Source organism: Neisseria benedictiae (assembly GCF_958267435.1).
GTDB lineage: Bacteria > Pseudomonadota > Gammaproteobacteria > Burkholderiales > Neisseriaceae > Neisseria > Neisseria bergeri.
This window is the reverse complement of record NZ_CATQFV010000078.1, coordinates 1-54766: the sequence shown is the minus strand read 5'-3', so window position 1 is coordinate 54766 and position 54766 is coordinate 1. Positions and strand designations below refer to the sequence as shown.

Sequence of the window (54766 nt, the reverse complement as noted above, 5' to 3'; positions counted from 1 at the left end):
AAGGTTCGCCGATTGATTTGATTGAAGCGTCGGACGGTTTTTACACCAAAACTTATTTGCAGGTGTCGGCCGAAGGCGAGGCGAAACCGTTAAACCTACCCAACGATTGCGACGTAGTCGGCTATCTGGCCGGACATCTTTTACTGACACTGCGCAAAGACTGGAACCGTGCGAACCAAAGCTATCCGAGCGGCGCATTGGTGGCAGTAAAATTAAACCGCGGCGAATTGGGCGCGGCGCAGCTTTTGTTTGCGCCCGATGAAACGCAGGCATTGGAAAGCGTGGAAACGACCAAGCGTTTTGTCGTAGCGAGCCTGCTGGAGAACGTACAAGGCCGTCTGAAAGCATGGCGCTTTACCGACGGCAAATGGCAGGAAGTCGAACTGCCGCGCCTGCCTTCGGGCGCGTTGGAAATGACCGACCAACCGTGGGGCGGCGATGTGGTTTACCTTGCCGCCAGCGATTTCACTACGCCACTGACGCTGTTTGCGCTGGATTTGAACGTGATGGAACTGACCGTCATGCGCCGTCAGCCGCAGCAGTTTGATTCAGACGGCATCAACGTGCGGCAGTTTTGGACGACTTCGGCCGACGGCGAGCGCATTCCTTATTTCCACGTCGGCAAAAACGCCACGCCCGACACGCCGACCTTGGTTTATGCCTACGGCGGTTTCGGCATTCCCGAATTGCCGCATTATCTGGGCAGCGTCGGCAAATATTGGCTGGAAGAGGGCAATGCCTTTGTGTTGGCGAACATACGCGGCGGCGGCGAATTTGGCCCGCGCTGGCATCAAGCGGCGCAGGGAATCAGCAAACACAAAAGCGTCGATGATTTGCTTGCCGTCGTGCGCGATTTGTCCGAACGCGGCATGAGTTCGCCCAAACACATCGGTTTGCAGGGCGGCAGCAACGGCGGCCTGATTACCGCCGCCGCCTTCGTGAGCGAACCGCAAAGCATAGGCGCGCTGGTGTGCGAAGTGCCGCTGACCGACATGATCCGCTATCCGCTGCTCTCCGCCGGCGCAAGCTGGACGGACGAATACGGCAACCCGCAGAAATACGAAGTCTGCAAACGCTGGCTGGGCGAATTGTCGCCGTATCACAATCTTTCAGACGGCATCAATTATCCGCCCGCGCTCATTACCACCAGCCTCAGCGACGACCGCGTCCATCCCGCCCACGCGCTCAAGTTCTACGCCAAACTGCGCGAAACCTCGCCGCAATCTTGGCTCTACGCTCCGGACGGCGGCGGCCATACCGGCAACGGCACGCAACGCGAATCCGCCGACGAAATGGCGTGTGTCTTATTGTTTCTCAAAGAATTTTTGGCATCATAAATCAAGACGGCATTCCGTACCGTATCCGATAAGGAATGCCGTCTGAAATGCCCGCCTCAATAATGCATCATATTGCCGTCAATCTCGGCCGCCCATGCATCGATGCCGCCCTGAAGGTTGTACAGGTTTTCAAATCCCGCATCGGCCAAATATATCGCCGTATGCAGGCTGCGGATACCGTGATGGCAATACACCACAAGCGGCACGCCATCGTCCGGCAGTTCGTTCTGCCGTAGCGGAATCAGATTCATCGGGATATGTACCGCATCTGGCAGCGAACAAATCGCCGCTTCTTCATCCGTACGCACGTCCAACAGTCGGAACGTCCGTCCCTCATCCATCCAAATTTTCAGTGCCAACGGCGAGAGTTGCACAATATCCATCGGGCTTCCTTTCCCCAATCGAGCAAAATGCCGTCTGAAACGCAATCTGCTTTCAGACGGCATCACAATCCGAACATCAAAAATTAAAACTGTCGAAAGGATGAGTATCATTGTCGGTCAAATTGGCCACCAAAGTATCGAACAGCACCTTCTCTTCAAACGTATCGCCTTGACGCGTAATCAAAAGCGCACGTTGAACCGGTTTGCGTCCTACGATAACCGCCATACGACCGCCGTCCTTCAACTGTTCTTTCAACACTTCAGGCACAAGGTTTACCGCGCCGCCGACGTAAACCGCATCAAACGGCGCACCTGCGGAAGGCTCGGTCAGTCCGTTGTTTTGCACATAATCGATATTGTCCAAAGCCAAGCCGTCCAACACCGCTTTGGCGCGCTTTTGCTGTTCGGCATCGAGGTCGTCCGAAACCACTTTGCCCGCCAATTTTGCTAAAAGCGCGGTCGCATAGCCCGAGCCCGTACCGATTTCCAGAACCGTATCGTTTTTCGTCAGCTTCAAGCCTTGCGCCAACCGGGCCACGACTTTCGGCTCCAGCATCTTATGCCCGTTGGCAAGCGGCAGCTCCATATCCGCATACGCCAAACCCTGCAAATCCTCATCGACAAAAAGCTCGCGCGGAATCTCCGCCAAAGCGTCCAACACGTCAAAATCCAACACATCCCAAGGACGGATCTGCTGTTCGACCATATTGAACCGCGCTTTTTCAAAATCCATTTAGTGCTCCGTCAAATAATTGTTTTATCAATGGCAGGCATTATAAAACCACACTCCCGCCGCGCCAACTTCGGCACGCGCCGCCCGCCCGTTTTGCCAGTCTCAAGCCGTCTGACACGAAGCCTCAAACTGCTTCTCCAAAATCTTCGCCAGTTCGCCCAAATACAAAGCATCTGTCTCATCAAACTGCGCCAAATGTTCGCTGTCCGCGTCCAACACACCGATACAGCGGCCGTCTGAAAACAGCGGCACGACAATCTCCGAACGCGACAAAGACGAACAGGCAATATGGTCGGGATGCGCGTTCACATCCTTAACAACCGCCGTCTCGCCCTTCGCCCAAGCCTGACCGCACACCCCGCGTCCGAACGGAATCCGCGTACACGCCAAAGGCCCCTGAAACGGTGCCAAAACCAATTCGTCCGAACGCGTATCGACCAAATAAAAACCCACCCAAAACCAACCGAACGCCTCCTTCAAAACCGCCGCCGTGTTCGCCAAATTCGCCACCCAATCCGCCTCGTCCGCCACCACAGACTCAATCTGCGGCAACACCTCACGATAAAGCGCGGCCTTGTCCGAAGCCGAAAAATGAAGCACGTGCATCACATCTCCCATATTTGCATACATATCAGGCGGCCATTATAAAACAGCCTGCCCGAAACAGCATTCCAAACCGCCCCGCAGCCGCCCGCCCCAAGTTGCGAACCCGCCGCATATCCACTAAACTTCACATTGCAACGCGCCACACGCGGCAGACAGAAAAAACACGACACGGAGCAAAAAAGATGTATCACCAAATCGGAATGTGGGATCAAAAATGGGTCATCGGCAACTGGAAAATGAACGGCCGGCTCCAGAACAACAACGCACTGATGCACCGCTTCCGCATCCTCCCCACCGCCGAACGCGTCCTCATCGGACTCGCCGCCCCGACCGTTTACCTGCTGCAACTGCACAACGCCATGCAAATCGTCTTAAACAACCGCATCCTCACCTGCGCCCAAGACGTGAGCCGCTTCCCCAACAACGGCGCATACACCGGCGAAGTGTCCGCCGAAATGCTCGCCGACATCGGCACAGACATCGTCCTCATCGGACACTCCGAACGCAGCCTTTATTTCGGCGAAAAAAACGAAATCCAACGCCGCAAAATGGAAAACGTCCTCAACGTTGGATTGATTCCATTATTGTGCGTCGGTGAAAGCCTCGAAGAGCGCGAAGCCGGCAAAGAACACGAAGTCATCGCTCACCAACTCTCCGTTTTGCAAGGACTCGATACCAAAAACATCGCTGTTGCCTACGAGCCGGTTTGGGCGATTGGTACAGGCAAAGTCGCCACCGTCGGACAGATTGCCGACATGCACGCATTCATCTACAAAGAAATCTTGTCTTTGTGCGGAAGCGATGTTAAAATCCGCGTCCTTTACGGCGGAAGTGTGAAGGCGGACAACGCAGCCGACATCTTCGCAGTACCTTATGTGGACGGCGCACTCGTCGGCGGCGCGTCATTGTCGTACGACTCCTTTACCGCCATCATCAGTGCCGCACAAAATGCGTAGAAAAATATGGAAGCCTTCAAAACCCTTATTTGGATTATTAATATCATTTCCGCCTTGGCCGTCATCGTGTTAGTATTGCTCCAACACGGCAAAGGCGCGGATGCAGGAGCGACCTTCGGATCGGGAAGCGGCAGCGCGCAAGGCGTATTCGGCTCGGCGGGCAACGCCAACTTCCTCAGCCGCTCGACCGCCGTTGCAGCAACATTTTTCTTTGCAACCTGCATGGCTATGGTGTATATTCATACCCACACGACAAAACACGGTTTGGACTTCAGCAACGTGCGGCAAACACAGCAAGCACCCAAACCCGTAAGCAATACCGAACCTTCTGCCCCTGTTCCTCAGCAGCAGAAATAACAGTTTTTCAAATGCCGACATGGTGAAATTGGTAGACACGCTATCTTGAGGGGGTAGTGGCCGTAGGCTGTGCGAGTTCAAATCTCGCTGTCGGCACCAACACACAAAAACGCCTGAAAATTTCAGGCGTTTTTTGTTCAATCCCATCCAACGCCGCCAACCAATCCCAATCAATACAAGGTTTTCAGACTGATTGTTATCCTGCCGTCCCCCTTCCTGACTGTGCAATCCCGTCCAATCCGCCCTAATTGAACTAACCTGATTTTTTACGGTATCCGAAAAATACTGCAAAAATAAAGCTGAACGACCGCCAAATCAGGAATGCCAAGCGGAAAAGAGCTTGCGGGGAATACTGACGAACCGTAAGGAACAGGGGAAAACTGTCCAAGATACAGGGCGATTTTTTTGGTTTTCGGAAAATCCCTATATAGAAATGCACTACCCTTACCCGTTACCGCCGTTACTGAAAGATATTATAAAAATAAGTATATGAAATAAAATAATAAAAAAATAAAAATCGGTAACGATTACGGTAACAAGTAGTAACGGGTTGGTGGCGGGTTTTGTGTGTTTGCGTTTTTTTGCCGTCTTGGCGGTGGGAGCGCAGTGGGACAGAAAGCCGAAACGCACGGAAATGCGCCAATTTCTGGGAGGAAAGGTGGTTAAACCGCTTGGTTATAGTGGATTAAATTTAAACCAGTACAGCGTTGCCTCGCCTTGCAGTACTATTTGTACTGTCTGCGGCTTCGTCGCCTTGTCCTGATTTAAATTTAATCCACTTATATATTGCGGGGCATAGGAAGACAGCGAAACGCGCTAAAAACACAATTTGAGCCATTAAAAGCGATTGATTAAAAAATAATCAGGTTAGCCGCCGGTGTTTCAGGCGGCATAAACGGAGAAATTGCGGGGCATAAAAAAGATGGCTTGCCGTGTTGTCTGTCTCTAGTATAATTCCAAGTATCACTAATCAACGGCTACACAATGCGGATATTCAAAAACCAGTGGATAGCGAAATTTGCCAAGAAGCACAAAATCAACGATTCCGAGCTGCTGGAAGCGGTAGAGAGGGCGGATAATGGGCTGATAGACGCAGATTTAGGCGGCGGCGTGATTAAGCAGCGCATAGCGCGGCAAGGACAAGGCAGAAGCGGCGGCTATCGCAGCCTGATACTGTTCAAACAGGCAGACAGGGCATTTTCTTGTTTACGCCTTTGCCAAGAACGACAGGGAAAACATTTCGGATAAAGAACTGGACGTTTACCGAAAAGCCGCCGCATATTATCTGAAATACACGCGGGCAGAGCTGGCGGCTTTGAAAGAAGACGGCATTATCATGGAGATAGAATCATGAAATACAAAAGCGAGGTATTAGCCGCCATTCATGAAATGATGGAAGGGGCTTACAACATCGGCGCAATCGACAAAAAGACCATGCGCGGCTTTGACAAGTCGTGCCTGACCGAAATCAAACCGTTGAGCGGCGGGGACATCAAGGCAATCAGGGAGAAGGAGGCACTATCGCAAGCCGCTTTCTCCATCTATCTCAACGTGGGAAAAAATCACGTTTCGGCTTGGGAGCGGGGCGTTAAAAAGCCCAGCGGCGCGGCGTTGAAGCTGCTGACCATCGTCAAAAACAAGGGCATCGAAGCCATTGCGTAACTGACTTGGCAAACGGCAAAATCAGCAAGTTCACAATAGACGCGCTGCTGAATATGCCTGACGAAACAGGCAAGGCCGCCGAACCGAATATCAGGGCATAGCCGCACAAATGCCCGACTGCATCAAACCAAGCCGAAACGGCGGCGGTGCAGACGGCATAGCCCAACCGCGAGGCACGGGGATTTTTTTGCGCCCGCATCGGGGGCGCGTACTTGAAGGCAAAACGGGCGGGGCGCAGAACTGTTTAAATGCCGTCTGAATCTCAAACGGATTTCAGACGGCATTTTGAAACAACGGCTCAAATGCTCAATTCCATTCCCTTAACGCCGACGTTTTTTATTAACGCGCCCCCTATTTCTGACACTTTGCTCATAAACCGGCATAACGGTCGGCAACAACCGTTTTAGATTTTCTATACGGGCATTGTTTGTCGGATGAGTAGAGGTAATAGCATAAATAAAGCCGTTTTGGTCGTTTTCCTGATTCATTTTTTCCCAAACCCTGACAGCGGCCGCCGGATGATAGCCTGCCTGCGCCATCAACATCATTCCCCCCTCATCGGCTTCTTCTTCCAAGCTGCGGCTATAAGGCAAAGTAAGACCGTACGTCCCCAAAATATCCATACCCAATCCGACCAATTCCGGATTAGTGTCCGGTTTTTTGTCTAATATAATCTGCGTGCCTATCTGCGCCGCCGTATTGGTCAAGATTTGCTGCCCGACCTTATTTTTACCGTGTTCATGCAGGGCGTGCGTCATTTCATGCCCCATAATGGCGGCAATTTCGTCATCGGTCAGCTTGAGTTTGTCAACTATCCCCGTATAAAACGCCATTTTCCCGCCGGGCAGCGCCCACGCGTTCAGCTCATCGTTTTTGAAAACCGTCATTTTCCAGTCAAACCTATAGCCGGTATTATTTGCCGCATCGGCATAAGGCAGCATACGTCGAAATACTGCCTGCACCCTGCGGGCTGTTCTGGATGTGGTATCGACTTTGCCGGCAGACTTGTTCAACTCAACCGTTTTCATATAATTTTCAGCAGCTACAGCGTTCATTGTGGCGGAATCATGACCGTAAACATCAGCAACGACCGCACAACCTCCCAATACCGAGATTACTGCCGACAGGCAGACTATCCGTTTAAAGGAAGGAAGGAAGGAAATTTCATATTAGGCTTATCCCTTAAAAAATTAAATTTAAAAAATGCCGTCTGAATCCAAAACGGATTTCGGACGGCATCTTAACATTGTTTGATGTTTTAAAAAAGATTTACACCGCAATGCCCGTCCGCTTTCCCAGTACGGCGATGATTTTCTTGGCAGGCTTGCCTTCTATGGATTTCACTTCACCTTCGGAGGCGGCCGGTTTGTCGAAATCAATCATAAATTGCCAATAATTCCCCGACTTTTTTACGGCTGCTGCCTTTTGCGGCAATATTGCGCTGTACTTCAACTGTTTTCAGAATGGCAAAAGAATAAATATCCCTTGTGAATTCAGTATCATGATTTGAAATCAAAACGCCTTGGGAGTCGGGCGCAATTTGTCGATTTTTTTGTAAAGTCCGCGACCAATGAATTCGATCGTATTTTGGTCGCGCAGAATTTGCAACTGTTGGCGGATTTTGTCTTTGATATGGTTGTTTTGGGGAAATTGGATGGATAGTTTGTCTTCAAATCCATACATTTGCGACAATGTGAATTCTTCGGGGAGTTGGTCGATACATTTCATAACAGCCAAAAGCCAGCCTTTGCGCTCCGCATTTTGGTTGCGTAAAAACAGGTTGGATTGCCATTTTTTCAGAACGGTTTCGGGTTCGATAATGCGGGAATCGTCTATTAAGAATATTTTTCCGCTTTCAGGCAAAGGGGCGAGATTGATGGAACACATAATGTGGTGCGGCCGGTTTTTAATGCCTTTATTTCTAGGAATAATCATATCCGGCGTGATGAAATGTTTGGGTACAAGCACCAATTGCCGTATGGAGTAATCCGCTTTTTTATATGCAAGGAAGAAAAAGTTGGGGTTGGTATCTGACCGGATGCGCTCCAGCATGGTGCGATATGCACCGTCAGGCACGCTGTTGCCTATGGTTTTTTGATTTTTACTCTTTAATTCATATTGCTCGTGGCAATTTGGGCAAAAGAGGTCTGCAACAGGTTTGTTATTGGCAAATCTCTGCATCGGCTTGCTTCCGCAACAGGGGCAGTAGCTGTTTTTTTCCAGCCAAGCCTCGCTCATTACACGGATTTTGTGGGTTGCTTTATTTTGTTGCTTTCCCAATTCGGTATCGAAAAATAAATTCATATTTTGGATTTTGAGATTAAGTTTTAGTGGATTAACAAAAATCAGGGCAAGGCGGGGCAACGCCGCACCGGTTTAAAGTTAATCCGCTATATTTGAGGTCTGTCATGCAGACAACCCAATCTGCCTTAAAAAGGCCGTCTGAAACCCTGTTTCCAAGTTTTCAGACGGCCTTTCTCCGTATGGCTAAACCTTAAAAGCAGCGGCTTAGACGACGATATTCACCAAGCGTCCGGGCACGACGATGATTTTCTTCGCGGCCCTGCCTTCCATGAATTTCACCGCGCCTTCGGTGGCGAGGGCGGCGGCTTCGAGGTCGGCTTTGGATGCGTCGGCGGCGACGGTGATTTTTCCGCGCAGTTTGCCGTTGACTTGAACCATGACTTCGATTTCGGATTTGACCAAGGCGGCTTCATCGACTGTCGGCCAGCCTGCTTCCCACAGTTTCGCGCTGTTCAATTCGCTCCACAGGGTTTCGCAGATGTGCGGCACGATGGGCCACAGCAGGCGTACGGCGGTTTCCAATACTTCTTGGGCGACGGCGCGGCCTTGTTCGCTGCCGGTGTCGGTTTTGTCGTATTGGTTGAGCAATTCCATCACGGCGGCGATGGCGGTGTTGAACTGCTGGCGGCGGCCGTAGTCGTCGCTGACTTTGGCGATAGTGGAATGCAGTTTGTGGCGCAGGTCTTTGAGTTCTTTAGACAAACCATCTTGGCTGCCTGCGAACGCTTTGACCGCGCCGCCTTGTTTCAGGTATTCGTAAACGGTGCGCCACAGGCGGCGCAGGAAGCGGTGTGCGCCTTCGACGCCGCTGTCGCTCCATTCGAGGGACTGTTCGGGCGGTGCGGCAAACATCATGAACAGGCGGGCGGTGTCCGCGCCGTAGGCGTTAATCAGTTCTTGCGGATCGACGCCGTTGTTTTTGGACTTGGACATTTTTTCCGTGCCGCTGATGACGACGGGCAGGCCGTCGGCTTTGAGGACGGCGGAAACGGGGCGGCCTTTGTCGTCGAACGTCAGCTCGACATCGGCGGGGTTGATCCAGTCTTTGCCGCCTTTGTCGTTTTCGCGGTAGTAGGTTTCGCAGACGACCATGCCTTGCGTGAGCAGGCGTTCGAACGGTTCGTCAACATTGACCAAACCTTCGTCGCGCATCAGTTTGGTGAAGAAACGCGCGTACAAGAGATGCAAAATCGCGTGTTCGATACCGCCGATGTATTGGTCGACCGCGCCCCAGTATTTCGCGGCTTCTGCCGATACCATGCCGTCTGAAAACTTGGGCGACATATAGCGGAAGAAATACCAGCTTGATTCCATGAAGGTGTCCATGGTGTCGGTTTCGCGTTTCGCCGCGCCGCCGCAGCACGGGCAGGCAGTTTCGTAAAACTCGGGCATTTTTGCCAGCGGCGAACCCATGCCGTCGGGTACGACGTTTTCGGGCAGAACGACGGGCAGTTGGTCGGCTGGGACGGGTACGTCGCCGCATTTTTCGCAATGGACGATGGGAATTGGACAGCCCCAGTAGCGTTGGCGCGAAATACCCCAATCGCGCAGGCGGTATTGGGTTTTCGGTTCGCCTGCGTCTTGGCTTTGCAGCTTGGCGGCGATGGCGTCGAATGCCGTCTGAAAATTCATGCCGTCCAAGTCGCCGCTGTTGACCAATACGCCGTTTTCTTTGTCGCCGTACCACTCTTGCCATTGGTCTGCATCGAATGCGTTGTCGCCGACGGCAATGACTTGTTTTTTCGGCAGATTGTATTTGGTGGCGAACTCGAAATCGCGTTCGTCGTGCGCCGGAACTGCCATCACTGCGCCGTCGCCGTAGCCCCACAATACATAGTTGGCAATCCACACTTCCAGTTTGTCGCCGTTGAGCGGGTTGACGACGTAGCGACCGGTCGGCACGCCTTTTTTCTCCATCGTCGCCATATCGGCTTCGGCAACCGAGCCGGCTTTGCATTCGGCGATAAATGCCTGCAATTCGGGTTTGTCGGCGGCTGCGGCGGTTGCCAGCGGATGTTCGGCGGCAACGGCAACATAAGTCGCGCCCATCAGCGTGTCGGGGCGGGTGGTATAAACTTGCAGGAATTTCGCGTAATCGCCTTCCAAACCTTGTTTGCTGTCGTCTGAAACGGCGAAGCGCACGGTCATACCGCGAGATTTGCCAATCCAGTTGCGCTGCATGGTTTTGACTTGTTCCGGCCAGTGTTCCAGTTTGTCCAAGTCGTTGAGCAGCTCTTCGGCGTAATCGGTGATTTTGAAGTAATACATCGGGATTTCGCGTTTTTCGATTAACGCTCCCGAACGCCAACCGCGTCCGTCGATGACTTGCTCGTTGGCAAGGACGGTTTGGTCGACCGGGTCCCAGTTCACCGTGCCGTTTTTGCGATAGACGATGCCTTTTTCAAACAGCTTGGTAAACAGCCATTGTTCCCAGCGGTAGTATTCGGGTTTGCAGGTGGCGACTTCGCGCGCCCAGTCAATTGCAAAACCCAGGCTTTTGAGCTGGGTTTTCATGTATTCGATGTTGTCGTAAGTCCAGGCGGCAGGGGCGACATTGTGTTTCATCGCCGCGTTTTCCGCAGGCATGCCGAACGCGTCCCAACCCATAGGCTGCATAACGTTGAAGCCGTTTAAAAGTTTGAAGCGGCTCAATACGTCGCCGATGGTGTAGTTGCGCACATGCCCCATGTGCAGCTTGCCGCTGGGATAGGGGAACATGGAGAGGCAGTAGTATTTGGGTTTGGAAGCGTCTTCGGAGACGTTGAAAATACGGGCATCGTCCCATTTTTTCTGCACCGCAGGCTCGATAGCGGCGGGCTGGTAATGTTCTTGCATGGTCATTCTGTTTTTCGCTTGAAAACGTTAGGAATTTAAAAGAGGAATTATAACAGGTTGCCGATGTCGGCGAATCGGCAAATTGTCGGCAGGATGCGTAAATTCGCACGCGCATCATTCCGTATGCCGTACAAATACACTGCGTTTACTGATACGCACGTTTTTTATGCTAATATTACAAACCAAAACCAAACGTTTAAACTCCCTGAACAAGTCTGCCAAATCAGACGGCAAACAGGTATCAGACAAAAAGGACTTTGCACATGAAAACAAAACAAATCGTTAAACTTGGCTTAGCAGTATTGGCAGCCAGCGTTCTGTCTGCCTGCGCAACCAAAAGCAACGTCAAAGCCGACGGCACGACCGACAATCCGGTCTTCCCAAAACCCTATTCCGTAACGCTCGACAACAAGCGCGGCACATTCCCGACTTATGACGAACTGGATCAGATGCGCCCCGGCCTGACCAAAGACGACATCTACAAAATCTTGGGCCGCCCGCATTACGACGAAGGCATGTACGGCGTACGCGAATGGGATTACCTGTTCCACTTCCATACCCCGGGCGTGGGTACCGACCCTGAAAACACTTCCGGCGTGGAAGGCGTTACCACCTGTCAATACAAAGTGGTTTTCGATAAGGACAAATTTGCCCGCAGCTTCTACTGGAATCCCGTATTCCCGAAAGATGCCGCCTGTCCGCCGCCCGCACCCAAAGCCGAGCCGCAAGTCATCATCCGCGAAATCGTGCCGGCAAAACCGAAACGTATCCGCCAATAATACGCAATGCCGCCCCGCCTGCTTTCAGGGATATTGTGCTGCCTGCTGACGGCTTCCCCCGTATTCGCACAAGGGCAGCCGGATGCGGTCAATGCCTATATCCAAAAGAAAAAAGTCATCGTCGATACATCCAAAGCGGAACTCTGTTTTGCCGATGACAGGCAGTGCCACCCCGTCCTCATCGGTGTTGCCACACCCAAGGGGACGTTCGGACTGACGCTGAACAGTACCGACAAGCCCGGTTACGGCGGCGAAGTCATCGGTTTCAAACAGGAGGGCGACTTTCTTTTCGCCCTGCACCGCGTTTGGAATCAGATACCGTCGGAAAGGCGGAACGAACGTATCGCATCTTCGGTTGTGTCCGACAGGATTATGACCAACGGCTGCATCAATGTCAGCGATGCGGTGTATGAAAAACTGCGTCATTATTTTGTGTTGGAAGTGATTTGAAACAGACGGATACCGCACGCGCCGGTATCCGTTTTCACATTGCCCCGATGCCTGAAACAGACTGTCCGCCACGTCATGCCGTCTGAAACCGGCGCAGGTGCCGCCAAGCCTTCAGACGGCATTGTCCGCCCGCTCCGACCGAACAACAACCATCTTTGGGAGAACCTTATGCCCGAACAAAACCGCATCCTCTGCCGCGAACTGAGCCTGCTGGCATTCAACCGCCGCGTGTTGGCGCAGGCGGAAGACAGAAACGTTCCCCTTTTGGAACGCCTGCGCTTCCTGTGCATCGTGTCGTCCAATCTTGACGAGTTTTTCGAAGTCCGCATGGCGTGGCTCAAGCGTGAAAACAAGCTGCACCCCCGGCGCAGGCTGGACAACGGCAAAATGCCGTCTGAAACCATTGCGGACGTTACTAAGGCAGCACGTTCGCTGATTCGGCACCAGTACGACCTGTTCAACAACGTCCTTCAGCCCGAGCTGGCGCAGGAAGGCATCCATTTTTACCGCCGCCGCAATTGGACGGGCGCGCAGAAAAAATGGATCGAAGACTATTTCGACCGCGAACTGCTGCCGATCCTGACCCCCATCGGACTCGACCCTTCCCACCCCTTCCCGCGCCCACTGAACAAATCGCTCAACTTCGCCGTCGAACTCGACGGCACGGACGCGTTCGGCAGACCTTCGGGTATGGCGATTGTCCAAGCACCGCGCATCCTGCCGCGCGTTGTTCCCCTGCCGTCCGAACTGTGTGGCGGCAGACACGGCTTCGTCTTCCTGTCGTCCATCCTCCACACCCACGTCGGCAAACTTTTCCCGGGCATGAACGTCAAAGGCTGCCACCAGTTCCGCCTCACGCGCGACAGCGATTTGAACGTCGATGAAGAAGACGTGCAAAACCTCCGCGCCGCCATTCAAAACGAACTGCACGACCGCGAATACGGCGACGGCGTGCGGCTCGAAGTCGCCGACACCTGTCCCGCCTACATCCGCGACTTTCTGCTCGCGCAATTCAGGCTGACCGCTGCCGAACTTTACCAAGTCAAAGGTCCGGTCAACCTCGTGCGCCTCAACGCCGTCCCCGATTTGGTCAACCGCCCCGATTTGAAATTTCCCCCGCACACGCCGGGCCGTCTGAAAGCCTTGGGCAAAAACAGCCCGATCTTCAATTTGGTGCGCCAATCTCCCATCCTGCTGCACCACCCCTACCAATCCTTCGATCCCGTGGTCGATATGATACGCGAAGCCGCCGCCGACCCCGCCGTGCTTGCCGTCAAAATGACGATTTACCGCACCGGCACGCGCTCCGAACTCGTCCGCGCCCTGATGAAGGCGGCACTCGCCGGCAAACAAGTAACCGTCGTCGTCGAACTGATGGCGCGTTTTGACGAAGCCAACAACGTCAACTGGGCGAAGCAGCTCGAAGAGGCGGGCGCGCACGTCGTGTACGGCGTGTTCGGCTACAAAGTCCACGCCAAAATGGCACTCATCATCCGCCGCGAAGACGGCGTGCTCAAGCGTTACGCCCACCTCGGCACGGGCAACTACCACCAAGGCACATCGCGCATCTACACCGACTTCGGCCTCATTACCGCCGACGAACAAATCACCGCCGATGTGAACACATTGTTCATGGAAATCACAGGCTTGGGCAAGCCGGGCCGTCTGAACAAACTCTACCAAAGTCCGTTTACCCTGCACAAAATGGTCATCGACCGCATCAAGCAGGAAACCGAACACGCCAAAGCCGGCAAACCGGCGCGGATTACCGCCAAGATGAATTCGCTCATCGAACCGACCGTCATCGAAGCCCTGTATCGGGCAAGCGCGGCAGGTGTGCAAATCGATTTGATTGTGCGCGGTATGTGCACCCTGCGTCCCAGTGTAAAAGGATTGTCCGAAAACATCCGCGTCCGCTCCATCGTCGGTAGACAGCTCGAACACTCACGGATTTACTGCTTCCACAACAACGGCGCGGACGATACGTTCATTTCCAGCGCAGACTGGATGGGGCGCAACTTCTTCCGCCGCATTGAAACCGCCACGCCGATTGCCGCGCCCGAACTCAAAAAACGCGTCATCCGCGAAGGTTTGGAAATGGCACTGGCAGACAATACGCACGCGTGGCTGATGCAGCCGGACGGCGGCTATATCCGCGCCGAGCCTGCCGAAGGCGAAAGCGAAGCCGACCTGCAAAACGATTTGTGGGATTTGCTCGGAGGCTGACCCGCACCGCCCCGATCAAAAAACATGCCGTCTGAAACCTTTCCGTTTCAGACGGCATGGTTTTGCAGCAATCCAAACAGGGCGGACTGGAGTCAAAAACACACCTTCGCCATTCCGCACAAGCACTTCCCCCATACGCTCCCAACCCCGATCCGCCGCATTCCAGACGGCATTATAGTGGATTAACAAAAATCAGGACAAGGCGACGAAGCCGCAGACAGTACAGATAGTACGGAACCGATTCACTTGGTGCTTCAGCACCTTAGAGAATCGTTCTCTTTGGGCTAAGGCGAGGCAACGCCGTACTGGTTTTTGTTAATCCACTATACCTTTCCGACAGCCGAACAAAACCCCGAATCCGTCTGCACGGTTCGGGGGCATATCTCCAATACGGGCATCGTGTTCCGGAAAACCGTCAAATCCGCATCGGCATCACAATATATTTGAAATTCGGATTGTTCGGCACAGTAAACAGCGTCGAGCGGTTGGCATCGCCGAAAGCAAGTTGCACATCGTCGGAATGAATATTTCGCAACACGTCCATCAGATAGCCGATATTGAAACCGGCTTCCAATTCCCCTCCCTGATAGGCGATTTCGATTTCTTCGCGGGCTTCCTCCTGCTCGTTGTTGCTGCACACGACGCTCAACAGGCCGGGTTGCAGGAACAGGCGCGCGCCACGGAATTTTTCGTTGGCAAGAATGGACACACGTTCCAGCGCACCCAAAAGTTCGGCACGGGACAACACGAAAATCTTGTCGTTGTCCAAAGGAATCACGCGGTTGAAATCGGGGAATTTGCCGTCGATGACCTTGCTGACGATGGTCGTGCCGTTGCATTGGAAACGCACCTGCTTGTCCAGCAGCTCGATTTGAATCGGATCGTCGGGGTTGTTCAACAGTTTGAACAGTTCCAGCACCGTTTTGCGCGGCAAAATCACTTCGGCGCGCGGCAAATCCGCATCAATCGCGCAGGCGGCATAGGCAAGGCGGTGTCCGTCGGTCGCCACAAGGCGCAACTGGCCGCCCTCAACCTGCATCAGCAGACCGTTGAGATAATAGCGGATGTCCTGCACCGCCATGCTGTACTGCACTTGCGACAGCATGGTTTTGAAACGCTCCTGCTCCAGTGAGAAAGTCGCGCTGATGTCCTCGCCGACATTCATCATCGGAAAATCGGCGGCAGGCAGGGTCTGAAGTGCAAAACGCGATTTGCCCGCCTTCAGCGTCAGACGGCTGTCGTCCCAATCCAGCGACACCAGCGCACCGGCAGGCAGCGCACGCAAAATGTCCTGAAATTTCTTGGCATTGGTGGTGATGCGGAAGTCGCCCGCGCCGCCCTCGGGACCCGCAGTGTCGATTTGGATTTCCAAATCGGTTGCCAAAAGCTGGGTCTGCCCGCCCCTGCCCCCAATCAGGACGTTGGACAGGATGGGCAGGGTGTGGCGGCGTTCGACGATGCCGGTAACGGCTTGCAGCGGCTTGAGCAGGCTGTCGCGCTCGGCTTGTAAAATCAACATTTTTTGCTCCTTGAATCGGTTGGATTTCTTACCTTTCAGACGGCATGGGCAATGTCATGCCGTCTGAAAGGCGTGTCCGGTCAGTTTTGAATCAGAATCAGCAGTTTCTCATAATCCTGCGCCAACTCGGGGTCTTCCTCGCGCAGTTTCGCCACCGCCCTGATGCCGTGCATAACGGTCGTATGGTCGCGCCCGCCAAACGAATCGCCGATAGACGGCAGGCTCAACGTGGTCAGTTCTTTGGTCAGGCTCATCGCCACCTGGCGCGGACGGGCAATATTTCGTGTCCGTTTCTTACCGAGCACATCGCTGATTTTGATACGGTAATATTTGGCAACGGCATCAATAATGATGTCGGCGGTAATGACTTTGTGCTTCTCGGCAATAATGTCCTGCAAAGCGGTACGCGCCAAATCGATATCGATAACCGGCCGGTTCATAAAGCGGCTGCTCGCACTGACACGGTTAAACGCACCTTCCAATTCGCGCACATTGGAACGGATCAGGTTGGCAATAAACAATGCCGCCTCGTCTTCGATGCTGATACCCGCCGCCTCTGCCTTTTTCTGCAAAATGGCGATACGCATTTCCAATTCGGGCGGCTCGAGTTCCAAAGTCAAACCCCAAGAGAAACGCGATTTGAGCCGGTCGTCCATGCCTTCGATTTTCGCAGGCAACACATCGCAAGTGAGGATGAGCTGTTTTTTCTCGTTGTGGAAATGGTTGTACAGATAGAAAAACTCTTCCATCGTACGGTCTTTGCCTTTGATGAACTGGATGTCGTCGATAATCAGCAGGTCGTATTGCTTGTATTGCTGCTTGAATACGTCGTAGGTATTGTTGCGAACCGCCTTCATAAAGCTGCGGATGTAGTCGTCCGAATGCATATAGCGCACTTTCGCATCGGGACGGTTTTTCAACAGCTCGTTACCCACGGCCTGAACCAAGTGGGTTTTACCCAAACCCGTACTGCCATAGAGAAAAAACGGGTTATAACTCTGTCCCGGACTTTCCGCTATCGCCTGCGCGGCGGCAGCTGCTAGGCGGTTGCCCTTACCTTCGACCAACGTATCAAACGTGTAATCCGGAGACAGGTTGGTTTGTTCGTAACGCGCCTCTTCCGCATCACGCTGCGCATCAGTCCGCGCTTTCGCAAGCACCTCCGATTCCGGACGGGAAGCAGGTTCGGCAGTATGGCGCGGCTCATGCGGGAGGTTTTTTATACGTTCCGCCAAAATATCCGCCGCCGTTTTCGCCTGTACGGATTTGGCAGGCCCTTCAGACGGCAGCTCGTCCAACAGAACCTCCTGCACGGGCATCCCCTCCGACACCGCGTGCAAGGACGGCTCGGCAGGTTCGACAGCACCTTCAACCGCCGCCATCTCATAACGCACGCCTTCTCCCGGTTTGAATACGAAGGCGGAACGGCCGGCAGCCAACTCTTCCCTCACTGCTTCTATTTTTCCGGCAAACTGGCTCTTGAGCATATTGCAGGCAAACTGGTTTTTGCCGTACACCACCCACACCCCGTCTTCCTCGCCGACGGTAAGGGGGGCAATCCATTGTGCAAACTGCCCCGGGGGCAGGGTATCGTGAAGGCGGCGGAGGCACATCGGCCAAAATTCTGCTAGTGTCATAGACAAACCCAAATCGGCAGCAAAAAAAATCAGAAAAGAAAAACCGTGTTCCCAATAGGGCGCCGGTACGGCCTTATCGGCCAAGGAAAATGCTTTTTATCCAATAAAACAGGTTCATATCCGAAAAGAAAGGGCGTTTTCCCCGCCACGGGCAAGAGCGGGAGATTATTCAAACACGACCGGGGAAAATAATGTTTTCTAAAGGGAAAGCAAACGTTCCAAACGCGCACGGGCTTAAAATGCGGTCTGCCGATTATACCGACCCGCCGGCATTTTATCCACAATACCGGCAAAAATTTATCCACAGAAATGCGCGCATATCGGCCGGCTTCCCGGCAAAGTTTCTCTATTGATTGACAAAATCGGCAAATTGGAGTGTAATTCGCGGTTTATTTATTTACCGATTTTTAGGAAAGCATTATGAAACGCACTTACCAACCTTCCGTTACCAAACGCAAACGCACCCACGGCTTCCTCGTGCGCTCCAAAACGCGCGGCGGCCGCGCAGTATTGGCGGCACGCCGCGCCAAAGGCCGCAAACGCCTGGCGGTGTAATTTTGGACTGCCGCTTCGGAAGGCAGTACCGCTTGTTGAAAACGGATGATTTTTCATCCGTTTTTGCATTCAGAAACCGCCGCAGCCTCGACTTCCTGCAAGTTGCGCGTTCCGACTGCAACGGGGCGGGGCATCCCCGCATCGGACTGGTCGTCGGCAAAAAAACCGCCAAACGCGCCAACGAGCGGAACTATATGAAACGCGTCATCCGCGACTGGTTCAGGTTGAACAAAAACAATCTTCCGCCTCAGGATTTCGTCGTGCGCGTCCGTCGGAAATTCGACAGGGATACCGCAAGGCAGGCGCGCTCGGAGCTGGCGCGGCTGATGTCCGGCGATCCGGCATCGGAACGCGGCAAACAGGCATAGCGCAACGACCGGCGCGGTTCAGACGGCATCCGGTTCACATAAAGGCATCCCGATGAATTTCCTATTGTCCAAACTCCTGCTGGGGCTGGTAAGGTTTTACCAATACTGCATCAGCCCGCTGATTCCGCCGCGCTGCCGCTATACGCCGACCTGTTCGCAATACGCGGTCGAAGCGGTCAAAAAATACGGCGCATTCAAAGGCGGGCTGCTTGCGGCAAAACGCATCGCCCGCTGCCACCCCCTCGGCGGACACGGACACGACCCCGTCCCCTGAACCGCCCCGCCGCCCGAACTGCACGCTTTTCTTTTATTTCCCATCGGTTTCTATATAATGCCGTCTGAAACTTCGGGCAGGCGGCACGACCGCCGGGTATAAAGCCTGCCGTAATCCCCCGCCTATCGGAACCCGCGTGCCGCGGCGTTTCCGACCATTCAGGAAACTCTTATGGATTTTAAAAGACTCACCGCGTTCTTCGCCATCGCGCTGGCGATTATGATCGGCTGGGAAAAAATGTTCCCCGCCCCCCAAACCGCGCCCGCGCCCGGACAGGCCGCACAGCAACAGCGGCAAACCGCCGCAACCGCTTCCGCCGAAGCCGCGCTCGCGCCCGCAACGCCGATTACCGTAACGACCGACACGGTTCAAGCCGTCATTGATGAAAAAAGCGGCGACCTGCGCCGGCTGACCCTGCTCAAATACAAAGCAACCGGCGACGAACACAAACCCTTCGTCCTATTTGGCGACGGCAAAGAATACACCTACGTCGCCCAATCCGAGCTTTTGGACGCACAAGGCAACAACGTTCTGAAAGGCATCGGCTTTACCGCTCCGCAAAAACAATACAGCCTCAACGGCGACAAAGTCGAAGTCCGCCTGAGTGCGCCCGAAACAAACGGACTGAAAATCGACAAAGTTTATACTTTTACCAAAGGCAGCTACTTGGTTAACGTCCGCTTCGACATTGCCAACACCGGCGGCAAGCCCGCCAACCTGAGCGCGGACTACCGCATCGTCCGCGACCGCAGCCAACCCGAAGGCCAAGGCTACTTCACCCGTTCCTACCTCGGCCCGGTGGTTTACACCCCTGAAGGCGGCTTCCAAAAAGTCAGCTTCTCCGATTTGGACGACGATGCCAAATCCGGCAAATCCGAAGCCGAATACATCCGCAAAACCCCGACCGGCTGGCTCGGTATGATCGAACACCACTTTATGTCCGCTTGGATTTTGCAGCCTAAAGGCGGACAAAGCGTTTGCGCCGCAGGCGAGTGCAACATCGACATCAAACGCCGCAACGACAAGCTGTACAGCGCAAGCGTCGGCGTGCCTTTAGCCGCCATCCCGGCCGGCGCGAAAGCCGAAACCGCCGTCAACCTGTATGCCGGCCCGCAAACCACTTCCGTTATCGCCGGCATCGCCGACAAACTGCAACTGGCAAAAGACTACGGCAAAGTACACTGGTTCGCATCGCCGCTCTTCTGGCTCCTGAACCAACTGCACAACATTATCGGAAACTGGGGCTGGGCAATCGTCGTTTTGACCATCATTGTCAAAGCCGTACTGTATCCATTGACCAACGCCTCTTACCGCTCTATGGCAAAAATGCGTGCCGCCGCACCTAAATTGCAAGCCATCAAAGAGAAATACGGCGACGACCGCATGGCGCAACAGCAGGCGATGATGCAGCTTTACAAAGACGAGAAAATCAACCCGCTGGGCGGCTGCCTGCCTATGCTGTTGCAAATCCCCGTATTCATCGGCTTGTACTGGGCGTTGTTCGCCTCCGTAGAATTGCGTCAGGCACCTTGGCTGGGCTGGATTACCGACCTTAGCCGCTCCGACCCCTACTACATCCTGCCCATCATTATGGCGGCAACGATGTTCGCCCAAACCTATCTGAACCCGCCGCCGACCGACCCGATGCAGGCGAAAATGATGAAAATCATGCCTTTGGTTTTCTCCGTCATGTTCTTCTTCTTCCCTGCCGGTCTGGTATTGTACTGGGTGGTCAACAATCTCTTAACCATCGCCCAGCAATGGCACATCAACCGCAGCATCGAAAAACAACGCGCCCAAGGCGAAGTCGTTTCCTAAATGCCGCAGCATGAAAAATGCCGTCTGAAACCTGTTCAGACGGCATTTTTATTGTTCACCCCCTATCGGGGCGGAAATCTTCAACCCGCATACATCACAAAAATCGTCGGACGTTTTTTCAAATTCGGCATTTCTTTCCTTTTCCGCCACTGCGCGATTGTCCGACTGATGATTTCCTGTGTCGGCAAGGTCAAATCCGCAGCTACACACAAGCGCGTTTCAGAATGCAGGTTTTCCACCGCATCGGCAAGCAGCGCATCATTGCGGTAAGGCGTTTCAATAAAAATCTGCGTCTCGCCGCACTGCCGCGAACGTTGCTCCAAAGCCTTCAAACTCTGAATGCGTTCATTTTTTTCAGACGGCAGATAACCCTTAAACGCAAAGTTCTGCCCGTTCGCGCCCGAAGCCATCAGCGCCAGCAGCAGGCTGGACGGTCCGACCAAAGGCCGTACTTCAAAACCGTGTTTATGCGCCAACGCCACCAAATTCGCGCCCGGATCGGCAACGGCCGGGCAACCCGCCTCGCTGACAATGCCCATACTGCGCCCTTCTTGCAAAGGTTTCAGCAATTCCGGCAAAGTCTTCAAATCCGTGTGTTCATTCAGTGTTTGCAGATTCAGCTCGCGGATAGGCGTAGTCACGCCCAAATGTTTCAAATGCGCACGCGCCGTTTTTTCCGCTTCCACGACAAAATCCGTCAGCCCGACAACCGCCTGTTGTTCGTGCGGCAACAGGCACGGCGTGTCCGGCGCGCCCAAAGGCGTAGGAATCAAATACAAAACAGGAAACATCATTCCCTCACTCGTCAGTTAAAAATGCCGTCTGAACCCTTCAGACGGCATAAACGGGCAGTTACAAAACATCCACTCCCTCATTTTTCAAGAAATCGACCAGACGGAAAACCGGCAAACCGATTAAAGCATTCGGATCGCTGCTTTCAATCCGTTCGATCAACAATGCACCCAAATCCTCGCTCTTCAACGCACACGAGCAATAAACCGCATCAGGCTCGCGCTCCAAATAGCGGAGGATGTGCAGCTCGTCCAACTGCCTCATCACGACCACAGTCTTATCGATATGCCGCTGCATCGTGCCCGTAACCGTATTCAACAGCACGACCGCGCTGTAAAACTCAATCTCCCTGCCGCTCAAATGCATCAGCATCTTTTGCGCGTTGGCAAGGTTCATCGGCTTGCCCCACTGCCTGCCGTCGCACCACGCCACCTGGTCCGCCCCGATAATCAAGGACTCCGGAAAACGTCCGATTAATGATTGCGCTTTACCTTCGGCAAGGCGCAATGCCGTCTGAGGGGCAGACTCCCCCAGCATCGGCGTTTCGTCAAAATCGGGGGATGCCGCCTGAAAGGCGATGCCGAGCCTTTCCATCTGTTCGCGGCGGAAAACCGAACTCGTACCCAAAATCAAAGGCAGCTTCAAACCCATCCCATCCTCCTTACCGTTGAAAACACGCCCGAAGGGGCGGTAAAATCCGCACATAAGCCGAAACTCGGACACCCCCTCCGGCACACCGTAACATTTTTCTTAAAAATATTGACGTTAGAACATCTAAATTATATCATACCCCGTTTATGTCAGACCCTAATTTGATTGACCCGAAAGTTTTCGCCGCCGAAGGGCGGAGCCTGCAAGGCGGCTTCCTGCTCGAAGAATTGGACGAACGCGTCAGTTCGCACGATTATCCCGCCGACAAACAGACACGCGTGTCGTTTACGCTGCAAGGCGGACGCGACCGGCTGCAACGCCTGTTCCTCGACTTGGGCGTCAAAGCCGATATGCCCCTGGTTTGCCAGCGGTGCATTGCGCCCCTGCCGTTCCGGCTCGACGAAACCGCCCGCATCGTCTTGTTTTCCGACGAGAAAGACTTGGATGAAGCGATGCTTGCCGATGAAGAATTGGAAGGTATGCTGCTCGAAAAAGAGCTTGACGTGCGGACCCTGGTCGAAGACCAAATCCTGATGTCGCTCCCCTTCTCCCCACGGCACGAAGACTGCGGCGGCAACGGGACACCGGAAAAAGCCGATCGGGACAAACCAAACCCCTTCGCTGTTTTGGCAGGTTTGAAAAGCAATTGATTAGGACACAGTTTATTTATCCAGGAGCTTGAAATGGCCGTTCAACAAAACAAAAAATCCCCTTCCAAACGCGGTATGCACCGTTCGCACGACGCGCTGACCGCGCCTTCCCTGTCCGTCGACGGCGCGACCGGCGAAGTACACCGCCCGCACCACATCTCCCCCAACGGTATGTACCGCGGCCGCAAAGTGGTCAAAGCCAAAGGCGAATAAGCCCTATCCGACTGACTGAAAAAGCCAGGACATTGCCACGCAATTACTGGCTTTTTTTGCATTGGGCGCGCTATCCGTCCAAACTTTCGCCATACGTCAATACACGGAATCGGACTGTTCCGTATAATGCCCGTATATTGAAATACATATCCAAAGACACCGAGGATACTCCGATGATACAGAAAATCTGGTACACCTACGACGACATCCACCGCGTCATCAAAGCATTGGCGGAAAAAATCCAGAACTCCGGCATCAAATACGATGCGATGATCGCCATCGGCGGCGGCGGCTTTATTCCGGCACGTATGCTGCGCTGTTTTCTGGAAATCCCGATTTACGCCGTTACCACCGCCTATTACGACAGCGACAACGAGGGACAGGTTACGGAAGAAGTCAAAAAAGTCCAATGGCTGGATCCCGTCCCCGAAGCCTTGCAGGGTAAAAATATATTGGTTGTCGACGAAGTGGACGACAGCCGCGTTACGATGGAATTTTGCCTGAACGAACTGCTCAAAGAAGATTTCGGCACTGTCGGCGTTGCCGTCCTGCACGAAAAAATCAAAGCCAAAGCCGGGAAAATCCCCGAAGGCATCCCCTACTTCAGCGGCATCACCGTGGAAGACTGGTGGATCAACTATCCGTGGGACGCAACCGACATCGACGAACACAACCGCCTTGCCGAAGCCGGTCGAGGCTGATCCTTTCAGACGGCATATTTTCCGAACCGATGCCGTCTGAAGCCAGCACGACCTCTGCCTCAGACCGAAAACCTGCCGGAAACACCTACCGGAGAACCCTATGATTACACTTGCCGTAGATGCTATGGGCGGCGACCAAGGACTTGCCGTCACCGCGCCCGGAGCAACCGCATTCCTCCAAGCACACCCCGATGTCCGCCTGATTATGACCGGCGACGAAGCGCAACTGCGCCAAGCCCTGAACGCGGCAGGTGCGCCGATGGGGCGCATCGACATCTGCCACACCACGCAAGTCGTCGGGATGGACGAAGCGCCGCAATCCGCCCTGAAAAACAAAAAAGACTCCTCTATGCGCGTCGCCGTCAACCAAGTCAAAGAAGGCAGGGCCCAAGCCGCCGTTTCCGCAGGCAACACCGGCGCACTGATGGCGACCGCGCGCTTCGTCCTCAAAACCATACCCGGCATCGAACGCCCCGCCATCGCCAAATTCCTCCCGTCCGACACCGACCACGTCACACTCGCGCTCGACCTCGGCGCAAACGTCGACTGCACCCCCGGACAGCTCGCCCAGTTCGCCATTGTCGGCAGCGAACTCTTCCACGCCCTCCATCCCCAAAAAGGGCGGCCCCGCGTCGGACTGATCAACGTCGGCACGGAAGACATCAAAGGCACGGACACCGTCAAACAAACCTACAAACTGCTGCAAAACAGCAAACTCAACTTTATCGGCAACATCGAAAGCAACGGCATCCTCTACGGCGAGGCAGATGTCGTCGTCGCCGACGGCTTTGTCGGCAACGTTATGCTCAAAACCATCGAAGGCGCGGTCAAATTTATGGGCGGCGCCATCCGCCGCGAATTCCAAAGCAACCTGTTCAACAAACTCGCCGCCGTTGCCGCCCTGCCCGCCCTCAAAGGTTTGAAAAACAAACTCGACCCGCGCAAATTCAACGGAGCCATCCTGCTCGGACTGCGCGGCATCGTGATTAAAAGCCACGGCGGCACAGACGAAACCGGTTTCCGCTACGCGCTCGAAGAAGCCTACCACGAAGCCAAGTCCGCCGGCCCTTCAAAACTCGAACAGGGCGTAGCCGAACAGCTCGCCGCACTCGAAGCTGCCAAAGCAGTCCAAAACGAAATCGCCGCCGACTTGTAAAGAAACACACCCTATGCCGTCTGAAAACCAACCGTTTCAGACGGCATCTGTCCACCTTACCGATCAAAACGCCCATCCAGTGCGAAAATATTCAAAACCAGGTAAGACGAAGATTTACTGGAAAATCAATAAAAATCATGAATAATAATATTTATAAAATCAAACCGTTACAATTCCCAAAAAATAACTGCAGATTTTATTTGGATAAGGTTTATGCTACTGAACAAGATGTGAATATTTCAGCATCCGATTGCAATAAGGAAGTGCACATTGAAATATTTATAGACTCCGTCATTCATTTCCAACTGACGGATGAATCTTATAAAGTAAAATTTTCAGAATATTTATTCCAAAACAGAGCAAAAAATCATTGTGATAAAAATCCTGCTACACCACATTATTTTTTTGAAATAATAGATGACAGTTATATGGACTGGTTGAAAAAAGAAAGTTTTGATTTCTTCGAAAAGGCATATTACAAGGCTTATGTCTTCTTTTTCAACGATTCTGTCATAGAAGTGATCAGCGCGGTAGAACCTGTATTTTATTCAAAATAACAAAAAGACCTGTCCTAAATATCGCCCGGAGTATTTGAAAAGTGAAGACATTAGAAAAACGGATGAAAGCTCTAGACAAACGGATTATGAAGTTCGGAAAATCCCTTGAAGGCAGGCTTGATGCCCGTCTGATTGAATCCGCATTGGATTATATTCATTTTCAAGGATTTTATCTAAATCAAATGCTTACTGCCATTCGTTTATGAGAACTTGTATTCAATACAAGTTCTAACATCTTAATCATGGCACAGCGTATAAGCGTGGATTTGCAGTCCAATCTATATCGCTGATTCTATTCATTAAGCTAATTATGCTTATTCCTCAATCACAGTCTCCACCACCGAATGAATACTTTTAGGCAATTGCAAAAAAGCATTCCAAGCAATTAAAGCAGTTTTAAAAGTATGCAGCGAACAGCTTAAATCAGGCCAGCCGTCTTCTTCATCAAATTCGTTGTGATAGAAAACTACTTTTTCAGCAGAAATATCCCAGCAAAAACCTTGTCCACCTCCTGAATAAACTTCATTGGGATTATTTTCTGCTTGATGGATAAATTCTAAATTTTCATCTATGTCTTTTTGTAGATAAAGGTCTCCTGTTAAAACATAAATAATATATTGATACACTGTTCCTCGTGTATTTATCTTTTGATTAGAAGAATTATCTAAAAACTGGCAGTAGTTAAATAATTCACCAGAACTAAACTGATCATAAAAACATTTTATTTTATACATTTAAAAACACCTTTTTAATCAATACTTCATTTACTATTATAAAGTGGATAAGCTGTTCGATTAGGTTCCGTAAATCCTTCTATTTCAACACCAGATTTACTTGTACCTCTCCATTTTTGACCTTCTAATTCCTTTCTTTTCTCCCAAGCCGAAGTAACTTCAGCCCTAATTCTAGCCTCATCCCAATCTTTTGGGAACATGGTGTGCTTGATTCGGAACGTTTTTTGGCTTTTGAAATCCTGTGTACTTATATCGAAGATTTCGATGTCCGGCTGACGGAACAAGAATCCCGGGAAATTTCTTTTATCAACAAGGAATTTGAGATAGAAAGCACGTCCGATTGGCGAATAAAACCAATGATTTGATAAGAATGAAAACATCGACGGTTGTTTTTGGCGGATTTTTTATGGCAGACAACGGGGAGCGAATCCAAATCCCCGTTTTGGAAAATCCTGACATTAGGGAAATCAATCGCTTTTTTTTCCATATCAAATTTTGAGAAAAAAGCCGGAGTCCTTGTTTTCAGAATTATTCCTGAGCCCAAATTTGGCAATACCGAATTAACTGTCTATTTTGAAAAAGGATATTATAGTGGATTGAATTTAAACCAGTACGGCGTTGCCTCGCCTTAGCTCAAAGAGAACGATTCTCTAAGGTGCTGAAGCACCAAGTGAATCGGTTCCGTACTATCTGTACTGTCTGCGGCTTCGTCGCCTTGTTCTGATTTAAATTTAATCCACTATATTTGCCAATGATTCAAACAATTTTAGAAGGCGAGGATATTGAAGTCAAAAACCTTAAAACGGAAAATTATAGTGGAAATACAATGGAAATTTGGGGAGATTCCTACCCTATTGAGCATATCTCTAAAAATATTTCTACAATTCAAAATATCATTTCTGAATTTATGATACAAAAACAAACACCAGCACCAATAATTTGATGGAAAACCAACAATCAAAATGCCGTCTGAAGCAGCTTGGGTTTTCAGACGGCATTTCCTTCGCTTAAAACAGCATATCGGCAACCCCGCCCCGCCCGTCCACGGCAATCTGTGTCTGAAAACCATCTGTATCCCAAACCACACCCCCATCCCGATTTCCGTCATTTGCACCCTGCCCGTATTGGGCAATCATCGGTTTTTCGCTTACAATAGCCGAATCTGAACCAACTCTCTAAAAAGGCCGTTCCCATGCAGTATGCCAAAATTTCCGGCACGGGCAGCTATCTTCCCGCCAACCGCGTCAGCAATGACGACCTTGCCCAAAAGGTAGATACCTCTGACGAGTGGATTACCGCGCGCACGGGCATTAAATTCCGCCATATTGCAGCCGAAAACGAGAAAACCAGCGATCTTGCAACCGAAGCGGCCCGCCGCGCCCTGGATGCTGCCGGATTGGACAGCGGCGAAATCGATTTGATTATTGTGGCAACGGCAACGCCGGATATGCAGTTTCCGTCTACTGCAACCATCGTGCAGCAAAAATTGGGCATAACCAACGGCTGCCCCGCCTTCGACGTTCAGGCGGTGTGTGCGGGCTTTATGTACGCGCTGACTACGGCAAACGCCTACATTCAAAGCGGCATGGCGAAAAACGCACTGGTCATCGGCGCGGAAACCTTCAGCCGCATTGTAGACTGGAACGACCGTACAACCTGCGTATTGTTCGGCGACGGTGCGGGTGCGGTGGTTTTAAGCGCGTCGGACAAACCGGGCATCATCCACGGCAAGCTGAAGGCAGACGGCAACTACCTGAACCTGCTCAATGCGCCCGGACAAATCGCCGAAGGAAAAATCTGCGGATCGCCTTATATCACTATGGACGGACCAAGCGTATTCAAATTCGCCGTCAAAATGCTGGCGAAAATTGCCGATGAAGTCATCAGCGAAGTCGGTTATACCGCCGAACAAATCGACTGGATTGTTCCCCATCAGGCAAACCGCCGCATCATCGAATCCACTGCGAAACATTTGGGGCTGAGCATGGACAAAGTGATCTTAACCGTCCAAGACCACGGCAACACGTCCGCCGCCTCGATTCCGCTGGCTTTGGATACGGGCATCCGCAGCGGACAAATCAAACGCGGTCAAAACCTGCTGCTCGAAGGCATCGGCGGCGGTTTCGCGTGGGGCGCGGTATTGATGGAATATTAACCTGATGCCGTCTGAAACAAGTTTTCAGACGGCATTTCCCATCCTATGAAGCAACTGTCTTTCCTCAAGCTGACAATATGCACAGCCTTTTTATCCGCTGTTTTCATATTATGTCCCCTATTGGGAGCGTATTACGCAATATTGTCCCTCTATACGTTTGCACTTTACGGCATAGACAAACGGCGTGCCGTACAGGGAAAGTACCGCATTCCCGAATACCGCCTGCTCCTGCCTGCCTTGTTCGGCGGTTGGACGGGCGCATACTTGGGCAGTAGGATATTCAGACATAAAACGGCGAAAAAGCGTTTTGTTGTACTGTTCCGTCTGACTGTTTCGGGTAATGTCCTGGCGACCCTCATCCTGATTTATAGTGGATTAAATTTAAACCAGTACGGCGTTGCCTCGCCTTGCCGTACTATTTGTACTGTCTGCGGCTTCGTCGCCTTGTCCTGATTTTTGTTAATCCACTATATTATTTTGTCCCGCCTGAATTTTTCGTAAAACTCGGGCAGAATACCTGATTATCCAACCAAACAAAGGAATACCATGTCTTTCGCATTCTTCTTCCCCGGACAAGGTTCTCAAAGCCTCGGCATGATGAACGGCTTTACAGGGCATGCCGTCGTCAAAAACACATTTGACGAAGCATCCGCCATATTGGGTCAAGACTTGTGGGCGATGATAAACGGCAGCGATGCCGAAATCATCGGACAAACCGTCAATACCCAACCCATCATGCTCGCCGCCGGCGTTGCCGTTTACCGCGCCTATTTGGAAGCGGGCGGCAAAACGCCTGTCGCCGTTGCCGGACACAGCCTCGGCGAATATACCGCGCTTGTCGCCGCCGGCGCATTGGATTTTGCAGACGCCATCAAACTCGTGCGCCTACGCGCCGAACTGATGCAATCCGCCGTACCGCAAGGCGTAGGCGCAATGGCGGCAATTTTGGGTTTGGAAGATGAACAGGTAAGGCAGATTTGCGCCGAATCCGCACAGGATGAAGTGGTCGAAGCCGTCAACTTCAACTCGCCCGGACAAGTCGTGATTGCAGGCAATGCCGCTGCCGTCGAGCGCGCCATGACCGTTGCCAAAGAAGCCGGTGCCAAACGCGCCCTGCCGCTGCCTGTATCCGTACCTTCCCATTGCAGCCTGATGAAACCCGCCGCCGACAAACTCGCTGAGGCCCTGAAATCGGTTGTAATCAAGCAGCCGCAAATCCGCGTCATCCACAATGCCGACGTTGCCACCTACGATGATGCCGACAAAATCAAAGACGCGCTCGTCCGCCAGCTTTACAGCCCCGTACGCTGGACGGAAACCGTCAACGCCCTCGTTTCAGACGGCATTGCCGAATCCGCCGAATGCGGCCCGGGCAAAGTGTTGGCAGGTTTGGCAAAACGCATCAACAAGGCCGCCGCGTGCAGCGCGCTGACTGATGCCGGACAGGTTGCCGCCTTTATCGAAGCGCACTGACTTCGTTCCGCAAAAAGCAGCCTGCCCTCTTCAGGCTGCTTTTCACGTCCGAACGGCAAACAGCCGCATATTTGCGCTATAATTGATGACGACCAAACCACCGACAGCGGCTGCCGTTGCAGTTCCCGCCCCACCGACATGATAGAAAAACTGACTTTCGGACTGTTTAAAAAAGAAGACGCGCGCAGCTTTATGCGCCTGATGGCATACGTCCGCCCCTACAAAATCCGCATCGTTGCCGCCCTGATTGCCATTTTCGGCGTTGCCGCCACCGAAAGCTACCTCGCCGCCTTCATCGCCCCCCTGATTAACCACGGCTTTTCCGCACCTGCCGCGCCGCCCGAGCTGTCTGCCGCCGCCGGCATCATTTCCACCCTGCAAAACTGGCGCGAACAGTTTACCTATATGGTTTGGGGGACGGAAAACAAAATCTGGACCGTCCCGCTCTTTCTCATCATCCTCGTCATCATCCGGGGCATCTGCCGCTTTACCAGCACCTATCTGATGACTTGGGTCTCCGTGATGACCATCAGCAAAATCCGCAAAGATATGTTTGCCAAAATGCTGACCCTTTCCTCCCGCTACCATCAGGAAACGCCGTCCGGCACCGTACTGATGAATATGCTCAACCTGACCGAACAGTCGGTCAGTAACGCCAGCGACATCTTCACCGTCCTCACGCGCGACACGATGATTGTTACCGGCCTAACCATCGTCCTGCTTTACCTCAACTGGCAGCTCAGCCTTATCGTCGTCCTGATGTTCCCCCTGCTCTCCCTGCTCTCGCGCTACTACCGCGACCGTCTAAAACACGTCATTTCCGACTCGCAAAAAAGCATAGGCACGATGAACAACGTGATTGCCGAAACCCATCAAGGACACCGCGTCGTCAAGCTGTTCAACGGGCAGGTGCAGGCGGCAAACCGGTTCGACGCGGTCAACCGCACCATCGTCCGCCTCAGCAAAAAAATCACGCAGGCAACGGCGGCACATTCCCCGTTCAGCGAACTGATTGCCTCGATCGCCCTCGCCGTCGTCATCTTCATCGCCCTGTGGCAAAGCCAAAACGGCTACACCACCATCGGCGAATTTATGGCATTCATCGTCGCGATGCTGCAAATGTACGCACCCATCAAAAGCCTTGCCAACATCAGCATCCCTATGCAGACGATGTTCCTCGCCGCCGACGGCGTATGTGCATTTCTCGACACCCCGCCCGAACAGGACAAAGGCACGCTCGCGCCGCAGCGTGTCGAAGGGCGCATCAGCTTCCGCAACGTCGATGTCGAATACCGTTCAGACGGCATCAAAGCCCTCGACGGCTTCAACCTCGACATCAGACAAGGCGAACGCGTCGCCCTGGTCGGACGTTCCGGCAGCGGCAAATCCACCGTCGTCAACCTGCTGCCCCGCTTTGTCGAACCGTCTGCCGGCAACATCTGCATAGACGGTATCGACATCGCCGACATCAAACTCGACTGCCTGCGCGCCCAATTCGCCCTCGTCTCCCAAGACGTATTCCTGTTTGACGACACCCTATTTGAAAACGTCCGATACAGCCGTCCCGACGCGGGCGAATCCGAAGTCCTGTCCGCCCTCCAAGCCGCCAACCTGCAAAGCCTGATTGACAGTTCCCCGCTCGGACTGCACCAGCCCATCGGATCAAACGGCAGCAACTTATCCGGCGGACAGCGGCAACGCGTCGCCATTGCCCGCGCCATTTTGAAAGACGCGCCGATATTATTATTGGACGAAGCCACCAGCGCATTGGACAACGAATCCGAACGCCTCGTCCAACAAGCGCTCGAACGCCTGATGGAAAACCGCACCGGCATCATCGTCGCCCACCGCCTGACCACCATCGAAGGGGCCGACCGCATCATCGTGATGGACGACGGCAAAATCATCGAACAAGGCACACACGAACAACTGATGTCCCAAAACGGCTACTACACGATGTTACGCAATATCTCAAACAAAGATGCTGCCGTCCGGACGGCATAAACAAAATGCCGTCTGAAATGGTACAATCACCCCGACCCCTTCAGACGGCATCATATCTGCCGACCCATCCGATTATCTTCAATCACCGTAAAACCCATTATGACCCAAGACAAAATCCTTATTCTCGACTTCGGCTCGCAAGTTACCCAGCTGATCGCCCGCCGCGTGCGCGAAGCCCACGTTTACTGCGAGCTGCATTCCTTCGATATGCCTTTGGACGAAATCAAAGCCTTCAACCCCAAAGGCATCATCCTTTCCGGCGGCCCTAATTCCGTTTACGAATCCGACTACCAAGCCGATACCGGTATCTTTGATTTGGGCATTCCGGTTTTGGGTATCTGCTACGGCATGCAGTTTATGGCGCACCACTTGGGCGGCGAAGTTACCCCGGGTAACCAACGTGAATTTGGTTATGCGCAAGTTAAAACCATCGACAGCGAGCTGACACGCGGCATTCAAGACGATGCGCCAAACACACTCGACGTATGGATGAGCCATGGCGATAAAGTTTCCAAACTGCCCGACGGTTTCGCCGTCATCGGCGACACCTCGTCCTGCCCGATTGCCATGATGGAAAACGCCGAAAAACAATTCTACGGCATCCAGTTCCACCCCGAAGTGACCCACACCAAACAAGGCCGCGCCCTGTTGAACCGCTTTGTCTTGGACATCTGCGGCGCGCAACCAGGCTGGACGATGCCCAACTACATCGAAGAAGCCGTTGCCAAAATCCGCGAACAAGTCGGCAGCGACGAAGTGATTTTGGGTTTGTCCGGCGGCGTGGACTCTTCCGTAGCCGCCGCGCTGATTCACCGCGCCATCGGCGACCAACTGACCTGCGTGTTCGTCGATCACGGGCTTTTGCGCCTGAACGAAGGCAAAATGGTGATGGATATGTTCGCCCGCAACTTGGGTGTGAAAGTGATTCACGTCGATGCCGAAGAGCAATTCATGGCGAAACTCGCCGACATAACCGACCCCGAGAAAAAACGCAAAATCATCGGTGCGGAATTTATCGAAGTATTTGATGCCGAAGAGAAAAAACTCACCAACGCCAAATGGCTGGCGCAAGGCACGATTTACCCCGACGTAATCGAATCCGCAGGCGCGAAAACCAAAAAAGCCCACGCCATCAAATCACACCACAACGTCGGCGGCCTGCCTGAAAACATGAAGCTCAAGCTGCTTGAGCCGTTGCGCGATTTGTTCAAAGACGAAGTGCGCGAATTGGGCGTTGCTTTGGGCTTGCCGCGCGAAATGGTGTACCGCCATCCGTTCCCCGGCCCCGGTTTGGGCGTACGCATCTTGGGCGAAGTGAAAAAAGAATACGCTGACTTGCTCCGTCAGGCAGACGATATTTTCATCCAAGAATTGCGCAACACCACCGATGAAAACGGCACGTCTTGGTACGATCTGACCAGCCAAGCCTTTGCCGTGTTCCTGCCCGTCAAATCCGTCGGCGTGATGGGCGACGGACGCACTTACGACTACGTTGTTGCCTTGCGTGCCGTCATCACCAACGACTTTATGACCGCGCATTGGGCGGAACTGCCGTATTCCTTGTTGGGCAAAGTGTCCAACCGCATCATCAACGAAGTCAAAGGCATCAACCGCGTGGTTTACGATGTGAGCGGCAAACCGCCTGCCACGATTGAATGGGAATAAACGGCCGACTGTGCTGTTCAATACGGCACAGTCCTTTGGTTATCGGAAAAAAGGAAAAAATATGAGCACACAAGATTTAAGCGGCAAAATCGCTTTGGTAACAGGCGCATCGCGCGGTATCGGTGCAGCGATTGCCGACACGCTGGCGGCGGCCGGCGCGAAAGTCATCGGTACGGCAACCGGCGAGAGCGGTGCGGCGGCGATTAGCGAGCGGTTGGTGCAATGGGGCGGCGAAGGCCGCGTATTAAATTCCGCCGAACCCGAAACCGTCGAAAGCCTGATTGCCGACATCGAAAAAACGTTCGGCAAACTCGACATTCTGGTCAACAATGCCGGCATCACCCGCGACAACCTCCTGATGCGTATGAAAGAAGAAGAGTGGGACGACATCATGCAGGTCAACCTAAAATCCGTCTTCCGCGCCTCCAAAGCCGTCTTGCGCGGTATGATGAAACAACGTTCCGGCCGCATCATCAACATCACCTCCGTCGTCGGCGTAATGGGCAATGCCGGGCAAACCAACTATGCCGCCGCAAAAGCGGGCTTAATCGGTTTTGCCAAATCTATGGCGCGCGAAGTCGGCAGCCGGGGCATTACCGTCAACTGCGTTGCCCCGGGCTTTATCGACACCGACATGACCCGCGCCCTGCCCGAAGAAACCCGCCAAACCTTTACCGCCCAAACCGCCTTGGGCAGATTCGGCGACGCGCAAGATATTGCCGATGCGGTTCTGTTCCTCGCTTCCGACCAAGCAAAATACATTACCGGTCAGACGCTGCACGTCAACGGCGGTATGCTGATGCCTTAACAGACAACTTTTTCAACCATGCCGTCTGAAGCCCTTTCAGACGGCATTTGCATTCCCAAACAAAATGAACACACACCACACCCCGCCCTGCCCCTGCGGTTCAGGCACAAGCTATGCCGGCTGCTGCCAACCGCTTCATCTGCGCCATATCCTGCCGCCCACCGCCGAAGCCCTCATGCGTTCGCGGTACAGCGCATATGTGCTGCACCTTATCGACTACATCATCGCTACTACCGTTCCGGCGCAACAAACATTCCTCGATGCCGCCGAACTGATGCAGTGGAGCAGAGAAACCGAATGGCTGGGCTTGAATGTCATCGCACACCGCAACTTCGGCAAACAGCACGCCCAAGTCGAATTTGAAGCCTGCTTCCAAGACGGACAACACCGATCCGCACATCACGAACTGTCCGGCTTCGTCAACATCGGCGGACAATGGTATTTTATCGATCCCACCGTTCCGCATCCTGCGATGAAACAACCCTGCATTTGCGGATCGGGCAAAAAATTCAAAGCCTGCTGCGGCAAATATCTGAAACCTGTCGCATAAAAATGCCGTCTGAACGTTCAGACGGCATTTTCAACGCGCAAAAAAAACCATTCATACCAAGGGTAAGTATGAATGGTCAATACATTGCGGGAAAACGTCTTACTTGCTGCACTGCCGAAAAGGGAGAAACGGCAGCGGTAATCAGCGGAAAGGATTGTACCCGAATTAATGTTAAGAAACGTTAATCGTGAAAATATATTAACAAACCTGTTGAACCTATTGGTTTTCCCGTATCCACCCGACCCAGCGTTCAAACAGCTTCGGTTCGAGCGCGGCAACGACCGAGCGTTTGAACACGTGTTCACCACTCCAAAATCCGTCGCCTTCCAATGTCGTCAGCCTGCCGCCCGCCTCCTCGAAAATCAACGCACCCGCAGCATAATCCCACAGCTTCTGCCCGCCGTGAACATAAACATCATAACGCCCGCAAGCCAGATAACACCAGTCCAGCGTGCTGCTGCCCATACTCCGTATCGTTCCAAAAGGCGCGAGCGTACTCATGCGGCTGGAAAGTTTGCCCGAACGCAGATATTTGATTTCCACGCCCGCAATCGCCTCATTGAGTTTTTTATCCACGAGACGCAAAGGCAGGCGCGTCCCGTTTAAAAACGCCCCCTGCCCCCGTTCGGCATAAAAACATTCGCCGCTGACCGGATTGTAGATTACGCCCAACTCGGCACGCCCGTTGCGGACAAACGCCACCGACACCGCAAAATGCGGCAGCCCGTTGACAAAATTATTTGTCCCGTCTATCGGATCGACAATCCACAGCCCCTTTTCCCCCGAATATTGTTCCCACAAAGCCGACTGTTCCTGCCGCGACATTTCCTCGCCCAACATTGGACTGTCGATTAAAAGCGGCAACGCGGCGGCAAAAGCCGTCTGCGCGGCAATGTCCGCCTCGCTCAACATCGAACCGTCTTCCTTGCGGCAAGACGGCGTATTCAAAAAACGCGGCATAATTTCGGTTTGCGCGATATGGCGCACGACTTTCTGCAAACGGTGTAACACTTCCTACTGTCCTCATATTTTGAACTTGCGGCGCGCGAACGTATATAGTGGATTAAATTTAAATCAGGACAAGGCGACGAAGCCACAGACAGTACAAATAGTACGGCAAGGCGAGGCAACGCTGTACTGGTTTAAATTTAATCCACTATAATGTCCGTTTCCATCACGCCGCTGCGACAGATTATAACCGTCCGAACCGCCAAAAACTATGCCCCGATTCCACCTGCCCGAAAACCTTTCCGTCGGACAAACCGTCGCCCTGCCCGACAACATCGTCCGCCACCTCAACGTCCTGCGCGTCCGCCCCAACGAAAACATCACCCTCTTCGACGGCAAAGGCAAGGCACACGCCGCACAGCTGACCGTTTTGGAAAAACGCCGCGCCGAAGCCGAAATCCTGCACGAAGACACAACCGACAACGAGTCCCCGCTCAACATCACACTGATACAATCCATCTCCTCCGGCGATCGCATGGATTTCACCCTGCAAAAAAGCGTCGAACTCGGCGTAACCGCCATACAGCCCGTCATCAGCGAACGCTGCATCGTCCGCCTCGACGGAGAACGCGCCGCCAAACGCCTCGCGCGCTGGCAGGAAATCGTCATCTCCGCGTGCGAACAGAGCGGCAGAAACACCGTTCCCCCCGTACTGCCCATCATCGGCTACCGTGAAGCACTCGACAAAATGCCGTCTGAAAGCACCAAGCTGATTATGAGCATCAACCGCGCCCGCAAACTCGGCGACATCCGCCACCCGTCCGGCGCAATCGTCTTTATGGTCGGGCCCGAAGGCGGCTGGACAGAACAGGAAGAACAACAGGCATTTGATGCCGGCTTCCAAGCCGTAACATTGGGCAAACGCATCCTGCGTACCGAAACCGCCGCCCTCGCCGCCCTCGCCGCGATGCAGACACTTTGGGGCGATTTCGCATAAACAGAAATACCGTCTGAAACCTGTTCAGACGGCATTTTGCAGCCGATTAAGATAGTAGGTTCAAAATTTTATTGAAGAAACAAAATGGAACTATGGAAAGCTATTTGGCACACTGTCTTTGATTTTTTTAGTGAACTTTTTGATGAAAAACCGTGGCAAGAGAAAGATACAAAAAATAAATTAAAAATACTAGGTGCATTATTGCTAGGTGCTATATTAACTTTTATCTTTTATATTTTATAAAAGCCCCCGCTAACAAGCAGGGGCTTTAAATTTGAGTAAGTGCAACCTTGGGTAAACTTAGTTCCAACGCCTTTGCACTCACAAGGCAATGCCTTGTTTGAATAGTAGGGCAAGATTATACAAATAAGATTTCCCGTGCCGTCATTCCCGCGCAGGCGGGAATCTGGAAACGAAAAACTACAGGGATTTATCCGAAACAACAAACCCTCTCCGCCGTCATTCCCGCAAAAGCGGGAATCTAGAAATTTAACGTTGCGGTGATTTATCGGAAATGACTGAAACTCAACGAACCGGATTCCCACTTTCGTGGGAATGACGAAGTAGAAGTTGCCCGAAACTTAAAACAAACGAAACCGAACGGACTGGATTCCCGCCTGCGCGGGAATGACGAATTTTAGGTTGCTGCTTTTGGTTTTCTATTCTTATGAAAATAACGAGATCCTAGCTTGTGGGTATTTATCGGGAAAACAGAAACCCCTCCACCGTCATTCCCGCGAAGGCGGGAATCTGAAAATTTAATGTTGCGGTGATTTATCGGAAATGACTGAAACTCAACAAACCGGATTCCCCAACATAAATTTAGGGACAGCGCACACCCGCCAAATAAGGAAAGGCCAAAACCTATTCAAACGGGACGACGTGCCGCCCAAGGTGTTTTTCCAATTTTTTCTGACGTTTCCGTTCCCTCGCCCTTTCGATTTCCCTGCCGATTTTTCCCAAAGCGCGTTTCAACAAAACCTTCGGGGAGCGGCGGTTGCGGTGCGATTCCTGCCTGCCGTTTTTCAGTTGGCTGGGCAGGGTTTCGCTTTGGATGCACAAGGCGGGGGTCAGTTGGCAAACCGTCATATCCCCTTTGTCGAGGAAACTGCTGAACAGCATCCAATCCACCGCCTTCAGGCGTTCAGACGGCAAAACGGCAAACCTGTCCAAGAAGAAACGCATTGCCTTTCGGGAAATGATATAACCCGCCATACCAAAATGTTCGCTTTCCAACAGCGGGAAGGCGCGCCCGCAGTAGTCCGCCACGCCGGAGGGCGAGGTCAGGACGTGCATAAACATCGTTTCCAAACGGACGATAAAGGCGGAATCGGGGTCAAAACGCTCTTCCAGCCAAGCGTCTTCGGCAAGGAACTGCTCCGCGCCTTCGCCGAGTAAAACGTCGTCTTCAAATACGGCGATATACGGCGTGCCTTCGTCCAACGCCTGCTTCCACAATACGGCGTGGCTCATAAAGCAGGCTTTTTCCACTCCGCTCAAATAGGGGTGCGCCGACAAACCGGGGACGAGTTCCGCCATCGCCTGCTCCAGCCTTTCAGACGGCATCAGTGCATCAAAAAACTGAAACGGAATGTCGTGCCTGCCGAAGGTATCGGCAATGTGCGCCCTGCGTTCTGCGGCGGAGCTTAGGCTGATAACGTGGTTTTGCATGATTTTCCCTGTTCGGTTTCAATAGCCCCGGTATTTCCAAGGGCGTAACATTTTTTTCAGGATTTTCCTATATTGCGGTGCGGCAAACAGCTTCCTCATCACGCGGTCTGTCAAGAAATCCAGTAAATCGGTCAAAGAATACTTTTCCAACGACAAGAAATATTCGTACAGGAACAGGCGGAGGTATCCGATATCCTGTCCGGACAAGGCTTTTTCGTGCAACGCATATGCCGTTGATTTCAAAAGCCCGTAATTCAGGCAGTCCGCCCCGACGGCTATGCCTGCCGCCTTCCAATACCCCGCCCTGATTTCTTCTTTGATTTTCCACGCCGTCCTGCGCTGTTGCAGGTTGTGTTTGGAAGAGGTCTGGTCTTGATGGAAGCGGTATTTGACCAAGGCTTCGGGATAATTCGCCAGCCTGCCCAGTTTGCCGGCTTCGTACCAAAACTTATAGTCTTCGGCGTGGATATAGGCGGGGTCGAACCGCAAACCGCCGTCAATGACGCTGCGCCGCATAATCATCGTGTTGTTGTGTATGGGGTTGCGGAAGGGAAAGGCAGACACGATTTCCTGATGGGTCAGGGGGTTTTTCCAAATTTCGCCGTTTCGGGCAATGGCGGCAAGCACGCTTTTATTGTTTTCTTCCGACAAAACTTCCAGCCACGCGCCCATTGCGATGATGCTGCGGTCTTTTTCCATCTCGCCCACGATTTTCTCAATCCAGTCGGGGGCGGCAATATCGTCTGCATCGGTGCGCGCAATATATTCCCCCCCCCGGACTTTGCCAATTCGTCCAGCCCGATGTTTAAAGAGGCGATAAAGCCCAAATTGCGGGGATTGGAAATTATCCTGATCCTGCCGTCCTGTTCTTGGAAACGCCGGGCAATGGCAAGTGTGCCGTCCGTCGAGCCGTCATCGACGATTAAAATATCCAAGTTGCGCCAAGTCTGCCCCACTACGGCGGACAGCGATTGGGCGAAATATTTTTCTGTGTTGTAGGCGCAAATCAATACGCTGACTAAAGGTTGCAATCCGTTCCCCTTTCCGATACGTCCGATGCCGTCTGAAGGCTTCAGACGGCGTGCCCCGTCAATAAATCTTGCGTAAGAATCTGGCAGACAGCTTTCTGCGCCATCTTTGAAACATACGCTTCGCGGGCGGGACGGCAAGTTTGCCGCGCCATTCTTCGGGAACGGTCGTCAGGCTGCCCGCCAACTCTGTGAAACGTTCCGCACCCCAAGCGGTACAGTCCCTGTGCCACGGCTTTGCCGGGCCGCAATAATGGCTGACGGCGACGGGCATCGCCGTATTGGTCCGGTCGCGGTAAAGCGGGTCGGTATGGCGGGACGCAAACCTGTTCGCCATAAAGGCATAATTGGTCGGCATAAAGTTGAAACGGCTGTTCGCATAACACACCCCGCCTTTAAACAGCCCGTTCAAAATATCCTGATCCTGATATTGCATCACGTCCTTGTATTGTTCCACCCATTCGCAGGACATTTTGAAAATATCGTGCTGCCGCAACTTTTTCAGGTTGATCAGCAATACGCCGGCATTGAAATAATATTCGCCGTCCGCCATACCGATTTTTTGTTTGTAGCCTTCCTGCCTTTCGACAAACAAATCGATGCACGCGCCGACCCAGTTATTGCCCAAATCGGTATCCCATAAGGGCTTCAGGCTGTCCCTGACCAATACGTCTATATCCAAATACAGGACTTTATCGCAATCGGCAATGTATTCGCCCAATTTCAAGCGGGCATAAGTCGTGATGGAAATGTGCCTGATGTTTAAGGGGAAGCCGGCGAAATCTTCGGGGTTTACGTCTATAAAGCGGATATTACCCCCCCCCCGCAAATTGGCGGCAACCGCCGCCCGGTTTGCCTCACTGATGCCGGCATCGAGGACGTAAAACCTGATTTCCGTATCGGGATGGGCCGCTTCCACGCTTTTTGCCGCAACGCAAAGGTAGGCGGCATAGTTGTCGTCTGCTGCAAATACGATGTCCATCTTTTCTCCTTTTATTGGAAAGGCACAATAATCTTGCCGATTAACTGTTCGCGCCTTTGCCGGCGTTTTTCCCTTTCCCTGCTGATTTTGGTCAAGGCGCGGATCAGGCGGTTTTTGAATGTGTTGGCGGGGGAATCGCGCCTTTGCTGTTTGCGGTTCATGCAGCGGTCGTGTTCGATCAGGCTGCCCAATGCGCTGTTTTGGTCGTGAAACTTGGCATAATGCAGCTCTTGGGCGCACAAGGCGGGATTGAGCTGGAAAACCGGCATCCTTTCCCTGTCGTCAGGGTTGCCGAACATCATCCAATCGATAGGGTGCAGCCCTTCAGACGGCAGGGCGGCAAACCCGTCCAAAAAAAACCGCATCGCTTTTCTGGAAATGATATAGCCCGCCGTCCCCCAGTGTTCGCTTTCCAACAGCGGGAAGGCGCGCCCGCAGTAGTCCGACACGCCGGAGGGCGAGGTCAGGACGTGCATAAACATCGTTTCCAAGCGGACGATAAAGGCGGAATCGGGATCAAAGCGTTCTTGCAGCCAAGCGTCTTCGGCAAGGAACTGCTCCGCGCCTTCGCCGAGTAAAACGTCGTCTTCAAATACAGCGATATACGGTAAGCTTTCGTCCAGTGCCTGTTTCCACAATACGGCGTGGCTCATAAAGCAGGCTTTTTCCACACTGCTCAAATAGGGGTGAGCCGACAAGCCGGGGACGAGTTCCGCCATCGCCTGTTCCAGCCTTTCAGACGGCATCAGTGCGTCGAAAAACTGAAACGGGATGCCGCGACTGCCGAAGGTTTCGGCAATGTGCGCCCTGCGTTCTGCGGCGGAGCTTAGGCTGATAACGTGGTTTTGCATTAAATCTCCTGTTCTTTCCCTGCAGAATCCGACCGCGCCTGCCGGCGGTTTTTAATCAGCCGGTGCAAAATGCTGAAGTATTGCCTCATGGTAAACAACCGCCGTATCCTGCCGTCTGCCGCAAAATCCAGCCACACGCCGGCGGGCGGCGTGTCCGTCCGTTTGAAACATTGATACAAAAACCGGCGGGCGCGTTCAAAATCTTCTTCCGGCAAATGTTTCTCCAGCAATTCATACGCTACTGCTTTTATTTGGCGGTATTCAAGGCTGTCGAACCGGGTTTTAAAACCCATAGACTGCAAAAAATCGTTTCTGGCGGTTTTTTGGATGCCTTGCGCGATTTCGTGTTGGCGGATGCTGTATTTGGATGAAACCTGATTGGCGTGAAGGCGGTATTTGACCAAGGCTTCGGGATAATAAGCCAGCCTGCCCAATTTGCTGACATCGTACCAAAATTGGTAATCTTCCGCCCAATCCCGCTCGGTGTTGTAACGCAAACCGCCGTCAATGACGCTGCGCCTCATAATCATCGTGTTGTTGTGTATGGGGTTGCCGAAAGGAAAAACGGCGGCAATGTCTTCATGTCGGGTCGGCTTTTTCCAAATTTTGCCGTGTTCGTGGTGCCGCGCCAGCCGGTTGCCGTCCTTTTCTTCCGACAAAACTTCCAGCCACGCACCCATCGCAATGATGCTGCGGTCTTTTTCCATCTCGCCCACGATTTTCTCAATCCAATCGGGGGCGGCAATATCGTCTGCATCGGTACGCGCAATATATCCCCCCCCCCCGACTTTGCCAATTCATCCAGCCCGATGTTTAAAGAGGGAATCAGGCCGGAATTGCGCGGCTGCGCGAGGATACGGATGCGGCCGTCCTGTTCTTGGAAACGCTGGGCAATGGCAAGCGTACCGTCCGTCGAGCCGTCATCGACAATCAAAATATCCAAGTTGCGCCAAGTTTGATTCACGACGGCGGCTAATGATTGGGCGAAATATTTTTCTACGTTGTAGGCGCAAATCAATACGCTGACTAAAGGCTGCAATTTATTCTCCCGATAGGCACGATGCCGTCTGAAGGCTTCAGACGGCATTCGGACTGTACAACGGTTACTCGCCCAAAAGCGCGATGTCGGCTACCGCGTTCATTTGCTCTGCCAAGCGGTTCAGCAGGTTCAGGCGGTTTTGTTTTACGGCGGCATCTTCCGCCATTACCATCACGCCGTCAAAGAATGCATCGACTTGCGGTTTGACGGAAGCCAGTTCGGACAAGGCGGTTTGAAAATTGCCTTCGGCGACGGCGGCGGCGATTTTCGGCTGCAAGCCTTGCGCAGCGGCAAAGAGGGCTTTTTCTTCGTCCTGTTGCAGCAGGCTTTCATTGACTTCGCCCAACGCGGCATCGGCTTTTTTCAGCAGGTTTTGCACGCGTTTGTTGGCGGCGGCGAGCGCGGCGGCTTCGGGCAGTTGTTTGAACGCGGCGACAGCCTGCAGCTTGGCGGTCAAATCGTCCAAACGGCGCGGCTGTTTGGCGAGTACGGCGGCAACGATGTCTTGCGGATAATCGTTTTGCAGTAACACGGCAAGGCGCGCCTGCATGAAGTCGGTAGTTTCAGGCGGCGTTTTTTCGTTGAGCAAACCTTGCGGGAAGCTGTCGAATGCCGTCTGAATCAGTTCGTTTACGTCCAAACCGTACTGCATCAGCATCCGCAAAATACCCAAGGCGGCGCGGCGCAGGGCGTAGGGGTCTTTGTCGCCGGTCGGAATCAGGCCGATGCCCCAAATTCCGACCAGGGTTTCCAGCTTGTCCGCCAGTGCCACGGCGGCGGCAATTTTGCTTTCGGGCAGCTTGTCGCCGGCAAAACGCGGTTGGTAGTGTTGCTCAATAGCTTCGGCGATTTCTTCGGTCTCGCCGTCCAAGCGGGCGTAGTATTTGCCCATCGTGCCTTGCAGTTCGGGGAACTCGCCGACCATTTCGGTCACCAAGTCGGCTTTTGCCAAACGTGCGGCGCGTTCGGCTGCGGCAGCATCTGCGCCCAACGCTTTAGCGATGTGGGCGGCAATGCTTTGCAAACGTTCGATGCGTTCGGCTTGCGAACCGATTTTGTTGTGGTACACCACGTTCGCCAGCTTGGGCAGGCGGCTTTCCAAAGTCGCCTTTTGGTCTTGTTTGTAGAAGAACTCGGCATCAGACAGGCGCGCGCGCAAAACGCGTTCATTGCCTCGGATGATGTGCGACGGGTCTTCGGTTTGCAGGTTGGAGACCAGCAGGAAGCGGTTCATCAGCTTGCCGTTTTGGTCGAGCAGCGGAAAGTATTTTTGGTTTTGCTGCATCGTCAGAATCAGGCATTCTTGCGGCACGGCGAGGAAGTGTTCCTCAAAACCGGCTTCCAAAACAACAGGCCATTCGACCAGCGCGGTTACTTCGTCCAACAATGCTTCATCGGCAGCAACAGTCGCGTTCAGACGGCGTGCCTGCCCTTCCAATGCCGTCTGAATCGCGGATTTGCGCTCGGCAAACGAAGCGACGACTTTGCCTTGCTCGCGCATTTGTTCGGCGTAGCTGTCGGCGTTTTCAATGGTGATTTCGCCGTTGGAGAGGAAGCGGTGTCCCAAGGTTTGATTGCTGCTTTGCAGACCCAAAACGCTGACGTTCACGACATCGCCGCCGTGCAGCACAATCAGCCCGTGGACGGGGCGCACAAAGGTAAACGTGCTGCTGCCCCAACGCATCACTTTCGGAATCGGCAGTTTTTTCACTGCGGCATTGATAATGTCTTCCAAAAGTTCGCCCAACGGTTTGCCGGTTTGGACGTATTCGTAGGCGTACACGTCCTGCTTGCCGTCGTGGACGATGGTCAAATCTTCGATTTTCGCGCCCGCACCGCGCGCGAAACCTTCCAAAGCCTTGGTCGGCACACCGTCTTTTACGGCATTCGCCACGGCAGGGCCTTTTTTCACGATTTTTTGATCGGCTTGAACGGCTTTGACGTTTTTGACTTGAACCGCCAAACGGCGCGGCGAGGCATAAGCTGTAAATTCGGCTGCGCCGTCAACCAGTTGCGCTTTTTCCAAGCCTTCGGCAACGGAAGCGGCAAAATGGTTGCCCAGATTATTCAGGGCTTTGGGCGGGAGTTCTTCGGTAAGGAGTTCGATTAAAAGAGTTTGGGTTGTCATATGAGACTTTCTGTTTGTCCGTAGGCCCTGCTTATAAAGCCTGCATATGCCGTACGGCCTGTATTAATGGATACGCAAAAAAGGCCGTCTGAAAACCTGTTTCAGACGACGTATCGTTATTTTTTAATCAACGGGAAGCCCAGTTTTTCGCGGCTTTCGACATATTTTTGCGCCACGGCGCGGCTCAACGCGCGGATGCGCCCGATGTAGGTGGCGCGTTCGGTTACGGAAATCGCGCCGCGTGCGTCTAAAAGGTTGAACGTATGCCCCGCTTTGAGGACGAGCTCGTAGGCGGGCAGGGCGAGGCCGGCGTTTTCTTCGGCGAGCAGGCGTTTGGCTTGCGCTTCGTAGTCGTTGAATTGGCGCAGCAGCCAGTCGGCATCGCTGTATTCGAAGTTGTAGGTGGATTGTTCGACTTCGTTTTGGTGGTACACGTCGCCGTAGCTTACGGTGTTGCCGTCCGGCGTTTTTGCCCAAACGAGGTCATAGACGTTTTCCACGCCTTGCAGGTACATCGCCAAGCGTTCGATGCCGTAGGTGATTTCGCCGAGTACGGGGGTGCAGTCGATGCCGCCGACTTGTTGGAAATAGGTAAACTGTGTTACTTCCATGCCGTTGAGCCAAACTTCCCAGCCCAAGCCCCATGCGCCGAGGGTGGGGTTTTCCCAGTCGTCTTCGACGAAGCGGATGTCGTGGACTTTAGGGTCGATGCCCAATTCGCGCAGAGAGTCGAGATAAAGGTCTTGGATATTGGCGGGGGCGGGTTTGAGGGCGACTTGGAATTGGTAATAGTGTTGCAGGCGGTTGGGGTTGTCGCCGTAGCGACCGTCTTTGGGGCGGCGGCTGGGTTGGACGTAGGCGGCAAACCAAGGCTCGGGGCCGAGTGCGCGCAGACAGGTGGCGGGATGGGAAGTACCTGCGCCGACTTCCATGTCGAAAGGTTGGATGACGGTGCAGCCTTTGTCTGCCCAGAATGTTTGCAGTTTGAAGATGATTTGTTGGAAGGTGAGCATGACTTATTGTTCGATAAAATAAAGGTTTTATTTTACTGTTTCCATAGCCGCTTGAATAGATTTATCTCGAAGACAGCCTGATTTGAAACCAGGGGATGGATAATTTTTTAATTTAAATCCGGAAAATAAAAAGCACGGCCAAACGACCGTGCTTTCCCAAACCACACAAGTTTTATTTTTTGTGCGAACGGATATAGTCCAAAGTCTTGAGCTGTGCAATTGCGGCAGCCAATGCCTTGTGTGCCTCTACCAAATCCTTATCGTCTTTGGCTTGAGAGATACCGGCTTCGGCAGCTTTTTTCGCCTCTTCCGCACGTGCCTGATCCATCTCCGCACTACGGACGGCAACGTCCGCCAAAACGGTAACTTTATCAGGTTGAACTTCCAAGACGCCGCCGGAAACAGCAACCAAGACCTCCTTATCCTCGCCGGGAACAGTCAAACGCAAAGCTCCCGGCCGCACCAAACTCATAATCGGCTCGTGTCGCGGGTAAATACCAAGCTCACCTTGAACGGTCGGAACCACTACAAAGCTGGCTTCGCCCGAATAGATGTTTTGCTCGCTACTGACCACTTCAACTTGCATGACGCTCATGCCGACCTCCTTAGTTTAAGGTTTTCGCTTTCTCTACTGCTTCTTCAATGCTGCCGACCATATAGAATGCCTGCTCGGGCAGATGATCGTATTCGCCGTTCAAAATGGCTTTAAAACCGGCAATGGTATCGCGCAGAGCGACATATTTGCCTGGAGAACCTGTAAACACTTCGGCAACGTGGAACGGTTGAGACAGGAAGCGTTGGATTTTACGGGCACGCATTACAGTCAGTTTGTCTTCGTCAGACAATTCGTCCATACCCAGAATGGCGATGATGTCGCGCAATTCTTTGTATTTTTGCAGAGTAGACTGTACACCGCGCGCTACGTCGTAGTGCTCTTGACCCAATACCATCGGATCCAATTGGCGTGAAGTAGAGTCAAGCGGGTCAACTGCCGGGTAAATACCCAAAGATGCAATATCACGGCTCAATACGACGGTTGCGTCCAAGTGGGCGAAGGTTGTCGCTGGAGACGGGTCAGTCAAGTCATCCGCAGGTACATATACGGCTTGGATGGAAGTAATGGAACCGGTTTGGGTAGAGGTAATACGCTCTTGCAAACGACCCATTTCTTCAGCCAATGTCGGTTGGTAACCCACTGCAGAAGGCATACGGCCCAACAGTGCAGATACTTCGGTACCGGCCAAAGTGTAACGGTAGATGTTGTCAACGAAGAACAATACGTCGCGACCTTTACCGTTTTCATCTTTTTCGTCACGGAAGTATTCGGCCATAGTCAAACCAGTCAAAGCAACGCGCAGACGGTTGCCTGGAGGTTCGTTCATTTGGCCATACACCATGGCTACTTTATCCAATACGTTGGAATCTTTCATCTCGTGGTAGAAGTCGTTACCTTCACGGGTACGTTCACCCACACCTGCGAACACGGACAGACCGCTGTGCGCTTTGGCGATGTTGTTGATCAATTCCATCATGTTCACGGTTTTGCCCACACCGGCACCGCCGAACAGACCTACTTTACCGCCCTTGGCAAACGGACACAGCAAATCGATCACTTTAATGCCGGTTTCCAACAATTCGGTAGTTGAAGACAACTCGTCGAATTTCGGGGCGGTTTGGTGGATGGCGCGGCTCTTGTCGGTATCGATCGAACCTGCTTCATCAACAGGCGTACCCAATACATCGACAATACGGCCCAATGTGCCTTTACCTACCGGCACAGTGATTGGCGCACCGGTATTGCTGACAGACATGCCGCGTTTCAGGCCGTCTGAACTACCCATTGCAATAGTACGGACAACGCCGTCACCCAGAAGCTGTTGGACTTCCAGGGTCAGACCGTTCTCGTCCAATTTCAGGGCATCGTAAACATGCGGAATCGCATCGCGTGGAAATTCCACGTCAACCACCGCACCAATAACTTGCACGATTTTGCCTTGGCTCATTATCGTATCCTAATTTCCTGTTCAGGCTTCAGACGGCATCAAACTGCCGCCGCACCTGCTACAATTTCTGACAATTCCGTGGTAATCGCGGCTTGGCGCGATTTGTTGTACACCAGGCGCAATTCTTTGATGGCATTGCCTGCGTTGTCGGTTGCGGCTTTCATCGCTACCATACGCGCGGCTTGTTCGGATGCCATGTTGTCGCTCAATGCCTGATAAACCACAGACTCCAAATAGCGGCGAACCAAATATTCCAATACGGCGACAGGGCTCGGCTCGTAGAGGTATTCCCAAGTAAATGAAGAATGGCCTGTTCCGTCGTCAATAACGTTTTCACCGATAGGCAGCAAAACTTCCATACGCGGCTCTTGGCGCATTGTGTTGATAAAACGTGAGTAAACCATATGGATACGGTCTAATTCATGCTTCTCATAACGTTGGAAGATTTCGGTCAGAGAGCCGAGCAGCAATTCCATTTTCGGGGTATCGCCCAAATTGGTTGCGCTGGCAATAACATTCAAACCGATGCTTTGGCATGCAGCCAAACCTTTACTACCCAGGCACACGACTTCGACTTCGATGCCTTGTTCCTGATACTCTTGAACTTGCGCCAAAAACTTTTTCAGTACGTTTGCGTTCAAGCCGCCGCACAAGCCTTTGTCCGAGGTAATCAAGATGAAACCGGCACGGCGCACTTCGCTGCGCGGCTCCAACAATTTGATACCGTGATCGGCATTGGTCTGTGCGAGATGGCTCATCACCGTACGCACTTTTTCGGCGTACGGACGCGCCAGGCGCATCCGGTCTTGAGTCTTCCGCATTTTAGAGGTTGACACCATTTGCATCGCTTTAGTGATCTTCTGGGTATTTTGAACACTGCGGATTTTGGTGAGAATCTCTTTCCCGACTGCCATTTCAGACTCCTTTCATCTCAATGCTTATGCTTGGTAAGCGTAAGAAGATTTGAAAGATTTCATGGCTTCGGCCAATGCTTTTTCGCTTTCGTCAGACATTGCGCCCGATGCATTAACCGCTTCCAAAACCTCAGGGTGCTGCGTACGGACGAAACTCAGGAATTCCGCCTCGAAAGCCAAGGCTTTGGATACCGGAACATCTGCGTAAGAACCGTTGTTGATCGCCCACAAAGTCAATGCCATTTCGGCAGTGTCCAATGTGCTGAATTGTTTTTGCTTCATCAATTCGGTAACCACTTCGCCGTGTTGCAGCTGTTTGCGTGTTGCTTCGTCCAAATCGGAAGCAAATTGCGAGAACGCCGCCAATTCACGGTACTGCGCCAACGCCAAACGGATACCGCCGCCCAGTTTTTTGATGACTTTGGTTTGTGCCGCACCGCCTACGCGCGATACGGAAATACCGGCATTGATTGCAGGGCGGATACCGGCGTTGAAGAGGTCGGTTTCCAAGAAAATCTGACCGTCGGTAATCGAAATGACGTTAGTCGGAACGAAAGCAGATACGTCGCCTGCTTGGGTTTCGATAATCGGCAAAGCAGTCAGAGAACCGGTTTTGCCTTTTACTTCGCCGTTGGTCAATTTCTCCACTTCGTGTTCATTGACACGTGCCGCACGTTCCAACAGACGGGAGTGCAGGTAGAACACATCGCCGGGATAGGCTTCGCGGCCGGGCGGACGGCGCAAAAGCAGGGAAATTTGACGGTAAGCCACAGCCTGTTTGGACAAATCGTCATAAACAATCAAGGCATCTTCGCCACGATCGCGGAAGAATTCACCCATCGTACAACCTGAATAAGGTGCGATATATTGCAATGCCGCCGCTTCAGATGCAGTTGCAGCAACCACAATCGTGTGTTCCATCGCGCCATGCTCTTCCAATTTGCGGACCACGTTGGCAATAGAAGATGCTTTTTGACCGATAGCGACATAGATACAGATAACACCCGTACCTTTTTGGTTGACGATGGCATCCAATGCTACGGCCGTTTTACCTGTCTGACGGTCGCCAATAATCAACTCACGCTGACCGCGACCGACAGGAACCATAGAGTCAATCGCCTTCAGACCGGTCTGCATCGGCTGGTCAACCGATTTGCGCGCAATCACGCCCGGTGCGATTTTTTCGATAGGGGCGGTCAAAGTTGTATTGATTGGGCCCTTGCCGTCAATCGGCCGACCCAATGCATCAACGACGCGTCCGACCAGTTCGCGTCCGACCGGCACTTCTAAAATACGGCCGGTACAGGTAACCGTGTCGCCTTCTTTAATATGTTCGTACTCGCCCAACACTACGGCACCGACGGAGTCGCGCTCTAGGTTCATCGCCAAGCCGAAAGTGTTACCCGGGAATTCGAGCATCTCACCTTGCATTGCATCTGACAAACCATGGATACGAACGATACCGTCAGTTACCGAAATCACCGTACCACAGGTACGCACTTCGGCATTTACAGACAGATTTTCGATCTTGGCTTTAATCAGATCGCTAATTTCAGCAGGATTAAGCTGCATGAAAACTCTCCTAATTCGTCATAGTCGTGTACAAGGCACTCAGTTTGCCTTGTACAGACAAATCCAAAACCTGATCACCCACTTCAACTTTTATGCCGCCAATCAGCTCCGGTTCGATTTCGACAGAGATTTTCAGCTCGCTGTCGAAACGCTTATTCAGCATTTGCGCCAACTCGCCGACCTGTTTGTCGGTCAACGGATAAGCACTGTAAATGACGGCAGATTTGATATGGTTGAATGATAAGGTCAAGTCTTGATATTGAGCATATACTTCCGGCAATATCGACAAACGTTTCTGCCCGGCCAAGACAATAACAAAGTTTTTCAACTCCTTGTCTTTCAAACCGACCAAATCGATGAGGATATCTACTTTTTCTGAAGCATTCGTTTCAGGACGGTCAATCAATGAAGCCACCTTCCCTTCCTGAACAACCGCCGCAAGTTTTTCCAGTCCGCCCAACCAAGACTCAATTTGTTTTTTTTCCTGAGCCAGACCGAACAATGCCTTTGCATAAGGTCTGGCGATCGTTGCGAACTCTGCCATAAGATTACAGCTCCTGTTTCAGGGTATCGAGCAGTTTTACGTGTTTGGAAGCATCGACTTCGCTGCGCAAAATAGATTCGGCACCTTTGACAGCCAACACGGCAACCTGCTCGCGCAGGGATTCGCGTGCGCGGAACAATTCCTGCTCCACATCGGCCTTTGCCTGAGCTGTAATGCGCGCCGCCTCGGAAGAAGCCTGTTCTTTGGCTTCTTCGACAATTTTGGCAGCACGTTTTTCGGCGTTGGCAACCATTTCGGAAACCTGATTACGCCCTTCGACCATAAGTTCTGCAACTTTTTTCTCTGCCTGCTCAAAATCGCTCTTACCGCGCTCGGCGGCAGCCAAGCCCTCGGCGATTTTTGCAGCACGCTCATCCAAAGCTTTTGCAATCGGCGGCCACACAAATTTCATGGTAAACCATACCAAACCGAAAAAGACGATGATTTGAGCGAATAATGTTGCATTGATATTCACGTTACTTAACCTTCGTATTGGGGTTAATCAAACAGACGGTAAGCCTGTATCTGAACGGATTTCTCCGCCTTGATTACGCAGCACCAGTACCAAACGGGTTAACGAAGGCGAACAACAGGGCAATAGCCACACCGATCAAGAAGGCCGCATCAATCAAACCGGCAATCAGGAACAGCTTGGTTTGCAGCGGACCAATCAGCTCAGGTTGACGAGCAGAAGATTCCAAATATTTAGAACCGACCATTGCGATACCGATAGAGGCACCCAGTGCGCCCAATGCAACGATCAAACCACATGCGATAGCAATCAAACCCATTTTAAACTCCTTAAAGAAACAAAGGTTAAACTACAAAAAACAAACTACTTAAGAAAATCAGTGCGCATCATGTGCCTGTCCGATATAGACAAACGCCAACGCCATGAAAATAAACGCCTGCAGGGTAATCACCAAAATATGGAAAATCGCCCATGCCAAACCGGCAATAATGTGGAAGACAAACAGAATCGGATCCATTACTTCGATGCTGCCGGAAGCCGCCCAAGCACCGCCAAGCAAGGCTATCAGCAAGAATACCAATTCGCCCGCATACATATTGCCGAACAGCCGCATACCGTGGGATACGGTTTTAGAAAGAAACTCGACCAAATTCAACAGAAAGTTCGCAGGTGCGAGTTTTGCACCGAACGGCGCGCTGAACAACTCGTGAAACCATCCGCCCAATCCTTTGATTTTGATGTTGTAATAAATACAAATCAGCAACACGCCGACAGCGAGTGCCAAAGTGGTGTTCAAATCGGCAGTCGGCACGACGCGCAGCAGGGCGTGATGGTTGCCGGTAATGCCCTGCCATACCATCGGCAGCAAATCGACCGGCAGCATATCCATCGCGTTCATCAGGAAAATCCAGACAAACAGCGTCAGACCCAACGGCGCGACGGCTTTTCTAGACTTTTCATTGTGAATGATGCTCTTACACATATCGTCCACAAACTCGAACAAGATTTCCACGGCGGCCTGAAAACGTCCGGGAACGCCTGCCGTCGCTTTTTTTGCACCGCGCCACAACAGAAAGCTGCCGATTACGCCCAACAAGACGGCAAAAAAGACGGCATCAAGGTTAATAAACGAAAAATCAGCAATGTTTTTCAGTCCCTGACCCTGAGTAACATCCGACAAACTGGTCAAGCTCTGCAAGTGGTGCTTGATGTAGTCGGCAGCGGTAATGGTTTCACCTGCCATAATCTTTCACTCTCAACAATACTAAAAAAACCAGATGGCTGACACCGAGCAGCCCCATCAGAAACGGGGCGAACACCAGCGATTGATGCCATATTGCAAATACGGCAAGCATAGACAACAGCGACAGCACTACTTTTAAAATCTCTCCGAAGACGAACATCCTGCTTTGCAGGAAGGGGTTTCCCCTGAAAAGTTTTAAAAGTAAAACTGCAACAAACGTGGGAAGCAGGTAGGACAAACCGCCCCCGACCGCCGAAAGGAATCCGGCAAAACCCCATACGGCAAAGGCAACTGCGGCGCATATGGACAATACGGCGGATTGTAGGATGATAATCTGCTTCATAAAGGGAATGTTTCCGCCTCGGATTTGAGGCGCGGCTAATATAATTTAGAAGCCTTATTACGTCAAGCGACAGTTAATCTTTGTGAAACAACGTATCCCAATCCGCCGCACCCGCCGCCTGAATAACGGCGGTAGGTGTCATTCTAACACACATTACATATAATTACAGATTATTGGAAAGTTTGTCCGAATTTCTTTACGTTTTATGTTTCAGACGGCATATCCCGCAAAATTAAGGCAGGTAATCTATTCCCAACTGCTCCAACAGGTGGCCGAACGTTTCAGGCGTATCGAAATACAGGACAATCCTGCCTTTTTTGTGGTTGGCGGTTTTGACTTCAGCGTTGACACCCAGTTTTTCAGTCAGCAAATCATTCAGGCGGCCGATGTCGGCGGCGGCAGTTTTTTTGGGCTCGGGACGTTTGTTTTGAAGGGCGGCCTGGCTGCGGCGTTCGACTTCGCGCACCGACCAGCCGTTTTTGACGGCCTTTTGCGCCAACTCGAGCTGTTCGACGACGGGCAGGGTCAGCAATGCGCGGGCATGCCCCATTTCGAGGCGGCGTTGGTAAAGCATTTCCTGCACGGGTTCGGGCAGGCTTAAAAGGCGCAGGCTGTTGGAAATCGCGCTTCGGCTTTTACCGACGGCTTGGGCGATGGTTTCGTGGGTCAGCCCGAACTCGTCGGCAAGGCGTTTCAAGCCTTGTGCTTCTTCGATGGGGTTGAGGTTTTCGCGCTGGAGGTTTTCAATCAAACCCATTGCCAGCGCGGTTTCGTCGCTGATGGTTTTGATAACGGCGGGGATTTCGGACAGGCCGGCAATCTGTGCGGCGCGCCAACGGCGTTCGCCTGCAATCAGTTCGTATCGGGACAGTCCGTGTTCGCGCACGATGACGGGTTGTATCACGCCTTGCGCCTTAATCGAATCCGCCAGCTCCTGCAAGGCTTCGTCATCGATTTGAACACGCGCCTGATAGCGGCCGGGCCGGATATCTTTAACCGCAACCGCAGTCAACCGGTCGCCGCTGCTGTTGTCCGCACCGTTGGCGAGCAGCGAATCCAATCCGCGCCCCAATCCGCCTTTTACTTTTGCCATACCGCCCTCCCGTGCCTATTCAGATAGGATGTTAAATCGGGTATTTTATCGGATATTGGGTGTTGCCGACAATTTGTATCCGTGTTTATCTCGAATCGTTTTTTTCACTATAATAACCGCTTTGCCGCTGCCTGCGGCATAACGGAAAGACGGATGATGACTCGACGGTTGATTGTCGGTATCAGCGGGGCAAGCGGCTTTGCTTACGGCATTAAGGCATTGCAGCTTCTGCTTACGCAAGATGTCGAAACGCACCTTGTGGTATCGAAAGGTGCGCAGATGGCCCGGACTTCGGAAACGGATTATATGAAAGACGAAGTATATGCCTTGGCTGACTTCGTCCATCCGATTGGCAATATCGGGGCATGCATTGCCAGCGGTACGTTTAAAACGGACGGGATGCTGGTTGCACCCTGTTCGATGCGGACGCTTGCCTCGGTCGCGCACGGCTTCGGCGACAATCTGCTGACACGTGCGGCGGATGTGGTTTTGAAGGAAAGGCGGCGGCTGGTACTGATGGTCCGCGAAGCACCGTTGAACCTTGCCCATTTGGACAATATGAAACGGGTAACAGAAATGGGCGGCGTGGTGTTTCCCCCTGTTCCTGCGATGTACCGCAAACCGCAAACTGCAGACGATATTGTTACACACAGTGTTGCACACGCTTTGTCGCTTTTCGGAATCGATACGCCGTATTCGGCGGAATGGCAGGGAATGGCGGATTAAAGGACAAAAATGCCGTCTGAACACGGATACGGTTCAGACGGCATCATTGTTTACCCAAGGTTGCACTTACTCAAATTTAAAGCCCCTGCTTGTTAGCGGGGGCTTTTATAAAATATAAAATATAAAATATAAAATATAAAATATAAAATATAAAATATAAAATATAAAATATAAAATATAAAATATAAAAGATAAAAGATAAAAGATAAAAGATAAAATATAAAAGATAAAAGATAAAAGATAAAAGATAAAAGATAAAAGATAAAAGATAAAAGATAAAAGATAAAAGAT

58 protein-coding genes, 1 tRNA gene and 9 pseudogenes (1 of these 68 cut by a window edge) are annotated in these 54766 nt (G+C 52.5%); 35 read left to right on the top strand and 33 right to left on the bottom strand.

The features are described 5' to 3' along the window. A protein-coding gene (locus tag Q3O12_RS10280) for a prolyl oligopeptidase family serine peptidase (RefSeq protein ID WP_301670326.1) crosses the window boundary here: on the top strand, positions 1 to 1337 show its 3' portion. Its footprint begins 682 nt before the window's first position; only the last 1337 of its 2019 coding nucleotides appear in the window; its start codon lies off the left edge, out of view; the stop codon is at positions 1335 to 1337. Positions 1338 to 1393: 56 nt separating this feature from the next. Here Q3O12_RS10280 and Q3O12_RS10275 read toward each other — a convergent pair whose 3' ends face one another. The 3 genes from Q3O12_RS10275 to msrC all read right to left on the bottom strand — a co-directional run bounded on the left by Q3O12_RS10275 (position 1394) and on the right by msrC (position 3059). Continuing rightward, positions 1394 to 1720, bottom strand: a complete 327-nt coding sequence (locus Q3O12_RS10275; protein ID WP_301670378.1) for a rhodanese-like domain-containing protein — start codon at positions 1718 to 1720, stop codon at positions 1394 to 1396. 76 nt (positions 1721 to 1796) lie between these two features. Then, positions 1797 to 2453, bottom strand: coding sequence for a protein-L-isoaspartate O-methyltransferase family protein (locus Q3O12_RS10270; RefSeq protein ID WP_301670325.1), 657 nt, complete (start codon positions 2451 to 2453; stop codon positions 1797 to 1799). 102 nt (positions 2454 to 2555) lie between these two features. Further along, positions 2556 to 3059, bottom strand: coding sequence for a free L-methionine (R)-S-oxide reductase MsrC (gene msrC, locus Q3O12_RS10265; protein ID WP_301670324.1), 504 nt, complete (start codon positions 3057 to 3059; stop codon positions 2556 to 2558). Between the two features lie 182 nt (positions 3060 to 3241). Here msrC and tpiA point away from each other — a divergent pair, with 182 nt between their 5' ends. From tpiA to Q3O12_RS10235, 5 genes and pseudogenes are all read left to right on the top strand, one after another. Beyond that, positions 3242 to 4015, top strand: a complete 774-nt coding sequence (gene tpiA, locus Q3O12_RS10260) for a triose-phosphate isomerase (protein WP_301670322.1) — start codon at positions 3242 to 3244, stop codon at positions 4013 to 4015. A gap of 6 nt (positions 4016 to 4021) precedes the next feature. Next, positions 4022 to 4372 (top strand): preprotein translocase subunit SecG, encoded by a 351-nt coding sequence (secG, locus tag Q3O12_RS10255; RefSeq protein ID WP_301670321.1) that lies wholly within the window; start codon positions 4022 to 4024, stop codon positions 4370 to 4372. Positions 4373 to 4385: 13 nt separating this feature from the next. Continuing rightward, positions 4386 to 4471 (top strand) — tRNA-Leu (locus Q3O12_RS10250). A gap of 885 nt (positions 4472 to 5356) precedes the next feature. After that, positions 5357 to 5726 (top strand): annotated as a pseudogene (locus Q3O12_RS10240) (type II toxin-antitoxin system RelE/ParE family toxin). Beyond that, positions 5723 to 6034 (top strand): helix-turn-helix domain-containing protein, encoded by a 312-nt coding sequence (locus tag Q3O12_RS10235; RefSeq protein ID WP_301670320.1) that lies wholly within the window; start codon positions 5723 to 5725, stop codon positions 6032 to 6034. The pseudogene Q3O12_RS10240 and the gene Q3O12_RS10235 overlap by 4 nt, the downstream one beginning before the upstream one ends. Positions 6035 to 6156: 122 nt before the next feature. Here the strand turns inward: Q3O12_RS10235 and Q3O12_RS10230 are convergent, their stop codons facing one another. The 6 genes and pseudogenes from Q3O12_RS10230 to leuS all read right to left on the bottom strand — a co-directional run bounded on the left by Q3O12_RS10230 (position 6157) and on the right by leuS (position 11173). After that, entirely contained in the window at positions 6157 to 6318 is a 162-nt protein-coding gene (locus Q3O12_RS10230) for a hypothetical protein (RefSeq protein WP_301670319.1), read from the bottom strand. Positions 6319 to 6354: 36 nt separating this feature from the next. After that, positions 6355 to 7062, bottom strand: a complete 708-nt coding sequence (locus Q3O12_RS10225) for a M48 family metallopeptidase (protein WP_301670318.1) — start codon at positions 7060 to 7062, stop codon at positions 6355 to 6357. A 241-nt stretch (positions 7063 to 7303) separates the two neighbouring features. Continuing rightward, the gene (locus Q3O12_RS10220; RefSeq protein WP_301670317.1) at positions 7304 to 7417 is read right to left on the bottom strand and encodes a leucyl-tRNA synthetase; all 114 of its coding nucleotides are present in this window, start codon (positions 7415 to 7417) and stop codon (positions 7304 to 7306) included. Next, positions 7410 to 7583, bottom strand: a pseudogene (locus Q3O12_RS10790) (DNA adenine methylase); the annotation flags it as partial. The gene Q3O12_RS10220 and the pseudogene Q3O12_RS10790, both read right to left, overlap by 8 nt. Next, positions 7547 to 8338, bottom strand: coding sequence for a DpnI domain-containing protein (locus Q3O12_RS10215; protein ID WP_301670316.1), 792 nt, complete (start codon positions 8336 to 8338; stop codon positions 7547 to 7549). The gene Q3O12_RS10215 and the pseudogene Q3O12_RS10790, both read right to left, overlap by 37 nt. A gap of 204 nt (positions 8339 to 8542) precedes the next feature. Beyond that, complete coding sequence (gene leuS / locus Q3O12_RS10210) at positions 8543 to 11173, bottom strand: leucine--tRNA ligase (RefSeq protein ID WP_301670377.1); 2631 nt, start codon at positions 11171 to 11173, stop codon at positions 8543 to 8545. A 263-nt stretch (positions 11174 to 11436) separates the two neighbouring features. Between leuS and Q3O12_RS10205 the strand changes: the two genes are divergently transcribed. From Q3O12_RS10205 to Q3O12_RS10190, 4 genes are all read left to right on the top strand, one after another. Then, a complete protein-coding gene (locus tag Q3O12_RS10205; RefSeq protein ID WP_301670315.1) occupies positions 11437 to 11952 on the top strand; it encodes an outer membrane protein assembly factor BamE in 516 nt (171 codons plus the stop codon). 6 nt (positions 11953 to 11958) lie between these two features. Next, positions 11959 to 12402, top strand: coding sequence for a murein L,D-transpeptidase (locus tag Q3O12_RS10200; protein WP_301666958.1), 444 nt, complete (start codon positions 11959 to 11961; stop codon positions 12400 to 12402). A 168-nt stretch (positions 12403 to 12570) separates the two neighbouring features. Then, positions 12571 to 14628 carry a polyphosphate kinase 1 gene (gene ppk1 / locus Q3O12_RS10195; protein WP_301670376.1) on the top strand — a complete coding sequence of 686 codons (2058 nt, stop codon included), beginning with the start codon at positions 12571 to 12573 and terminating at the stop codon, positions 14626 to 14628. A gap of 24 nt (positions 14629 to 14652) precedes the next feature. Further along, the gene (locus Q3O12_RS10190; protein ID WP_301670314.1) at positions 14653 to 14814 is read left to right on the top strand and encodes a hypothetical protein; all 162 of its coding nucleotides are present in this window, start codon (positions 14653 to 14655) and stop codon (positions 14812 to 14814) included. 229 nt (positions 14815 to 15043) lie between these two features. Here Q3O12_RS10190 and dnaN read toward each other — a convergent pair whose 3' ends face one another. After that, positions 15044 to 16147: a DNA polymerase III subunit beta gene (dnaN, locus tag Q3O12_RS10185; RefSeq protein ID WP_301670313.1), complete on the bottom strand. Its 1104-nt coding sequence runs from the start codon at positions 16145 to 16147 to the stop codon at positions 15044 to 15046. An 80-nt stretch (positions 16148 to 16227) separates the two neighbouring features. After that, positions 16228 to 17784 carry a chromosomal replication initiator protein DnaA gene (gene dnaA, locus Q3O12_RS10180; RefSeq protein WP_301670312.1) on the bottom strand — a complete coding sequence of 519 codons (1557 nt, stop codon included), beginning with the start codon at positions 17782 to 17784 and terminating at the stop codon, positions 16228 to 16230. Between the two features lie 420 nt (positions 17785 to 18204). Here dnaA and rpmH point away from each other — a divergent pair, with 420 nt between their 5' ends. The 4 genes from rpmH (at position 18205) to yidC (ending at position 20799) form a co-directional block, all read left to right on the top strand. Next, positions 18205 to 18339 (top strand): 50S ribosomal protein L34, encoded by a 135-nt coding sequence (gene rpmH, locus Q3O12_RS10175; protein ID WP_002214728.1) that lies wholly within the window; start codon positions 18205 to 18207, stop codon positions 18337 to 18339. A 2-nt stretch (positions 18340 to 18341) separates the two neighbouring features. Continuing rightward, complete coding sequence (gene rnpA, locus Q3O12_RS10170) at positions 18342 to 18707, top strand: ribonuclease P protein component (RefSeq protein ID WP_301670311.1); 366 nt, start codon at positions 18342 to 18344, stop codon at positions 18705 to 18707. Positions 18708 to 18759: 52 nt separating this feature from the next. Continuing rightward, positions 18760 to 18981, top strand: coding sequence for a membrane protein insertion efficiency factor YidD (gene yidD, locus Q3O12_RS10165; protein ID WP_013449525.1), 222 nt, complete (start codon positions 18760 to 18762; stop codon positions 18979 to 18981). Between the two features lie 171 nt (positions 18982 to 19152). Continuing rightward, positions 19153 to 20799, top strand: coding sequence for a membrane protein insertase YidC (gene yidC / locus Q3O12_RS10160; RefSeq protein WP_301670310.1), 1647 nt, complete (start codon positions 19153 to 19155; stop codon positions 20797 to 20799). 80 nt (positions 20800 to 20879) lie between these two features. Here yidC and Q3O12_RS10155 read toward each other — a convergent pair whose 3' ends face one another. Together Q3O12_RS10155 and Q3O12_RS10150 are read right to left on the bottom strand one after the other, a co-directional pair. Beyond that, positions 20880 to 21593 (bottom strand): SAM-dependent methyltransferase, encoded by a 714-nt coding sequence (locus tag Q3O12_RS10155; protein WP_301670309.1) that lies wholly within the window; start codon positions 21591 to 21593, stop codon positions 20880 to 20882. A gap of 58 nt (positions 21594 to 21651) precedes the next feature. Then, the gene (locus tag Q3O12_RS10150) at positions 21652 to 22242 is read right to left on the bottom strand and encodes a Maf family protein (protein WP_115178343.1); all 591 of its coding nucleotides are present in this window, start codon (positions 22240 to 22242) and stop codon (positions 21652 to 21654) included. Positions 22243 to 22388: 146 nt separating this feature from the next. On the opposite strand from Q3O12_RS10150, the gene Q3O12_RS10145 reads away from it, so the two are divergent. From Q3O12_RS10145 to Q3O12_RS10115, 7 genes and pseudogenes are all read left to right on the top strand, one after another. Beyond that, positions 22389 to 22892 carry a YceD family protein gene (locus Q3O12_RS10145; protein WP_013449529.1) on the top strand — a complete coding sequence of 168 codons (504 nt, stop codon included), beginning with the start codon at positions 22389 to 22391 and terminating at the stop codon, positions 22890 to 22892. A gap of 33 nt (positions 22893 to 22925) precedes the next feature. After that, on the top strand, positions 22926 to 23105 hold the full coding sequence (gene rpmF, locus Q3O12_RS10140) for a 50S ribosomal protein L32 (RefSeq protein ID WP_003708384.1): 180 nt from the start codon (positions 22926 to 22928) through the stop codon (positions 23103 to 23105). 173 nt (positions 23106 to 23278) lie between these two features. Next, entirely contained in the window at positions 23279 to 23806 is a 528-nt protein-coding gene (locus Q3O12_RS10135; protein ID WP_003712662.1) for a phosphoribosyltransferase, read from the top strand. 100 nt (positions 23807 to 23906) lie between these two features. Next, positions 23907 to 24962, top strand: a complete 1056-nt coding sequence (gene plsX / locus Q3O12_RS10130; RefSeq protein ID WP_301670306.1) for a phosphate acyltransferase PlsX — start codon at positions 23907 to 23909, stop codon at positions 24960 to 24962. A gap of 13 nt (positions 24963 to 24975) precedes the next feature. Further along, positions 24976 to 25107 (top strand): hypothetical protein, encoded by a 132-nt coding sequence (locus tag Q3O12_RS10125; protein WP_003751048.1) that lies wholly within the window; start codon positions 24976 to 24978, stop codon positions 25105 to 25107. Beyond that, on the top strand, positions 25100 to 25519 hold the full coding sequence (locus tag Q3O12_RS10120; protein WP_003712665.1) for a hypothetical protein: 420 nt from the start codon (positions 25100 to 25102) through the stop codon (positions 25517 to 25519). Before Q3O12_RS10125 ends, Q3O12_RS10120 begins: the two co-directional genes overlap by 8 nt. A gap of 41 nt (positions 25520 to 25560) precedes the next feature. Then, positions 25561 to 25695 (top strand): annotated as a pseudogene (locus Q3O12_RS10115) (MafI family immunity protein); the annotation flags it as partial. A gap of 138 nt (positions 25696 to 25833) precedes the next feature. On the opposite strand, the gene mafI reads toward Q3O12_RS10115, so the two are convergent. Beyond that, a complete protein-coding gene (mafI, locus tag Q3O12_RS10110; protein WP_002214231.1) occupies positions 25834 to 26253 on the bottom strand; it encodes a protein MafI in 420 nt (139 codons plus the stop codon). A gap of 26 nt (positions 26254 to 26279) precedes the next feature. Beyond that, positions 26280 to 26462: pseudogene (locus Q3O12_RS10105) on the bottom strand (EndoU domain-containing protein); the annotation flags it as partial. 3 nt (positions 26463 to 26465) lie between these two features. On the opposite strand from Q3O12_RS10105, the pseudogene Q3O12_RS10100 reads away from it, so the two are divergent. From Q3O12_RS10100 to Q3O12_RS10045, 11 genes and pseudogenes are all read left to right on the top strand, one after another. Next, positions 26466 to 26618 (top strand): annotated as a pseudogene (locus Q3O12_RS10100) (MafI family immunity protein); the annotation flags it as partial. 5 nt (positions 26619 to 26623) lie between these two features. Then, positions 26624 to 26843: pseudogene (locus Q3O12_RS10095) on the top strand (DUF6911 family protein); the annotation flags it as partial. 155 nt (positions 26844 to 26998) lie between these two features. Further along, a pseudogene (locus Q3O12_RS10085) lies at positions 26999 to 27196 on the top strand (DUF6911 family protein); the annotation flags it as partial. A 19-nt stretch (positions 27197 to 27215) separates the two neighbouring features. Further along, positions 27216 to 27419, top strand: coding sequence for a hypothetical protein (locus tag Q3O12_RS10080; protein ID WP_301670305.1), 204 nt, complete (start codon positions 27216 to 27218; stop codon positions 27417 to 27419). 26 nt (positions 27420 to 27445) lie between these two features. After that, positions 27446 to 28408 carry a beta-ketoacyl-ACP synthase III gene (locus tag Q3O12_RS10075; protein ID WP_301670304.1) on the top strand — a complete coding sequence of 321 codons (963 nt, stop codon included), beginning with the start codon at positions 27446 to 27448 and terminating at the stop codon, positions 28406 to 28408. A 45-nt stretch (positions 28409 to 28453) separates the two neighbouring features. Further along, entirely contained in the window at positions 28454 to 28861 is a 408-nt protein-coding gene (locus tag Q3O12_RS10070; RefSeq protein WP_301670303.1) for a DUF1294 domain-containing protein, read from the top strand. Positions 28862 to 28954: 93 nt separating this feature from the next. Then, positions 28955 to 29881 (top strand): ACP S-malonyltransferase, encoded by a 927-nt coding sequence (fabD, locus tag Q3O12_RS10065; protein WP_301670302.1) that lies wholly within the window; start codon positions 28955 to 28957, stop codon positions 29879 to 29881. A gap of 138 nt (positions 29882 to 30019) precedes the next feature. Beyond that, on the top strand, positions 30020 to 31885 hold the full coding sequence (msbA, locus tag Q3O12_RS10060; protein WP_301670301.1) for a lipid A export permease/ATP-binding protein MsbA: 1866 nt from the start codon (positions 30020 to 30022) through the stop codon (positions 31883 to 31885). 99 nt (positions 31886 to 31984) lie between these two features. Continuing rightward, positions 31985 to 33550, top strand: coding sequence for a glutamine-hydrolyzing GMP synthase (gene guaA, locus Q3O12_RS10055; protein WP_301670300.1), 1566 nt, complete (start codon positions 31985 to 31987; stop codon positions 33548 to 33550). A gap of 61 nt (positions 33551 to 33611) precedes the next feature. Then, positions 33612 to 34358 carry a 3-oxoacyl-ACP reductase FabG gene (gene fabG / locus Q3O12_RS10050; RefSeq protein ID WP_301670299.1) on the top strand — a complete coding sequence of 249 codons (747 nt, stop codon included), beginning with the start codon at positions 33612 to 33614 and terminating at the stop codon, positions 34356 to 34358. A gap of 64 nt (positions 34359 to 34422) precedes the next feature. Further along, positions 34423 to 34908, top strand: coding sequence for a YchJ family protein (locus Q3O12_RS10045; RefSeq protein ID WP_196428559.1), 486 nt, complete (start codon positions 34423 to 34425; stop codon positions 34906 to 34908). Between the two features lie 216 nt (positions 34909 to 35124). Here the strand turns inward: Q3O12_RS10045 and Q3O12_RS10040 are convergent, their stop codons facing one another. Further along, positions 35125 to 35919 (bottom strand): inositol monophosphatase family protein, encoded by a 795-nt coding sequence (locus tag Q3O12_RS10040; protein WP_002235217.1) that lies wholly within the window; start codon positions 35917 to 35919, stop codon positions 35125 to 35127. Positions 35920 to 36127: 208 nt separating this feature from the next. Here Q3O12_RS10040 and Q3O12_RS10030 point away from each other — a divergent pair, with 208 nt between their 5' ends. Both Q3O12_RS10030 and Q3O12_RS10025 read left to right on the top strand, forming a co-directional pair. After that, the gene (locus Q3O12_RS10030) at positions 36128 to 36853 is read left to right on the top strand and encodes a 16S rRNA (uracil(1498)-N(3))-methyltransferase (RefSeq protein ID WP_301670298.1); all 726 of its coding nucleotides are present in this window, start codon (positions 36128 to 36130) and stop codon (positions 36851 to 36853) included. Between the two features lie 84 nt (positions 36854 to 36937). Continuing rightward, on the top strand, positions 36938 to 37096 hold the full coding sequence (locus Q3O12_RS10025; protein ID WP_301670297.1) for a transporter: 159 nt from the start codon (positions 36938 to 36940) through the stop codon (positions 37094 to 37096). Positions 37097 to 37717: 621 nt separating this feature from the next. Here the strand turns inward: Q3O12_RS10025 and Q3O12_RS10020 are convergent. The 17 genes and pseudogenes from Q3O12_RS10020 to Q3O12_RS09940 all read right to left on the bottom strand — a co-directional run bounded on the left by Q3O12_RS10020 (position 37718) and on the right by Q3O12_RS09940 (position 53749). Further along, positions 37718 to 38524, bottom strand: coding sequence for a glycosyltransferase family 25 protein (locus Q3O12_RS10020; protein WP_301670296.1), 807 nt, complete (start codon positions 38522 to 38524; stop codon positions 37718 to 37720). A gap of 18 nt (positions 38525 to 38542) precedes the next feature. After that, a pseudogene (locus tag Q3O12_RS10015) lies at positions 38543 to 39555 on the bottom strand (glycosyltransferase family 2 protein). 58 nt (positions 39556 to 39613) lie between these two features. Next, positions 39614 to 40534, bottom strand: a complete 921-nt coding sequence (locus tag Q3O12_RS10010) for a glycosyltransferase family 8 protein (RefSeq protein WP_301670295.1) — start codon at positions 40532 to 40534, stop codon at positions 39614 to 39616. A gap of 11 nt (positions 40535 to 40545) precedes the next feature. Further along, positions 40546 to 41385 (bottom strand): glycosyltransferase family 25 protein, encoded by an 840-nt coding sequence (locus Q3O12_RS10005; RefSeq protein WP_301670294.1) that lies wholly within the window; start codon positions 41383 to 41385, stop codon positions 40546 to 40548. Then, positions 41385 to 42472 (bottom strand): annotated as a pseudogene (locus Q3O12_RS10000) (glycosyltransferase family 2 protein). Before Q3O12_RS10000 ends, Q3O12_RS10005 begins: the two are co-directional and overlap by 1 nt. A 16-nt stretch (positions 42473 to 42488) precedes the next feature. Next, positions 42489 to 44552, bottom strand: a complete 2064-nt coding sequence (glyS, locus tag Q3O12_RS09995) for a glycine--tRNA ligase subunit beta (protein WP_301670293.1) — start codon at positions 44550 to 44552, stop codon at positions 42489 to 42491. A 116-nt stretch (positions 44553 to 44668) separates the two neighbouring features. After that, positions 44669 to 45565 carry a glycine--tRNA ligase subunit alpha gene (glyQ, locus tag Q3O12_RS09990; protein WP_101072389.1) on the bottom strand — a complete coding sequence of 299 codons (897 nt, stop codon included), beginning with the start codon at positions 45563 to 45565 and terminating at the stop codon, positions 44669 to 44671. A 172-nt stretch (positions 45566 to 45737) separates the two neighbouring features. Further along, positions 45738 to 46160 (bottom strand): F0F1 ATP synthase subunit epsilon, encoded by a 423-nt coding sequence (locus Q3O12_RS09985; RefSeq protein ID WP_003676117.1) that lies wholly within the window; start codon positions 46158 to 46160, stop codon positions 45738 to 45740. Positions 46161 to 46170: 10 nt separating this feature from the next. Then, complete coding sequence (atpD, locus tag Q3O12_RS09980; protein ID WP_301670292.1) at positions 46171 to 47568, bottom strand: F0F1 ATP synthase subunit beta; 1398 nt, start codon at positions 47566 to 47568, stop codon at positions 46171 to 46173. A 38-nt stretch (positions 47569 to 47606) separates the two neighbouring features. Further along, a complete protein-coding gene (gene atpG / locus Q3O12_RS09975) occupies positions 47607 to 48482 on the bottom strand; it encodes a F0F1 ATP synthase subunit gamma (RefSeq protein WP_301670291.1) in 876 nt (291 codons plus the stop codon). Positions 48483 to 48506: 24 nt separating this feature from the next. Next, positions 48507 to 50054: a F0F1 ATP synthase subunit alpha gene (gene atpA, locus Q3O12_RS09970; RefSeq protein WP_301670290.1), complete on the bottom strand. Its 1548-nt coding sequence runs from the start codon at positions 50052 to 50054 to the stop codon at positions 48507 to 48509. Between the two features lie 10 nt (positions 50055 to 50064). After that, positions 50065 to 50598, bottom strand: coding sequence for a F0F1 ATP synthase subunit delta (locus Q3O12_RS09965; RefSeq protein ID WP_301670289.1), 534 nt, complete (start codon positions 50596 to 50598; stop codon positions 50065 to 50067). A 4-nt stretch (positions 50599 to 50602) separates the two neighbouring features. After that, positions 50603 to 51073 (bottom strand): F0F1 ATP synthase subunit B, encoded by a 471-nt coding sequence (locus tag Q3O12_RS09960; RefSeq protein WP_301670288.1) that lies wholly within the window; start codon positions 51071 to 51073, stop codon positions 50603 to 50605. A 73-nt stretch (positions 51074 to 51146) separates the two neighbouring features. Beyond that, complete coding sequence (gene atpE / locus Q3O12_RS09955; protein WP_003708448.1) at positions 51147 to 51389, bottom strand: F0F1 ATP synthase subunit C; 243 nt, start codon at positions 51387 to 51389, stop codon at positions 51147 to 51149. 57 nt (positions 51390 to 51446) lie between these two features. Further along, on the bottom strand, positions 51447 to 52313 hold the full coding sequence (gene atpB, locus Q3O12_RS09950; protein ID WP_025457637.1) for a F0F1 ATP synthase subunit A: 867 nt from the start codon (positions 52311 to 52313) through the stop codon (positions 51447 to 51449). After that, entirely contained in the window at positions 52303 to 52656 is a 354-nt protein-coding gene (locus tag Q3O12_RS09945) for an ATP synthase subunit I (protein ID WP_002214803.1), read from the bottom strand. Before Q3O12_RS09945 ends, atpB begins: the two co-directional genes overlap by 11 nt. 232 nt (positions 52657 to 52888) lie before the next feature. Further along, positions 52889 to 53749 (bottom strand): ParB/RepB/Spo0J family partition protein, encoded by an 861-nt coding sequence (locus Q3O12_RS09940; protein WP_301670287.1) that lies wholly within the window; start codon positions 53747 to 53749, stop codon positions 52889 to 52891. 156 nt (positions 53750 to 53905) lie between these two features. Here Q3O12_RS09940 and Q3O12_RS09935 point away from each other — a divergent pair, with 156 nt between their 5' ends. Next, complete coding sequence (locus Q3O12_RS09935) at positions 53906 to 54475, top strand: UbiX family flavin prenyltransferase (protein WP_301670375.1); 570 nt, start codon at positions 53906 to 53908, stop codon at positions 54473 to 54475. Positions 54476 to 54766 lie beyond the last annotated feature (291 nt).

Bases quoted from the DNA above. Each gene is read 5' to 3' on its own strand.
- Q3O12_RS10275 (WP_301670378.1), bottom strand. From the start codon at position 1,720: ATGGATATTGTGCAACTCTCGCCGTTGGCACTGAAAATTTGGATGGAT.
- Q3O12_RS10270 (WP_301670325.1), bottom strand. From the start codon at position 2,453: ATGGATTTTGAAAAAGCGCGGTTCAATATGGTCGAACAGCAGATCCGT.
- msrC (WP_301670324.1), bottom strand. From the start codon at position 3,059: ATGCACGTGCTTCATTTTTCGGCTTCGGACAAGGCCGCGCTTTATCGT.
- tpiA (WP_301670322.1), top strand. From the start codon at position 3,242: ATGTATCACCAAATCGGAATGTGGGATCAAAAATGGGTCATCGGCAAC.
- secG (WP_301670321.1), top strand. From the start codon at position 4,022: ATGGAAGCCTTCAAAACCCTTATTTGGATTATTAATATCATTTCCGCC.
- Q3O12_RS10235 (WP_301670320.1), top strand. From the start codon at position 5,723: ATGAAATACAAAAGCGAGGTATTAGCCGCCATTCATGAAATGATGGAA.
- Q3O12_RS10230 (WP_301670319.1), bottom strand. From the start codon at position 6,318: ATGCCGTCTGAAATCCGTTTGAGATTCAGACGGCATTTAAACAGTTCT.
- Q3O12_RS10225 (WP_301670318.1), bottom strand. From the start codon at position 7,062: ATGAAAACGGTTGAGTTGAACAAGTCTGCCGGCAAAGTCGATACCACA.
- Q3O12_RS10220 (WP_301670317.1), bottom strand. From the start codon at position 7,417: ATGATTGATTTCGACAAACCGGCCGCCTCCGAAGGTGAAGTGAAATCC.
- Q3O12_RS10215 (WP_301670316.1), bottom strand. From the start codon at position 8,338: ATGAATTTATTTTTCGATACCGAATTGGGAAAGCAACAAAATAAAGCA.
- leuS (WP_301670377.1), bottom strand. From the start codon at position 11,173: ATGCAAGAACATTACCAGCCCGCCGCTATCGAGCCTGCGGTGCAGAAA.
- Q3O12_RS10205 (WP_301670315.1), top strand. From the start codon at position 11,437: ATGAAAACAAAACAAATCGTTAAACTTGGCTTAGCAGTATTGGCAGCC.
- Q3O12_RS10200 (WP_301666958.1), top strand. From the start codon at position 11,959: ATGCCGCCCCGCCTGCTTTCAGGGATATTGTGCTGCCTGCTGACGGCT.
- ppk1 (WP_301670376.1), top strand. From the start codon at position 12,571: ATGCCCGAACAAAACCGCATCCTCTGCCGCGAACTGAGCCTGCTGGCA.
- Q3O12_RS10190 (WP_301670314.1), top strand. From the start codon at position 14,653: ATGCCGTCTGAAACCTTTCCGTTTCAGACGGCATGGTTTTGCAGCAAT.
- dnaN (WP_301670313.1), bottom strand. From the start codon at position 16,147: ATGTTGATTTTACAAGCCGAGCGCGACAGCCTGCTCAAGCCGCTGCAA.
- dnaA (WP_301670312.1), bottom strand. From the start codon at position 17,784: ATGACACTAGCAGAATTTTGGCCGATGTGCCTCCGCCGCCTTCACGAT.
- rpmH (WP_002214728.1), top strand. From the start codon at position 18,205: ATGAAACGCACTTACCAACCTTCCGTTACCAAACGCAAACGCACCCAC.
- yidD (WP_013449525.1), top strand. From the start codon at position 18,760: ATGAATTTCCTATTGTCCAAACTCCTGCTGGGGCTGGTAAGGTTTTAC.
- yidC (WP_301670310.1), top strand. From the start codon at position 19,153: ATGGATTTTAAAAGACTCACCGCGTTCTTCGCCATCGCGCTGGCGATT.
- Q3O12_RS10155 (WP_301670309.1), bottom strand. From the start codon at position 21,593: ATGATGTTTCCTGTTTTGTATTTGATTCCTACGCCTTTGGGCGCGCCG.
- Q3O12_RS10150 (WP_115178343.1), bottom strand. From the start codon at position 22,242: ATGGGTTTGAAGCTGCCTTTGATTTTGGGTACGAGTTCGGTTTTCCGC.
- Q3O12_RS10145 (WP_013449529.1), top strand. From the start codon at position 22,389: ATGTCAGACCCTAATTTGATTGACCCGAAAGTTTTCGCCGCCGAAGGG.
- rpmF (WP_003708384.1), top strand. From the start codon at position 22,926: ATGGCCGTTCAACAAAACAAAAAATCCCCTTCCAAACGCGGTATGCAC.
- Q3O12_RS10135 (WP_003712662.1), top strand. From the start codon at position 23,279: ATGATACAGAAAATCTGGTACACCTACGACGACATCCACCGCGTCATC.
- plsX (WP_301670306.1), top strand. From the start codon at position 23,907: ATGATTACACTTGCCGTAGATGCTATGGGCGGCGACCAAGGACTTGCC.
- Q3O12_RS10125 (WP_003751048.1), top strand. From the start codon at position 24,976: ATGCCGTCTGAAAACCAACCGTTTCAGACGGCATCTGTCCACCTTACC.
- Q3O12_RS10120 (WP_003712665.1), top strand. From the start codon at position 25,100: ATGAATAATAATATTTATAAAATCAAACCGTTACAATTCCCAAAAAAT.
- mafI (WP_002214231.1), bottom strand. From the start codon at position 26,253: ATGTATAAAATAAAATGTTTTTATGATCAGTTTAGTTCTGGTGAATTA.
- Q3O12_RS10080 (WP_301670305.1), top strand. From the start codon at position 27,216: ATGCCGTCTGAAGCAGCTTGGGTTTTCAGACGGCATTTCCTTCGCTTA.
- Q3O12_RS10075 (WP_301670304.1), top strand. From the start codon at position 27,446: ATGCAGTATGCCAAAATTTCCGGCACGGGCAGCTATCTTCCCGCCAAC.
- Q3O12_RS10070 (WP_301670303.1), top strand. From the start codon at position 28,454: ATGAAGCAACTGTCTTTCCTCAAGCTGACAATATGCACAGCCTTTTTA.
- fabD (WP_301670302.1), top strand. From the start codon at position 28,955: ATGTCTTTCGCATTCTTCTTCCCCGGACAAGGTTCTCAAAGCCTCGGC.
- msbA (WP_301670301.1), top strand. From the start codon at position 30,020: ATGATAGAAAAACTGACTTTCGGACTGTTTAAAAAAGAAGACGCGCGC.
- guaA (WP_301670300.1), top strand. From the start codon at position 31,985: ATGACCCAAGACAAAATCCTTATTCTCGACTTCGGCTCGCAAGTTACC.
- fabG (WP_301670299.1), top strand. From the start codon at position 33,612: ATGAGCACACAAGATTTAAGCGGCAAAATCGCTTTGGTAACAGGCGCA.
- Q3O12_RS10045 (WP_196428559.1), top strand. From the start codon at position 34,423: ATGAACACACACCACACCCCGCCCTGCCCCTGCGGTTCAGGCACAAGC.
- Q3O12_RS10030 (WP_301670298.1), top strand. From the start codon at position 36,128: ATGCCCCGATTCCACCTGCCCGAAAACCTTTCCGTCGGACAAACCGTC.
- Q3O12_RS10025 (WP_301670297.1), top strand. From the start codon at position 36,938: ATGGAACTATGGAAAGCTATTTGGCACACTGTCTTTGATTTTTTTAGT.
- Q3O12_RS10020 (WP_301670296.1), bottom strand. From the start codon at position 38,524: ATGCAAAACCACGTTATCAGCCTAAGCTCCGCCGCAGAACGCAGGGCG.
- Q3O12_RS10010 (WP_301670295.1), bottom strand. From the start codon at position 40,534: ATGGACATCGTATTTGCAGCAGACGACAACTATGCCGCCTACCTTTGC.
- Q3O12_RS10005 (WP_301670294.1), bottom strand. From the start codon at position 41,385: ATGCAAAACCACGTTATCAGCCTAAGCTCCGCCGCAGAACGCAGGGCG.
- glyS (WP_301670293.1), bottom strand. From the start codon at position 44,552: ATGACAACCCAAACTCTTTTAATCGAACTCCTTACCGAAGAACTCCCG.
- glyQ (WP_101072389.1), bottom strand. From the start codon at position 45,565: ATGCTCACCTTCCAACAAATCATCTTCAAACTGCAAACATTCTGGGCA.
- Q3O12_RS09985 (WP_003676117.1), bottom strand. From the start codon at position 46,160: ATGAGCGTCATGCAAGTTGAAGTGGTCAGTAGCGAGCAAAACATCTAT.
- atpD (WP_301670292.1), bottom strand. From the start codon at position 47,568: ATGAGCCAAGGCAAAATCGTGCAAGTTATTGGTGCGGTGGTTGACGTG.
- atpG (WP_301670291.1), bottom strand. From the start codon at position 48,482: ATGGCAGTCGGGAAAGAGATTCTCACCAAAATCCGCAGTGTTCAAAAT.
- atpA (WP_301670290.1), bottom strand. From the start codon at position 50,054: ATGCAGCTTAATCCTGCTGAAATTAGCGATCTGATTAAAGCCAAGATC.
- Q3O12_RS09965 (WP_301670289.1), bottom strand. From the start codon at position 50,598: ATGGCAGAGTTCGCAACGATCGCCAGACCTTATGCAAAGGCATTGTTC.
- atpE (WP_003708448.1), bottom strand. From the start codon at position 51,389: ATGGGTTTGATTGCTATCGCATGTGGTTTGATCGTTGCATTGGGCGCA.
- atpB (WP_025457637.1), bottom strand. From the start codon at position 52,313: ATGGCAGGTGAAACCATTACCGCTGCCGACTACATCAAGCACCACTTG.
- Q3O12_RS09945 (WP_002214803.1), bottom strand. From the start codon at position 52,656: ATGAAGCAGATTATCATCCTACAATCCGCCGTATTGTCCATATGCGCC.
- Q3O12_RS09940 (WP_301670287.1), bottom strand. From the start codon at position 53,749: ATGGCAAAAGTAAAAGGCGGATTGGGGCGCGGATTGGATTCGCTGCTC.
- Q3O12_RS09935 (WP_301670375.1), top strand. From the start codon at position 53,906: ATGACTCGACGGTTGATTGTCGGTATCAGCGGGGCAAGCGGCTTTGCT.